This window comes from Pseudomonas sp. AKS31, assembly GCF_023634765.1.
Taxonomy (GTDB): Bacteria; Pseudomonadota; Gammaproteobacteria; order Pseudomonadales; family Pseudomonadaceae; genus Aquipseudomonas.
Genome location: NZ_JAMLFX010000002.1, coordinates 860097 through 916962, shown reverse-complemented (window position 1 = coordinate 916962; position 56866 = coordinate 860097). Strand labels below are relative to the sequence as shown.

The following is a 56866-nucleotide window of genomic DNA, read 5'->3' as shown; positions in this document are numbered from 1 at the left end:
TGGAATGCTATGACATCAGTCATTCCAGCGGTGAGGCGACGGTCGCGTCCTGTGTGGTGTTCGGCCCTGAAGGCGCGATCAAGTCGGATTACCGGCGCTATAACATCGAAGGGGTCACGGCGGGTGACGACTATGCCGCCATGCATCAGGCCCTGACGCGACGCTTCAGCAAACTCAAGGAAGGCGAGGGCAAACTGCCGGACATCTTGTTGGTCGACGGTGGCAAGGGCCAGCTGTCGATGGCACGGGATGTTCTCAACGAATTGGCCGTGCCGGACCTGATCCTCCTCGGTGTTGCCAAAGGTGCTACGCGCAAGGCCGGCTTCGAAACGTTGTATCTAAATGATGCGGCGCACGAGTTTACCTTGCGTGGCGACTCGCCGGCGCTGCACCTGATTCAACAGATTCGCGATGAAGCGCACCGTTTCGCAATTACAGGACACCGCGCACGTCGAGGTAAAACCCGTCGTACGTCAACGCTGGAAGGCGTTGCCGGCGTTGGGCCGACCCGACGTCGCGACTTGTTGAAACATTTTGGTGGATTGCAGGAGCTGTCTCGTGCAAGCATCGAAGAGATCGCCAAAGCCCCGGGGATCAGTAAAAAGCTCGCAGAGTCGATTTATGCGAACCTGCATAGCGAGTAGAATGCCCCTTCACCTCGTAGCCAGTTGTGCCGATGAATATCCCTAATCTGATTACCGTTCTACGCGTCCTGCTCATTCCAATCTTCATTTTGCTGTTCTATCTGCCTTATCAGTGGAGTTACATGGCCTCCGCCTCGGTGTTCGCCTTTGCGGCAGCGACGGACTGGCTGGACGGTTATCTGGCTCGCCGTCTGGAGCAAAGCACTCCGTTCGGGGCGTTTCTCGATCCGGTCGCTGACAAGCTCATGGTTGCAGTCGCACTGGTGCTTCTGGTCCAGGAACATGGCAATCTCTGGCTCACACTGCCTGCGGCTGTCATCATTGGTCGCGAAATTGTGGTGTCGGCCTTGCGTGAGTGGATGGCCGAACTCGGTGCCCGTGCCCATGTAGCCGTTTCCAATCTGGGCAAATGGAAGACCGCAGCGCAGATGCTCGCGCTGGTCATTCTGTTGGCTAATCCAAAGGATTTCAGCTTCTGGGTTATCCTCGGTTATGCCTTGCTGATGGTCTCTGCCGGCCTGACCTTGTGGTCGATGGTGCAGTACCTGCGCGCCGCCTGGCCGCACCTGAAGACCGATGTTGAAAAGAAATAAAACTTTTTTGAATCAAGGGGTTGACGGAGCTTCTTAATTCTATAGAATGCGCATCACCAAGCGGGAATAGCTCAGTTGGTAGAGCACGACCTTGCCAAGGTCGGGGTCGCGAGTTCGAGTCTCGTTTCCCGCTCCAATTTGTACAGTGTTTGTTGTTGTGCTACTGACAGCAGATACTTTGAGGCCGAGTAGCAAAATGGTTATGCAGTGGATTGCAAATCCACCTACGCCGGTTCGATTCCGACCTCGGCCTCCACTATGAATAAGCTCCGTAGATCCATGATTTACGGAGCTTTTTTATTTGCAAAGTACCGCAAGATTTAGTCTTGAAAAACGGTCATTGCCAACTTGCTTCACTGGGAAGTGATGTATATATTTCCCGCACTGTTGTTCAAGGTTGGATCCTGTCAGGATCGCGACTGTGCAGCAGAAGACAGCAGCACCGCGCTACCGCCCGAATGGCGAAACTGGTAGACGCATGGGACTTAAAATCCCCCGCTCGTAAGGGCGTGCCGGTTCGATTCCGGCTTCGGGCACCATCTTTAATCAAGGGTTTGCAGGCGAAAGCTGATGCAAGCCCTTGTTCGTTTCTGGGTCGCAATCCAGGTCATAAGCGCGCCGAAGTTGGCGCAATCCCTTCCCCTGGGCTTACAGGCAAAGGGATGCGGAGTTCCTTGGCTGCTATCGGCAGTTTGTAGGCGTTACGAAAAGAAGCCCGGATGTATCCGGGCTCGTCGGGGAAAAATTCAGCGCGAACCCACTCCTTTCGAAGAGCGAGAGGAAGATCTTTGACTCCGTCTGCGAAGCCAGCTGAAGAACGCGTGCACCGGGTGCAGGAAGGCGGCAAGCACGCCTATGAACATGATGATGAAGATGGCAACAAGCGGGATGCTTTCGTGCGAGAACATGGTGGGTTACTCCTGTAGTCACTATGTCGGAACCCGCAGCCTAGACGCATCGAGCCATGTTTTCGATGAACGTATGTTCATCCTTCTGTGCCTCATTTGTGCTACAGCAAGGCTCACCGGATTGGTGGGATCTGGAAATCAGCGAGCAATCTGGAAAACCGCGTGAGTTGGCTGGTTGATGGAAATTTCGCTCGTAGAGCAATTTCCCGCACCAGCACGCTACTCCATGAATATCAAAGGCCTGCATGAGTTTTCTCATGCAGGCCTTTTTGGTGGCTTGCCAACACGCGGTACTAGACGAAAGCCTGTCCGCTAAACCCGCGAGGCAAGCGCTGAAGGCCGGCCATGGCGGTCAGGCGCTCGATCCATTCTGCGCGCCAGTTTGTTGCATCGTGCGAGGTTTTGGCCTGACGGGCCATGCGGCGGCTGGCGTTGCGCTGATCCTTTCGTGCCTGCTTGTATGCATCGGTATTGCGGCAACTGCGGCACTTCACGCGATTGAGTTCGCGGCTTGCCGACAGTTGTTTGCCTTTATGGCCGCAAGCCAGATGGCCGTCGACGTTGAAATGGATAACCATAACTGTCTCCTGAGCGACATGTATAAGTTATGACAACTCGCGGACAGCAAGCGTTCGCCGTTTGGACGCAGGCAAAAAAACACCCGCATGCGGGCGGGTGAGGGCGTTACTTTGCAAATGCGGTGACTTAGGGTCACCGCTAATGAGCAAATTCCTGAAACCCTGGCCTGGTCGAGGTCATCTGAACCGAGGCAGTGGCCGATCAACAGGCTTTAGCGCCGACAGCGTATTGCGAATCAGCGGAGCATCCTTCTCGATGTCATTCAGTCGGTCCCGGATGCGCAGGGCGGTGGGGTGCCCGCCTTGGTGATCGACCCAGTCGGCGATCTCTTTGCACGCGGCGGCGAGGCGCGCTTGTCGAGCGTCAAGCAGGGTAAGGAGGGTGGTGATGGACTCTTTTTCGGACATGGAACACCTCCGTTCTATGAAACCTGAGCTGCAGCAAAAAGCCCGCGTGTTGCGAGCCTTCTGCCGTGGGGTGCTGCTCCTTCAGCTGGTTTCAGTATAGACCCGCTTCTGATCGGCATCAGCCGGACGATTCGCGGGCCGGTAGTGGGGAACTGACTGCGTTGAGGCGCGTGCATTCACGTCGAGCTTCGCCCTCCGTGTCGTAGCCATCACCGATGAAACCGCCAGTACGTGTGTCGCAGATGCGAAACCAACCAGTGGCTTCGGCGGGATCATGCTGGCTGTCTTCGGCACGTCGACCGTGAATAATGATCTTGTTGCAACGCTTCACGACGAAAATGTCTTCCATGGCGTCACCGCAGCTGATTCGTGTCAGATCAACTATAGAAGCCCCCGGCAATCGTGCAAAAAATACACAGCTCAGCTCGTCGGTTGCCAACGCCAGCCTTCGATGTGCCAGATCAGGTGATGGCTTGGATTCAACGTTTGTAGAAACGCCTGATCGTGGGAAACCACAACTATCGCCCCGGGAAATGTCTGCAAGGCTTGTTCGAAAGCTTGCACCGACGCCAGGTCCAGATGATTGGTCGGCTCATCCAGCAGCAGTAATTGCGCGGGTGTCTGGCGCCACAACGCCAGCGCAAGGGCTGCTTTCAAGCGTTCGCCGCCACTGAGTGAGGCACAGGGCCGGGTAACACGCTGCGCGTCCAGTTGCAGATGGGCGAGCAAGCTGCGCAACTCACCTTCGCTCAAAGGCGTTTGCTGTGCCTGCAACTGATCGACAATCGAAGTGTGCTCATCCAGCAGCTTCAGCTGTTGATCGAGAAAAGCAAAGGGCACATGCGTGATGCACTCGCCACTCACCGGCGCCCCTTCATCTGCCAGCAGTTTCAACAGCGTCGATTTGCCACAACCGTTAGGACCACTGACAGCGATGCGCATCGGCCCTTGAATGGCGAGGTCAAGGCGGCTGGTGGGCGCATCTGCCGGTAACCATGGCAAGCACGCGTCGATCAGCGTGCACACCTGCCGATTGCTCGGCACCACGCTCCCCGGCAGATTGATCAGCACGCCGTCGTCGGGCAGGACGTTTTCGTATGCCTCGCGAACACGCTGATCCAGATCGGCCTTGCGTGCCTGTTGGCCGACTTTTACCTGTCCCATGATGTCCCTCGCGGCGGCTTTCAGTGCCGCCCGCTCGAAGCCCGAAACGTTGGCATTTTGTGCGTTACGACGGCTGCCGGCGGCATGGCGCTGGATGGTGTCGTGCTCGCGTTGCAGCCGCGTGCGTTCGCGCTGACGTTCGATACGGGCCTGATCGAGTTGTGCCCGGGCTGCCTGTTGATGTATCCGGCGTTGTTCAGTGAAATCCGCAAAACGTCCGCTGAAAACAGTGGCTCCCGCAGGCGTAAGTTCGACAGTTCGCGGCATCTGCTCCAGCAATTGACGGTCGTGACTGACGACGATCAGGCCGCCACGCCAGCGCTCAAGTAAACACATCAGCCATTGCCGACCGGCGCTGTCGAGGTGATTGGTGGGTTCGTCGAGCACCAGCAATGGCGCCTGGCTCAGCAGTGCGCCGATCAGGGCAATTCTGGCTTGCTGACCACCGCTGAGGTGCTCCGTCAGATCCGACCCAGAGATGTCGGCCAGCCCAGCCTCATCGAGCATCTGCCGCAAGCACTCCGCCAGATCCCAGCGTTCGTCGATGAGGTCGAAGTCGTCGGCCGTGGCACCCCCGAGCTTCAGTCGCTCCAGTGCGTTGAGCACCGAGGCCGTCCCTGTTGCATCGGCTACGGTTTGCCCGGGTGTAGTGATGAACGTTTGAGCGACGTAATGCACGCAAACCGAGCGTGCCACGCTGCCGGTGCCGGGGGGCAATTGCCCGGCAATCAAACGTGCGAGTACGCTTTTGCCAACACCGTTGCGTCCGACGATCGCGGTCGGTTGATCATCGAAAGTCAGGTTCAGGTCTTCGAACAGGGTTGCGCCATTGGCGAACTGAAAGCCCAGTTGATTCAGGGAAACGAGTGCGGGTGTACGCGAGACGTGAGTCATCGGCACCTCCAGAAAATGTCGTGAAAACTGACAAGCGCCGTGAATGGCGTGTCGCGAGTACATTTTTAGAAGGCCGGGTTGTTCACTTCTGCGGTCGTCCGAAGGAGGGAGAGGTGGCTAGCCTAGATGACGCTCATGCGCGGATCAAGGTGCGTCGGTCATCTCGCTCATTTGCTCGAGAAACATTGCCAGCGCCACTTCCTCGGCACGCAGGCCTTTACGCACGCGCGGGCGAGGTAGTTCAGCGAGGGCGCCGAGCATGAATTTCTCGACTACGGCCGGGTGGATATAGCACTTGCGGCACACCGCCGGGGTGTTGCCTAACTGCTTGGCGACGCCTTTGACCATCTCCACCACATGCCGCTTGGCCTCGGTCTCGGACTCCCATTGCAACTCGCGCAACACCGCCAGCGCCAAGGCACTGCCCGCCCACGTGCGGTAATCCTTGGCGGTGAAATCGGCGCCGGTCAGGGTTTGCAGGTAGGCGTTGACGTCGGAAGAGCTGACGGTGTGCCGCTCACCGTTTTCATCCAGATACTGAAACAGGTTCTGGCCGGGAATCTCCAGGCAGCGCTTGATGATGCCCGCCAGCCGTCGATCCTTGACGGTGATCTGGTGTTCGATGCCGCTCTTGCCGCGAAACTGGAACAGGATAGCGCTGCCGTTGACTTCGACATGTCGGCTGCGCAGGGTGGTCAGGCCGTAGGAGCGATTGTCTCGGGCGTATTGTGTGTTGCCGACCCGAATCAGTGTGGCGTCGAGCAGGGTGATGACCGTGGCCATGACCTTGTCGCGACTGAAACCGGGCGCCGCCAATAGCGCCTCCAGTTGCTTGCGCAATTTCGGCAACGCCAGACCGAACTCACGCAATCGCGAATACTTGTCGGCATCGCGCACCTCGCGCCAGCGCGCGTGATAACGATATTGCTTGCGGCCACGGGCATCACGGCCGGTGGCTTGCAGATGACCGCGCGGGTCGGGGCAGATCCACACGTCGGTATAGGCGGGTGGTACGGCAAGGGCATTGATGCGTTTGATTTCATCCGGATCACTGATGCGCTGGCCTGACGGTTCGAAATAGCTGAACTTGCCGCGCAGCTTTTTGCGAGTGATACCGGGCTGGGTGTCGTCGACGTAATGCAAGTCGGATGGCAGGTCGGCAGTCAGCACGGTGTCGGGCATGGCAGTTTCCTTTGATGGCGCGGCGGTCTGTAAAACGATTGACCGCACGCCGTTGCCGTGGTGCCGAATGATTTAGGCGAGGACTGCGACCGCTTTGATCTGCGCCCATAAATGCTGGCCCGGATGCACGCCCAACTGGTCCCGGGAATAGCGGGTGATGCGCGCGAGCAGCGGGGTGCCGCCAGCATCCAGGCGAATCAGCACGTGGGCGGCGTTGTCGGCCGATTGTTCGCTGACCACCGTCACCGGCAGTCGATTGAGGATGCTGCTGAACTCGCTGTTCTGCAGACTCAGGCTGATGTCCCGCGCGTGGATTTTGCAGCGCAGGGCCTGACCCGGTTCCATCGGCGCGTGCGTCACCCTGATGCTCATCTCGGTGGCCGGCAGTTGCAGGCTCAGCAGCTGATATTGCGCATCGTAGGCGCTGACCTGGCCCTCAATGATCACCCCGGCGTCATCGCCCATCGCCATCGGCAGGTCAAGACGTGCGAGGGTTTCGCCAATCGGGCCGCTGGCCAGCGCTTTGCCTTCGCTGAGCAACACCAGGTGATCGGCCAGTCGCGCCACTTCATCCTGGGCATGGCTGACGTACAGCACCGGAATGTCCAGTTCGTCGTGCAGGCGTTGCAGGTACGGCAGGATTTCACGTTTGCGCTGGCTGTCGAGCGCGGCCAGTGGCTCGTCCATCAGCAGCAGTTTCGGGCTGGTCAGCAGCGCACGGGCGATGCCGACGCGCTGGCGTTCGCCTCCCGACAAATGCTGCGGATGACGTTCGAGCAAATGGCCGATGCCCAACAGTTCAGTGGCCTGCGCCATGTCGACGCGACGTTGGGACTTGGCGATGCGCTTGAGGCCGAATTGCAGATTGGCCAGCACCGACAGGTGTGGAAACAGGCTGGCCTCCTGAAACACGTAGCCGAGCGCGCGTTTGTGGGGCGGGACGAAAATGCCGTTTTCGCTGTCCTGCCAGACTTCATCGTTGATCTGGATAAAGCCCTGTTCGGCGCGTTCAAGTCCGGCGATACAGCGCAGGCAGGTGGTTTTACCCGAGCCGGAATGACCATAAAGCGCAGTCACGCCACGGCCCGGCAAGTTCAGGTCGATATCGAGGCTGAAGCCCGTATAGATCCGTTTCAGACGCACATCAATCATCAATCAACTCCAGCCTGCGCGGGTCTTGCGGCTGGAGTACAACGCCAGCAACACCAGAAACGAAAACACCAGCATCGCCCCGGCCAGCCAATGGGCCTGAGCGTATTCCATCGCTTCGACGTGGTCGTAGATTTGCAGTGAAACCACGCGGGTCTTGTCGGGAATATTGCCGCCGATCATCAGCACCACGCCGAACTCACCGACGGTATGTGCGAAGCCGAGGATCGCCGCAGTGATAAAACCAGGACGCGCCAGCGGCACAATCACGCTGAAAAACGTGTCCCACGGATTGGCGCGCAAGGTCGCGGCGACTTCCAGAGGGCGGGTACCGATCGCCGAAAACGCGTTTTGCAACGGTTGCACCACGAACGGCATGGAATAGATCACCGAACCGATCACCAGTCCGGTGAAGCTGAAGGTCAAAGTGCCCAGGCCCAGCCATTGGGTAAACTGGCCGAGAAAACCATGCGGTCCCATCATCAGTAACAGATAGAAACCGATCACAGTCGGTGGCAACACGAGGGGCAGGGCGACGATCGCCCCGATCGGGCCGCGCAGCCACGAATCGGTGCGCGACAGCCACAGGGCAATCGGAGTGCCGACCACCAGCAGGATCGCGGTAGTCAGGGACGCCAGTTTCAGTGTCAGCCAGATCGCCGCGAAATCGGCACTCGTCAGCGACATTTTAGAGCTGGTAACCGTAGGACTTGATCACCGCAGCGGCTTTCGGGCCTTTGAGGTATTCGACCAAGGCTTTGGCAGCGGCGTTGTCTTTGCCTTTGTTCAGAATCACTGCGTCCTGTTTGATCGGGTCGTGCATGCTGGCCGGGACGATCCATGCCGAACCGCTGCTGACTTTGCCGTCCTTGTAGATCTGCGACAGGGCAACAAAGCCAAGCTCAGCGTTGCCGGTCGAGACGAACTGGTATGCCTGGGTGATGTTCTGGCCTTCAACAATCTTGGCTTTGGTGGCGTCGGTCAGTTTGAGTTTTTCCAGTACTTGCGTGGCGGCCAGACCATAGGGCGCGGCTTTCGGGTTGGCGATGGACAGGTGCTGGTATTCGTTGTTTTTCAGCACCTCGCCTTGCGCATCGACATAACCTGCTTTCGCCGACCACAACGCCAGCGTGCCGATGGCGTAGGTGAAGCGCGAACCTTTGACGGTGTCGCCTTCTTTTTCGAGTTTTTCCGGGGTGGTGTCGTCAGCGGAGAGGAACACTTCGAACGGCGCGCCATTCTTGATCTGCGTGTAGAACTGGCCGGTGGCACCGTAGGCTGCGACCAGTTTGTGCCCGGTGTCCTTCTCGAAATCCGCCGTAATCGCCTGGATCGGCGCGGTGAAGTTGGCTGCTACAGCCACCTGCACTTCATCAGCCTGTACCGTGCCGATGGCGAAAACGGCGAGCAAAGAGGCCAGGCAAGCGGGGGCACAACGTGATACGCGAAGGGTCATGTAACAGCTCCGATATTGGCGAGTGCAAAGGGCAGCTATTGCAGGAGGTGGTCTGCGCCGATGCGAGGTTGGATTCGCTATATAAGGAAATATATAGCGAAACGCTGCCAAACAGGAAGTACTGGTTAAATGCGGCTTGAGGACGTTCAAAATCCTCACGCTGTAAAGCTTCAATGGCGAGCAAGCTTTGCCAGTGCACCTTCGGCCAATTGTCGGGTCAGTTCAGCGCTGCCGATTTCGTTGCCCAAGGTGAAGGCCTGACCGGCCCAGAGGTTGGCAAATTCTGCCTCGTTGATCGCTCGCAGTGGCATCAGTGCACCACCGGCCAAGGGAAACGCCGGAGCTTTTGGCGACATCGGACCGAGCTCACGCATGACGCGGTTGAGTATGCCCCGCGCCGGCCGCCCGGTAAAAATATTGGTGATCGCTGTTTCGCTTTCCTTGGCGGTACGCAGCGCCTTGTGGTGAGCGGCGCTGACTTTTGCCTCCGGCGTGAACAGATAGGCGGTGCCGACCTGTACCGCTGAGGCCCCCAACATAAATGCCGCCGCCACGCCGCGCGCGTCGGCAATCGCCCCGGCGGCAATCACCGGTACGTTCACCGCATCGACCACTTGAGGCACCAAGGCAAACGTGCCGACCTGACTGCTCAGGTCATCGCTGAGAAACATGCCGCGATGGCCGCCGGCCTCGTAGCCCATGGCGATAATCGCGTCGCAGCCGTTCTGCTCCAGCCAGATCGCTTCATCGACCGTCGTCGCCGAGGAGAGGATTTTCGCCCCGGTGGCCTTGACCCGATCAAGCAAGGATTTCTCTGGCAGGCCGAAATGGAAACTCACGACTTCAGGCCGAAATTCTTCCAGCACTTCACAGGCTGCCGCATCGAACGGCGCGCGGTTGGACACCGGCGTCGGTGCAGCGAAATCGGCGCCGAGTTCGCGGTAGTACGGCTCCAGCAGATGCTTCCAGTCACGTGCGCGTTGCTCATCGGCGGCCGGTGGCTGATGGCAGAAGAAGTTCACGTTGAAAGGCTTGTCGGTGTGCTGGCGAATGGTTTTCAGCTCTTCGCGCAATTGCTCGATGCTCAGCATCGCCGCCGGCATCGAACCCAGGCCACCGGCATTGCACACGGCGATGACCATGGACGAATTCGTCGCGCCGGCCATCGGGCCCTGGATGATCGGCAGCTCAATGCCGAGAAGGTCAAGAATGCGGGTATCTGGCCATTGGCTCATGAGGGCGGTTCTCCGAACGGTGTAGCGGGCAGGGGCGGCAAACCCGGTTTTTAGCAGCAAAAGCGGACTCGCGGCCAGTTCGAAATCAAGAACAACCCATGCAGTTTTTCAGCGTCGATGAAGTCTGCTGTTATTTCGGCTGCCAAAAGAGTGATGAAAAATGCTGGTATGCCGGTGGTCGCGGCAATGGCGGACTCTTTAGCCATTTTGGCGAAACCACGACCGTCGAAAAAGCATAGTCTCGCGTTATGGAAACACCCGGCCGATTTGCCGATTGGCGCAAAGTTGAATGTGGCAGGGTGTTGCGATGTGGTATTTCAAGGCACGACATTTTGAAAACAATCCTGCGAGGCAGTCATGTTCAACGCCATTGTGATCGACAAAGACGACAGCGGTTACCGCGCCAACCTGCAACAGGTCAACGAGGAGCAGTTGCCTGAAGGCGATGTCACCGTGGCTGTTGCGTACAGCACGCTGAACTTCAAGGATGGCCTGGCGATTACCGGCAGCAGTCCGGTGGTGCGCAAGTTTCCGATGGTGCCGGGGATCGATCTTTCGGGCACCGTGGAAACCAGTTCGCATCCCGACTATAAGGTGGGTGATCAGGTGCTGCTCAACGGCTGGGGTGTCGGTGAGAGCCATTGGGGCGGTCTGGCGCAGAAGGCGCGACTCAATGGCGACTGGCTGATTCCGTTGCCCAAGGCCTTTACGGCAGCGCAAGCGATGGCCATCGGTACGGCCGGGTATACGGCGATGCTGTGCATTCTGGCGCTTGAGCGCAATGGCGTGACCCCAGAGCAGGGTGAGGTGTTGGTCACGGGAGCCAACGGCGGAGTCGGCAGTTTTGCCATCGCCCTGCTGAGCAAGCTCGGTTATCGCGTCGTCGCATCGACTGGCCGGGTTTCCGAGCATGAATATCTGCACCAGTTGGGCGCTGGCGAAATCATTGATCGCGCGACATTGTCAGCGCCCGGCAAGCCACTGGCCAAAGAGCGTTGGGCAGCGGTGATCGATTCGGTTGGCAGTCACACACTGGCCAATGCCTGCGCGAGCACCCGCGCCGAAGGCACTGTCGCCGCCTGTGGTCTGGCCCAAGGCATGGACTTCCCGGCGTCGGTGGCGCCGTTCATTTTGCGTGGCGTGACCCTCGCAGGCATCAATAGCGTGACTCAGCCAAAGGTCCGCCGCCTGGAAGCGTGGGAGCGCCTGGCCAAGGATCTGGATTTCTCGTTGCTGGCGTTGATCAGCCATGAGATCGGCTTGAGTGAAGCCATCGATGCGGCACCGAAACTGCTCGCCGGGCAACTTCGCGGACGGGTTGTGGTGGACGTTAATCGCTGACCGGTTTTCGCGCTGACTAGCATCTACTCATCCTTCAAACCGGCGTCTCGCGCTCAAGCAACAGACGCTTGCGTTCGACGCCCCAGCGATAGCCGGAAAGATTGCCATCGCTGCGCACTACGCGGTGGCAAGGGATCGCCACCGCCAGACGGTTGGCTCCGCACGCCTGGGCCACCGCGCGCATGGACGTCGGTGCGCCGATGCGCTGGGCAATTTCGGCGTAACTCGCCGTCTGCCCCGCCGGGATTCCCCGCAGCGCCTGCCACACCCGTTCCTGAAACGCCGTGCCGCGAACGTCCAGCGGCAGGTCCAGACCGAGCGCCGGGGCTTCGATAAATCCCACGACCCTGGCGATCAGTTGCTCGAAGCCGGCATCGGCACCGATCAGGTTGGCTTGGCGAAACTGATCCTGCAGATCGCACACCAGTTGATGCGGATCGTCACCTAGCAGAATCGCGCACACCCCTCGCTCACTTTGCGCCACCAGAATTGCTCCCAGCGAGCATTGGCCAACGGCGAATCGGATGTCGTTGTTCTTTCCGGCAGCGCGATAGTCGCCGGGTTTCATCCCCAGCACGTGATCTGCTGATTCATAAAAACGGCTGTTGGAATTGAAGCCTGCGTCGTACAGCGCATCCGTCACCGAACCGCCGTCTGCCAAGCGCTCACGGACTTTGCGCGAGCGATGGGCCGCTGCGTAGCCCCTGGGCGTCAACCCTGTCGCGGCTTTGAACACACGATGAAAATGAAACGGACTCAGGCCAGCGGTTTGCGCCAGTTCGTTGAGCGCCGGCAATGTTTCGGCAGATTCGATATGGCGGCAGGCAATGGCGACGGTCGCGGCATGCTGCACGGCCACATCACTCTGATCCTTGCTGGCGCGCTTGCTCGGCCGATAGCCGGCGGCTTCGGCCTGTTCGGCGGTATCGAAAAACTCGACGTTCTGCGGTTTCGGCAAACGTGAAAGGCTGCTTGGGCGGCAGTAGATACCGGTGGTTTTCACTGCATAGACAAACTGCCCGTCCGCGCGGGAATCTCGCGCAACCACAGCGGCCCAGCGTGGATCGTTTGCGGTATCAAGCGGGGTCGAAAGCGTCTTCATGATGAGTAATCCGTTGACCTGTTTGATTCAGGTTAACCAGCCTCGCCTGGCTCAACACTCCGGGCCTTGCGGTCAAATTTTTCGGGTTCAGCGAGCAACCCGAAACGTCAGATTGATCCGCTGTTGACCCAAGCGCGGATGCTGACCTTGCTTGATTGGCAATACGCCGTGGTAGCGCAATCGGTCAACGCCGCCCCAGACCACCATGTCACCGTGCAGCAGCGGGATTCGCCGGGTCTTGTCGCTGCGCGCAAAACCACCGAACAGGAATATGGCCGGCAATCCGAGTGACAAGGAAACGATCGGCGGGGCGTAGTCCTTTTCGTCTTTATCCTGATGCAAAGACATTTTAGCGCCGGGGACATAGCGATTGATCAGGCAGGAATCTGCGTTGAAGCCAGAAAAACCTGCCCGCTCGGCTGCCGAATGCGCCAGAGCAGCGAACGAATTCGGCATCTGCGGCCAAGGCAGACCGTTGAGCGGGTCGACACCCGAATAACGATAGCCGCTGCGATCAGTGATCCAGCCCCACTCACCACAACTGCTGGTGCCCACCGACATGCTGAAACCACCCGGCGTGACCATGTGGCGCAAGGGGGCGGCGGCAAGAATTGCATCCAGCGCCGGAAGAATCTGCTCGATCAGCGGCAGGGCAAAGCCATGCAGCACCCAGGACTGCTCGCCAATCTGCTCGGCGCGCGGGCGTTGTTCGGGTTCATGATCGGCGAACAGATCGAAAGTATTCGGTTGCATGGTGGTCAGGTAGCGTCGTGAAAGATGATGCCTAGGGTATGCCTTTTTCCACTGTGCAGGCGACTGACGCCATGACGCAGAGTCACCCGATAATCACCGCGCACGCCTTTGACAGGGCGCTGGTTCACAGCAAAGATCACCGCATCACCTTTCGTCAGATCGAGCACGTGCGGGCGAGATTGCATGCGCGGGCGCTGCTCGGTGAGAACGAACTCTCCACCGCTGAAGTCTTGCCCGGGTTCTGACAGAAGAATCGCCACTTGCAGCGGAAAAACCGATTCGCCATACAGGTCCTGATGCAGACAGTTGTAGTCCTGCGGGCCGTATTGCAACAGCAGAGGGGTAGGGCGTATCTGGCCTGCAGCATGGCAGCGCTGAAGAAATTCGGCGTGGGTCGGCGGAAAACGTTCGGGCAGGTTCATGCGTTCATACCAGCGATTGGCCAAGGGGGCCAGGCGCGGATACAGCGCGCAGCGAAGGCGTTCTACCGGAGTTGGCAGGGGGTAGCGGAAATATTTGTATTCACCGCGACCGAAGCCGTGACGGGCCATGATGACCTGCGATCGAAACGGTTCGGTCTGCGGATACAGTGCACTCAGGTGATCGCAGGTGTCGGCCAGCAACAGCGAACGGATGATCGCGAAGCCGTCCAGATCCAGTTGCTGGACAAGGCTTGCCCACTCGAGCGACTCCAGACGCGAGGGTGACATCGACATGCTGACTCCTTGACTCACGGTCGAGGCAGCCAGTCTGGGTCAGGCCTGGCGACGGAACACTCCGTCGCTTGCGGTCAAATCCTTGTCGTTGCTTAAAGCGCTTTGCTGACGGCGATTTCGCTGATCTTTTCGTCCTGGCCATGAAGCTTGTCCAGTTCAGCCTTGGCTTCTTCTTCGGTGCCGTTTTCCAGCTGCGCGAACTCGAAGCGGCGTTCACCGTTGAGTTTGTACTTGATGACGTATTTGGTTGTTTGGGCCACGGTCATGCATTCCTTTCTGGTTGAGCGGCGTGTCTCAGCTGAGTTTGCTGCTGGAGCGACGGATGATCTTGATCGAGTGAGTCAGCGTCGGCTTGCGGGTCACGCTGATCGCGCGGCGGTTGACGGTGTCGATGGTGATGTTCCAGAAACCGGTGCTTGGTGCGGTGATACGGGCCGGGAAGGTGTCGAAGGCGCCGCCGTGGTAAGTGTGACGGCCGCCATTCTTGAAGCTGCGGAAGTTGGCGTCGTTCATCAGACGGATGTTGCACATTTGCGAGCATTGAATGACGACGATGTCGTCTTCGTTGAGGTGTTCGCGCTGGTGAATGAATTTCATGGGCGCCTCCAGAAGGGCTTTTTCTACAAAATCAAAACGATAGCTTGTCGATTGGCGCAGTTTATCAGCCCGCACGGGTTATTATCTGGCCGTCGGGCGTTGGTTTGACAATTTTGAACAGATATTCGCAAACGGATGCGGGTTAAATGCAGAAGGCCCCGGAGAAAAACGGCATTTGTGCTGTCGGACGGTCTTTAACGGAGGTTTTATATGAAGTGGGGTGTGGTGTGTCTGCCGTTGATTCTGGCTGTAGGTGGTTGTGCGAGTGTTTCCGAAATCAATGAAACGTTGCCGACCATGAGCGTGATCTCCGGCAAGAAACCCCATGAATATGCCCAATGCCTGGCCGAGAAGCTGGCAAACAGCCGTGGCGCACTGCAAATGCAGCCGCACAAGGATGGGGTTCGGGTCATCGTGCCGGGGAAATTGTCCACTGGCGCGGCAGCGGTATTTGATATCGAAGATCGCTCCGGCGGCAGCAGCATCAAGCTGCATGAGCGCATGTCTAATGTGCCGGTGCGTCCACGTGATGTGCAAAAGGCCGCCAATGCGTGCATTTCCGGCTGATAGACTACTGGTCATCAGCACCGATGCCGTCGCAGTCATGCTGTGACGGCATTTTCATTTCTGGAGTCGCGATGAAGCGAGAGCAAGTACGGGAGCGCCATGCAGAGGGCCTGATCTCTGCCACCCATGTCATCCAGAACCCGGCGAATCCGGGTGAGTGGATTGTGTTTTTCAAGAAGAGCGCCGGTCGCAGCTACTTTCTGGTCGACGATAACGACGAGGTCGAATCCTTCAACCGTCTCGACGATCTGATCGATGTCGTCCGTGGACTCGGCATCAAATTCGCCGAAATTCACATGTAAGCCCTATTTGCAGACCACGACAACGCTGCGGTTCTTGTAGTTGCCGACATCGACGCCCAGGGTTTTGTCGCTTTCCTTGGACTGAGGCGTGCCGTCCGTGCCAACGATGCGATAACCGGTGCCCGCGCAGGACGCATCGGCTTTTTCATAGCAGGTCGCCCAGGAATTGGCTTCGCCGGAGCAATCGATCGACAGCCCCTGTTCACCGTTGTTCAGGTATGTGGGTTGAGAAGTTGCGCAGCCGGCCAGTGCCAATACCGCAATCAGGGGCAGCCATTTTTTCAGATTCATGTTTGTGGTCTTCAGCGAGGGGGACTAGACGCTCTGACAGCGCCGGTGTGAAAAGGTTATAGCGTTTGGCCACTTGTTTGTAGGTGGGCACAAAAAAGCCCTGCTTGAGAGCAGGGCCGGGAGGCGTAACGCGCAAGATCAGTCCTGATCTTTGCCACGGCGTTTGGCTGATGCTGGAGTGTCAGTAAACACTGCGGCTACATCGGTCGCCATTTGCTCGCTGTCGAAAGGCCCGGCGATGTGCTCGCCGTTGGTGGTGGTCAGCGTCCACTTGCCATCTTTCTTGTCGATCACATACCCGTTGACGATTTTTACCGCGGCCATCTATCTGTCTCGTTCGCTGGTTCAAAGGCGCCATGATACCGGCAAATGCTCGCATTGGGGGGCGATGAGCGTATGGTGATTCAGTTTGTCGGCCGCTTTGAGCTACGCTGATCTGGCTGCGCCAGGATGTCGATGGAACTATCGGCGAGAATATTTCTCTATGTTGGCATCGGTTAGCCAGTGCGGGGCATTGTAAGGTGCACGCCGCCTGATTAGACTGCGCCGAAACTCGTACACACAGCCCTTTCAAGGACTTATATGATCAAGAAATGCTTGTTCCCAGCAGCCGGTTACGGTACTCGCTTCCTGCCAGCGACTAAAGCCATGCCCAAAGAAATGCTGCCGGTGGTAAACAAGCCACTGATCCAGTACGGCGTTGAAGAAGCTCTGGACGCTGGCCTGACGGAAATCTCCATCGTCACCGGTCGTGGCAAGCGTGCTCTGGAAGACCACTTCGACATCAGCTACGAGCTGGAAAACCAGATCAAAGGCACCGACAAAGAGAAATACCTTGTCGGTATCCGCAAACTGCTCGACGAGTGCTCGTTCTCCTACACCCGTCAGACCGAAATGAAAGGTTTGGGCCACGCGATCCTGACCGGTCGCCCGCTGATCGGTGACGAACCGTTCGCCGTGGTACTGGCGGACGACCTGTGCGTCAACCTCGAAGGTGACGGCGTACTGACCCAGATGGTCAAGCTGTACAAGCAGTTCCGCTGCTCGATCATCGCCATCCAGGAAGTCGATCCGCAGGAAACCAGCAAGTACGGCGTTATCGCCGGTGAGATGATCCGCGACGACATCTACCGCGTTCACAGCATGGTTGAGAAGCCAAAGCCGGAAGACGCGCCTTCGAACCTGGCGATCATCGGCCGTTACATCCTGACCCCGGACATCTTCGACCTGATCGAGCAGACCGAGCCAGGCAAGGGCGGCGAAATCCAGATCACCGACGCCCTGATGAAACAAGCCCAGAACGGCTGCGTCATGGCCTACAAGTTCAAAGGCAAGCGTTTCGACTGCGGTGGCGCTGAAGGCTACATCGAAGCAACCAACTTCTGCTTCGAGAACTTCTACAAGACTGGCAAGGCTTATTAATAGCGCTTGATTGGTTTGTAAGAAAAACCCGCTTCGGCGGGTTTTTTCATTTTGCGCCCCCATATGATTGGCAGTGCTTGCCCAATGGGTGGCTGCAGGTATGCTGATCCCCTGCCGAGGAGATAGAAATGGCCTACGATTTTGACCTTTATGTGATTGGTGCCGGTTCCGGCGGTGTGCGCGCTGCGCGTTTTGCGGCCGGTTTTGGCGCGAAAGTGGCGGTGGCGGAGAGCCGCTATCTGGGCGGGACCTGCGTCAATGTCGGCTGTGTGCCGAAAAAGTTGCTGGTGTACGGCGCGCATTTCGCCGAAGACTTTGAGCAGGCGTCCGGTTTTGGCTGGAGCCTGGACGAAGCGAATTTCGATTGGGCGACGTTGATCGCAAACAAGGATCGCGAGATCAATCGCCTCAACGGCATCTATCGCAATCTGCTGGTCAACAGCGGTGTGACCCTGCATGAAGCGCACGCGAGGATCGTTGGCCCGCATGAGGTTGAAGTGGGCGGCGAGCGTTTCACTGCCAAAAACATTCTGATCGCCACTGGCGGCTGGCCGCAGATTCCGGAGATTCCGGGGCGCGAACATGCGATCGGCTCGAATGAGGCATTCTTCCTCAAAGAGCTGCCAAAACGAGTGCTGGTGGTTGGCGGTGGTTACATCGCCGTCGAGTTTGCCGGGATTTTCCACGGCCTCGGCGCCAATACGACGTTGTTGTATCGCGGTGATCTGTTCCTGCGTGGCTTCGATGGTTCGGTGCGCAAGCATTTGCAGGAAGAACTGACCAAGCGTGGCCTGGATCTGCAGTTCAATGCCGACATCGCGCGTATCGACAAGCAGGCCGATGGCAGCTTGAAAGCCACCCTCAAGGATGGTCGTGTGCTGGAGGCGGACTGCATTTTCTACGCCACCGGTCGCCGTCCGATGCTCGACAATCTGGGGCTGGAAAACACCGACGTGCAACTCACCGACAAAGGCTTCATCAAAGTCGACGAGCAGTACCAGACCAGCGAGCCATCGATTCTCGCGCTGGGCGATGTCATCGGTCGTGTGCAGCTGACGCCTGTAGCGTTGGCCGAAGGCATGGCCGTGGCGCGACGTCTGTTCAAGCCGGACCAATACCGTCCGGTGGATTACAAGATGATCCCGACGGCGGTGTTCAGCCTGCCGAACATCGGCACGGTCGGTTTGACCGAAGAAGAAGCGCACGAGGCTGGCCACGACGTGGTGATTTTCGAAAGCCGTTTCCGACCGATGAAGCTGACGCTCACCGAGTGTCAGGAAAAGACCTTGATGAAGCTGGTGGTTGACGGCAAAACCGACAAGGTCCTCGGTTGCCATATGGTCGGCCCGGACGCTGGCGAGATCGTGCAGGGTCTGGCGATTGCGTTGAAGGCTGGCGCGACCAAGCGTGACTTCGACGACACAATCGGGGTGCACCCGACGGCCGCCGAAGAATTCGTCACCATGCGTACGCCGGTCGGCGCTTAAGCGCCTTTCGGTTTGGCCGAGTCTGGCGCTGCCGCAACGGTAGCTGCCAGACGCTGGCTTTGTTCCAGGCTCGCCTGAACCTTGTTCAATTCCTTTTCCAGTGACTGGTTGAGCAGCGTCTGCTCCTCGACGCTCTGTTTGAGTGTCTGGCTTTCCAGTGTCGCTACACGCAGGCGTTCCTGGAGGAGGGTGCGTTCGCTGTCGACGCGGGTCGCTTGTTCCAGCAACTGGTCTTGACGCTGATTGCTCTGCTTGAGCTGATCTTGCAGCAGGCTCAGTTCGCGCTGGGTGCCACGGTTTTCCGTGAGCAGGCGTTCGTTGTCGCGGTGCAGTTGCGTGATTTCGTCCTGACGAACCAGCGCACTTTGCTGCGCCTGACGCAGCTCGGCCTGAATCTGCTGCACCTGCGCTTCGTGACGGCTCTGTTCCTGTTCGCGTTGCTCCTTGGTGGCGTTGCGATAGTGCTCAAGTGCGTCACGGGCGTGCAGGTGTTTTTCTTCCAGCGAGCGGATCTGCTCGTCCTTGTCCTGCAAGCGCAATTCAAAGTCTGCCAGTGCCTGATTCAGCCCGGCGTTGCGGGTCTGCTCGGTCTGCAGCATCGAGCGCGTGTTGTTCAGCGCTTCGGATTCGCGCGCCAGTGCTGCGCCTTGAATATCGTGCTCGTGTTCGAGCTTTTCCAGCGTCTGACGCGTCTGTTTCAGCTCCGACTCCAGTGCCTCGCGCTGTTCCTCAAACTGCTCGCGGGCCTGCTCGATAGGCTCTTGCGCCTGCTCTTTAAGGCGTTGGGCGAGGCGCGAGACGAGGGCGGTCAACTCGTCATCGATAGGCTCTGCCGAGGCTTCAATGGGCTGAGCGCCGTCATCCAGTTCTTTCAGATAACGATGGATCGTGGTTTTCGAGCCGGTGTTGCCCATTTCGATGCGTACTGCATCGATGCTCGGGTGTTCGCCACGGGCGAGGATCGCTGTGCGCGCGATCTGCACCAGTGCTTTGGTAATGCCGCCACGGGCCATGTGAACTCCTACGGTTACGTACTGTGGTACATGCCACTAAAGTACGCAGTGTACCATCTCAAAAATAAAGATAAACCTTTGATAATAAAGACACGGGATATACTGGTATTACCCAGTGTCAGGCGGCAAAATGCGCCTTCGTATCCCTGCATCAGTACGCCAGCGAGAACACAGCCCATGAGCGATCTGGATCGCTATCTGCAAGCCGCCACCCGTGACAACACGCGCCGCAGCTATCGCGCGGCCATCGAGCATTTCGAAGTGAAGTGGGGCGGTTTCTTGCCCGCGACAGCCGACAGCGTCGCGCGGTATCTGGTAGCGCACGCTGAAGAGCTGTCGATCAATACGTTGAAGCTGCGTCTGTCGGCGCTGGCGCAATGGCACAACAGTCAAGGGTTTGCCGATCCGACCAAGGCGCCAGTGGTGCGCAAGGTCTTCAAGGGCATCCGCGCGTTGCACCCGGCACAGGAAAAGCAAGCCGAGCCGCTGCAGTTGCAGGATTTGCAGCGCGTCATCGACTGGCTGGAGCATGAGGCGCAAACCGCAAAAGAGCAGCAGGACCGCCCGTTACTGCTCAAGGCTTACCGTGATCGCGCCTTGATTCTGCTGGGCTTCTGGCGCGGCTTCCGCAGCGATGAGCTGTGCCGTTTGCAAATCGAGCACGTTCAAGCGCACGCCGGTAAAGGCATCACCCTGTATCTACCGCGCAGCAAAGGTGATCGCGAGAACCTCGGTCAGACCTATCAGGCGCCTGCACTGCTGAAACTGTGCCCGGTGCAGGCCTACATCGACTGGATCACCGAAGCCGCACTGGTGCGTGGCCCGGTTTTCCGCAGTATCGATCGCTGGGGCAATCTGAATGAGGAGGGGCTGCACGCCAACAGCATCATTCCTCTGCTGCGCCAGGCATTGCAGCGCGCGGGCATTGCCGCCGAAAACTACACCAGCCATTCCCTGCGTCGCGGCTTTGCCACGTGGGCGCATCAAAGTGGCTGGGATCTGAAATCGTTGATGAGTTACGTCGGCTGGAAGGATATGAAGTCCGCCATGCGCTATGTTGAAGTCAGCCCATTCCAGGGGATGGCTCGGATTACGGATAACCCGGCTTCGTCGTAGATATCGTTTTCTTCTATTAATACAGTCAGCTAATAGCGAAAACAAATCAGCAGCATCAGGTTTGCCAATGAGCCATCCGTCGAGTGAGTGGGTAGGATTCACCCATCAACTTCATAACCCCTGACGGAGAGTCATCAATGCCTATCATCAACAGCCAAGTAAAACCGTTCAAAGCTACCGCGTTCAAAAACGGCGACTTCGTTCAAGTCTCGGACGCTGACCTGAAAGGCAAGTGGTCGGTTGTATTCTTCTACCCAGCCGACTTCACCTTCGTTTGCCCAACCGAGCTGGAAGACCTGGCTGACAACTACGCTGCCTTCCAGAAACTGGGCGTAGAGATCTACAGCGTTTCCACCGACACCCACTTTGCCCACGCTGCCTGGCACAACACTTCGCCAGCCATCGGCAAAATCGAATACACCATGATCGGCGACCCGACCCACGCCATCTCCCGCAACTTCGACGTGCTGATCGAAGAAGCTGGCCTGGCTGACCGTGGCACCTTTGTGATCAACCCTGAAGGCCAGATCAAAATCGTTGAGCTGAACGATGGCGGCGTTGGCCGTGACGCTTCCGAGCTGCTGCGTAAGATCAAGGCTGCTCAGTACGTTGCTGCTCACCCAGGCGAAGTTTGCCCAGCCAAGTGGAAAGAAGGCGAGGCCACTCTGGCTCCGTCCCTGGACCTGGTCGGCAAGATCTAAGTCTGTGACACGCAATGCAGGGCGGTACGCCGCACCTTCTTAAGTACGCTGCACCGCCCAATAAAAATGCCCGGGCGAGTTTCGCTCGGGCTTTTTTTCGCCTCAAATAAAGGAAATCGCCCGTATGTTGGACGCCAATCTTAAAGCCCAGTTGAAATCGTACCTGGAACGGGTCACCCAGCCGATCGAGATCGTTGCCTCCCTCGACGACGGTGCGAAATCCCGTGAAATGCTGGAACTGCTGAAAGACGTTGCCAGTCTTTCGAGCCAAATTACTTTGATCGACAGCGGTGACGATGCGCGCAAGCCATCGTTCTCGATCAATCGCCCGGGCGCTGACATCAGTCTGCGTTTCGCCGGCATCCCGACGGGCCACGAGTTCACTTCGCTGGTGCTGGCCTTGCTGCAAGTCGGCGGTCACCCATCGAAAGCCAGTGCCGAAGTGATCGAGCAGATTCGCTCGCTCAAAGGCCAGTTCAGCTTCGAGACTTATTTCTCGCTGTCCTGCCAGAATTGCCCGGACGTGGTCCAGGCGCTGAACCTGATGGCTGTGCTTAACCCGAACATCCGCCACGTCGCCATCGACGGCGCGTTGTTCCAGGACGAAGTCAACGATCGCAAGATCATGGCCGTGCCGAGCATCTACTTGAACGGCGAAAACTTCGGTCAGGGCCGTATGGGTCTGGAAGAGATCCTGGCCAAACTCGACACCGGCGCGATCGAGCGTCAGGCCGAGAAAATCAGCGCCAAAGAAGCGTTTGATGTGTTGGTGGTTGGCGGTGGCCCGGCCGGTGCGTCGGCAGCGATTTATGCTGCACGTAAAGGCATTCGCACCGGTGTTGCCGCTGAGCGCTTCGGCGGTCAGGTGCTCGACACCATGGCCATCGAAAACTTCATTTCCGTACAGGAAACCGAAGGGCCAAAACTGGCTACGGCGCTGGAAGAACACGTCAAGCAGTACGACGTCGACATTATGAACCTGCAACGTGCCGACAAGCTGATCCCGGGCAAAAACGGCGAGCTGCATGAAGTCCACTTCGCCAGCGGCGCGACCCTCAAAGCCAAGAGCGTAATTCTCGCAACCGGTGCGCGGTGGCGTGAAATGAACGTGCCGGGCGAGCAGGAATACCGCAACAAAGGCGTGGCGTACTGCCCGCACTGCGACGGTCCGCTGTTCAAAGGCAAGCGCGTCGCGGTGATCGGCGGCGGTAACTCCGGCGTTGAAGCGGCCATCGACCTGGCCGGCATCGTGTCGCATGTGACATTGCTGGAGTTCGACGTACAGCTGCGCGCCGACGCCGTATTGCAGCGAAAACTGCACAGCCTGCCGAACGTCACTGTGATCACCAGTGCGCAAACCACTGAAGTCACTGGCAATGGTGAGAAAGTTAATGGCTTGCGCTACAAAGATCGAACTACTGACGAGCTGCGCACTGTCGAGCTGGAAGGGATTTTCGTGCAGATCGGTTTGCTGCCGAACACTGACTGGCTCAAGGGCACCATCGAGTTGTCGCCGCGTGGCGAGATCATTGTCGACAACCGGGGTGAGACGTCGATTGCGGGCATCTTCGCTGCCGGCGACGTGACCACTGTGCCGTACAAGCAGATCGTTATTGCGGTGGGCGAGGGCGCCAAGGCTTCGTTGAGTGCATTTGATCACTTGATCCGCACTTCGGCGCCGGCATAACTGTCAGACCAGAAATGAAAAAAAACCCGTGAGCGATCACGGGTTTTTTTATTGCGCGTGCAATGCTGCCCCTCACCCCAGCCCTCTCCCGAAGGAGAGGGAGCCGACCGAGGTGTCCGGCGTTATCCGTCGACCTGAAAGATCCAGTCGATTATGGATTCAGTGCCAATCGTTCAAGTCGGCGTAACTCTCCAATATCCCCCAATCAGTCCCCTCCTAGGGAGAGGGAGCCGACCGAGGTGTCTGGCGTTTTCCGTCGACCTGAAAGATCCAGTCGATTATGGATTCAGTGCCATTCGTTCAAGTCGGCGTAATTCTCCAATATCCCCCAATCAGTCCCCTCTCCCTATGGGAGAGGGCTAGGGTGAGGGGCTTTTCAGCTTTTACAGCGGCGCAGGCTGAATGATCTCGACCCAGTAACCATCCGGGTCCTTGATAAACGCCAGGCTCTTCATGCGGCCATCGGTCAGGCGCTTCTGGAAGTCGCAGCCCAGCTCTTCAAAGCGCGCGCAGGCCGCGACGATATCCGGCACCGAAATGCAGATATGGCCAAAACCACGCGGATCGGTATTGCCGTTGTGATAGGCGAAATCCGCGTCGTTTTCGGTGCCGTGGTTATGGGTCAGCTCGAGGATGCCCGGAATCGACTTCATCCACTCGGTGCGGGCCGCTGCGTCGGCCGGGATCTGCGCTTTGTCGACCAGTGCGAGGAAGTACAGGCTGAACTCGGCTTCCGGGAAGTCGCGCTTCTCGACCAGCGAGAAACCCAAAACGCGGGTGTAGAAATCCAGGGATTTAGTGATGTCTTTCACACGCAACATAGTGTGGTTGAAAACGAAGTTGCGGGTTGCGCTGTCTGGGGTGGCGGTTACGCCGGGGAAAGTGTTGAGTTCGTGCAGGCTCATGGGCCCTCCAATAACTATGGGCGAGTGAATGGACGCAATGATACGCATGCCTGCCGGCATCGCCAAATGAAAGGGCAGGCTTGCCCTGCGTGCGGGCGAGCCTCAGACTTCAGGCTCAATCTGCGAGTGCGTCCGGCAATGATCCGACTGTTCAAATCCGTGTTTGTTGTTTCTGTTTTGTCGCTTTTGGCAGTCTGCGCGTCAGCGGATGAACCGAGCATTACCTGGCCGGCAGGCTGGGAAGTCGAGGCTCTGCCAAAGACAACGCCTGAAGTTTCCCGTCAGCGAGCGGTGAAGAATGATGCCGGTGGCAATCAGGTGATGGTGGTGGAATTGACCATGACTCAGGTTGAAAAGGACCATCAAGTCAATTTGCAGGGCGTGTTGCTGGAGATGCGTAAATCGATCCAGAAGGACTTCTTCCAGGGTGGCTACCAGAGTGTCTGCAACAAAGTGCATCCGGCCACGTTGGGCACTTTGTCGGCGCTGGAAACCACTTGCACGATCACCGAAAACGGTCGACATGTGTTGTCGCAAACCCTCGTGATGGCTGTGGCGGCGGACAAGGCTTATGTTCTTTCCTACGCCGGGCAGGCCGACGTTTATAAAGCGAGCGCAGACGAGATAGTGGCGCTGAGAAACAGCTTGAAACTTTAAGTCGCTGTACTCTTCACGCGAGGGTTAGATACCCGAAGGAATTAAGCACAAAGTTTAACGGTGGTTCCGAATCGCAACATTGCGCAGCAAAATGTTTGGCCATCTGGCTCATCAACGTTACAGAAAAGTCGCAACTTTTTCGATGAAATTCATTTCATTTGTTAGATATTGTCAATAAAAAAGCCCTGCATCATGCAGGGCTTTGTTGTTGGCGCTTGATTAACCGCGCAACCAGGAATCAACGGTGGCTGCACCGTATTGTTCCTTCCAGGCTTTCAGGCCACGGTGGTTGCCGCCTTTGGTTTCAATCAGTTCACCCGTGTGCGGGTTCTGATAAACCTTGACCACGCGAGCGCGGCGGGTTTTAGGGGCTGCAGTGGTCTGCAGACCGGATTTGCCCGGGTTCGGATCGAGAATGGCGATGATCTCTTTGAGGCCTTTGCCGTATTGCTTCATCAGCCCCTGGAGCTTTTCTTCGAATTCGATTTCTTTCTTGAGCCCGGCATCATTCTTCAGCGATTCCAGCTGTTTCAGCTGTTCCTGAAGGGCCTTTTCAGCTGCACGAAATTCAGCGAGTCTGGACAATATCTTTACTCCAATAGTGTATTTGGCTGATACCAACCGCAAACAAAGCTGTAAGCCAAGAGCCTTGAAGCGACTCGGTGATAAATGGCTCACCTGCCCATCTTGCTCAGGTTGAAAAAATTGTAGTAGTTAATGCGCCAAGAGTAAATCCTGATGTTGTCTTCATGTAACAACAGCGGTCTTTTGTATCAATTTGGTGCGCTTGGTCGGTACGCTCGTTTCGGTCCACCGTTAGTTAATGATGAGTTAATGCGCTGATGAACTCCGCGGCCGGCATCGGTTTGCCGAACAGGTAGCCTTGCAGGAAGTTGACGTGATGTGCGGTCAGATAGTCGGCTTGCGCCTGAGTTTCGACACCTTCGGCAACAATACCCAGATCAAGCTTGGCCGACAGTTCGATAATGGTGTCGAGGATGTGCCGCGACAACGCATCGATGCCGATCATCGCGACGAAACTCTGATCGATCTTGAGGAAATCCACGTTGAATTGGCGCAAGTAGCCCAGGCTCGAGTGACCGGTGCCGAAGTCGTCAATCGCGATTTTAATGCCCAGTGCATGCAGTTGCTCGAACAGTTGCCGGGAGATGTCGGTTGGCTCGATCAATTCGCGCTCGGTCAACTCCAGCACCAGATTGATGCTGTCGGGAGCGAATGCGGCGAGAAACGTTCGGCAATCCTCCACTAGCTCCAGGTCCTTGCAATGGCTGGCAGTGATATTGATGCCAATATGAAAGGGTGCGGTAAACGTTGCTGACAGCGGCCCCAGCAAGGCAGCGGTCTGTTGCATCAGTGCGCGGGTCATCGGCACGATGAGCCCCGAATGCTCGGCGAACGGAATAAACAGATCAGGGCGCACCAGGCCTTCTTTGGGGTGTTTCCAGCGCATCAACACTTCAGCCCCTGACCATTTTTTGCTGTCACCGTGTACCACGGGCTGGAAGTAAGGAATGAACTCGCCGGCTTCTAATGCGCGGAGCATCTCGTGGCTCGGTGAAGTGGAGCGCTTTTGCAAGACATGGCCGATTGCCCCCGACACCACGCCAAAAAAGATCAGCAGACTGAACAGCGGCGGATATTCATCGGCCATGTAGCGCCAGGTTTCGCCCTCGGGAAAACCGGCAGAAACACTGAATGCATAACGCGACGAGTCCAGCGTGTGTTGCGCTATCGGCAACGCGGGCAGGGCGCCGGTGTGGACTTTGCCGTCGGCCGACAGCCAGTTATCGCCCACTTGCAGCACCAGCAACATGTGCCGGCCGATCAGCCGCAACATGTTGCTTAGATGGTAACCGTCGAGAGTCGTCAGAGCGCCGCCCCGACCTTCGCTGAGCCGATAGACCAACAAGGCAGTGTCGGGGGTGACCGGGTTGCCATTCATCAGCCACAACTTGCCCTGGTTGTAGTCACCCGCGTTGACAATTTCCTTGAAGTCGCCAAACAACGAACTGCAATAGAGGTTGTCGTCCCACACCAGATTGGTCGAGCGCACAAACGGACGGCGGGTCACTTGCTCGCGCAGGGCCAGTTTGACGTTTTCGCAGTTCTGACCGGCCAATGGCAGCAGCTCGCGGGCCGCTTGGGCGGTGTTGTCGAGCATCAACTCGAACTGGCGCAGCGCCTCTTCGGCGGTCTGTTGTGAGCTTTGTTCCAGCGTGCGTTCGGCCTGCATATAAAGAATGGTGCTGCCCAGCAGCACGGGAAGCAAACCGCTGATCAGCGTGACGACGCGGCGGGTGCTGCGCTTGCGGCGGGGTCTGACGGTCAACGGCATGGGCGCATCCTGTCGCGGTGGAGTGGGGCTCTTGAATGCAGGCCGGAGAACGGCGCGCCGCTGAAAAACATATCAGCCAGAGCGGAGGATAGATGGCGGAAGGCGCTTGCGCCGCTCATCCGTGATTCATCCGCATTGCCAACTCGATAAAGGCCAGGGTGGCGGGTGACGCCTGACGCCGATCGAGCACGGCGAGCCCGACCTGACGCTGCACGGCGGGCAACAACGGCTTTTTCACGTAGCGCGGTGTTGCCTCGTCGGGCAACGACCCTTCGGCAACAAGCGTGATGCCATCGCCACGGCTGACGGTATCGAGGGTGCTCAGCAGTTGCGAGCAGCGATAGCGGATATTGGGTTGCAGGCGCGCTGCCATGAACAGTCGCGACACCAGTTCTGAAGAACCCGCCTCGGTGAGCACGAACGGGCTGTCGCACAGATCCTTGAGGTTCAATGCTGACCGTGCTGCCAAGGGATGGCCCATGGGGAGCAAGGCAACCATCTGGTCCTCGATCAGGGCAAACGTGTCGAAACGCTCTTCGGGCAGCACCACAAAGCCGATGTCGATCCGCCGCTCTTCGAGCCATTGTGTCACTTGTCGATCCGGTCCTTCATCGATGTGCACTTCGATGCCTGGATGCGCCTCTTGATAGCGCCGCAGTATCGTGGGCAACAGCTTGATCGACGAGGTTGGCCCGAACGAGCCAATGCGCAGGGTGCCGGTCTTCATGCCCCGCGCATCGGCGGCTTCCTGGCGCAAGGTGTTGGCCAGACCAAGCATCGCACGCGCGCGCAGCAACAATTGCTCGCCGATGTCGCTGAGTTCCACGCTTGACTGATGCCGCCGCAGTAACTCGACCCCCAGCTCCTGTTCCAGCGACTTCATCGCGTGGGACACCGCCGACTGCGAAATCCCCAACCGATGCGCGGCGAGGGTGAATCCGCGCAGTTCGGCGACCAGCGAGAAGATTTCCAGTTGCGTGAGGGTCATGAGTATTTGCTCATTTTACGATGATAGGGAATGAGGTGAATGATAAGGCATTCGTCAAGTTCTCGGGTCTGGAGCGTCATGCATAACGTTGAGCCTCTACATACAACCACCTCGGACATTCCGGTCTATCTGACGCTGGCAGCGGTCACCATGATCTGGGGTGGGACCTTCGTTGCCGGACGTTTTCTGGCCGGTAGCCTGAGCCCTATATTCGCGGCGAGCCTGCGCTTCTTGCTGGCCAGTACGGCACTGCTCGGCTTCCTGTGGCTGGCGCGCATCCCCTTGGCGCGGCCGACGCCAAAGCAATGGCTGCAATTGGCGTTGCTGGGGTTCTTCGGGATTTTCTTCTACAACCTGTGCTTCTTTTATGGCCTGCAATACATAAACGCGTCGCGTGCTTCGTTGATTGTCGCGTTGAATCCGGCAGTGATCGGTCTTGCCTCGTGGTGGCTGTTCAAGGAGCGTCTGGGCCGGGTGAAAATCGCTGGCATCGCCATCTGTATCGTCGGCGCCGCTCTGGTAATCGTCAGTCGCAATCCGCAATTACTGGCCGCAACACCCGATGCATGGATCGGTGACCTGTTGATCCTCGGCTGCGTGCTGGGCTGGGGCGTTTACTCACTGTTTTCCCGTGAACTGAACCAGACGCTGGGGCCTGTGCAGACCGTTATGTTCTCGATCCTGATCGGCACCGTCATGTTGTGGATTCTGGCGGCTGTACGCGGGGAGCTGAGCTGGCAGGTGCTGAATGATCTGGGTCTGGCGCAATGGCTGAGCCTGATCTACCTCGGTGTGCTCGGCTCGGCGCTGGCCTACATCGGTTACTACGACGGCATCCGCAAAATCGGCGCGACGCGCAGCGGCGTGTTTATCGCGCTCAATCCGTTGACGGCGGTGATCCTTGGCGCGTTGCTGCTGGGCGAGCAATTGACGCCGGCCATCTACGTCGGGGGCGGGTTGGTCCTGAGCGGCATTTGCCTGTGCAACAAAGCCCTTGCGCCGGGCGCGAAAAAGCGGATTTTATAGGGAGGGCAGACAAGCCTATTTACGCTGTGTAGAATCGGGTTACGCATACAATAATAATCGTCTTCTGGCAGCAGAAGCCTCGCCCGCAAGAGCCTTGGGTCGACAATGAAGATATTCGGGTTTCAACTGATCTACGGTGACTTCCTCGCCCGCAGTGTGCGTGGCATCTCCTGTGCGCCACCCGCTGTCCTCGCATGACTGACAAATAACCCTGGTTAATTGACAAAAAATGATGAGGCGCCACCATGGCAGATTTATACGAAAACCCAATGGGCCTGATGGGCTTTGAATTCATCGAGCTCGCATCGCCGGTGCCGGGCACCCTGGAGCCGATCTTCGAGATCATGGGCTTCACCAAAGTCGCGACCCACCGCTCCAAGAACGTGCACCTGTACCGTCAGGGCGCGATCAACCTGATCCTCAACAACGAACCGAACAGCGTGGCCTCGTACTTCGCCGCCGAGCACGGCCCGTCCGTGTGTGGCATGGCGTTCCGCGTCAAGGATTCGCAGAAAGCCTACAAGCGCGCACTGGAACTTGGCGCCCAGCCGATCCATATCGAAACCGGTCCGATGGAGCTGAACCTGCCGGCGATCAAAGGCATTGGCGGCGCGCCGCTGTACCTGATCGACCGTTTCGGCGAAGGCAGCTCGATCTATGACATCGACTTCGTGTTTATCGAAGGTGTTGATCGCAACCCGGTCGGTGCCGGCCTGAAGATCATCGATCACCTGACCCACAACGTCTATCGCGGTCGCATGGCCTATTGGGCAAACTTCTACGAGAAACTGTTCAACTTCCGCGAAATCCGTTACTTCGACATCAAGGGCGAGTACACCGGCCTGACCTCGAAAGCGATGACCGCTCCGGACGGCATGATCCGCATCCCGTTGAACGAAGAGTCGTCCAAGGGCGCGGGCCAGATCGAAGAATTCCTGATGCAGTTCAACGGCGAGGGCATCCAGCACGTCGCTTTCCTCACCGACGACCTGATCAAGACCTGGGATCAGTTGAAGAAGATCGGCATGCGCTTCATGACCGCGCCGCCAGATACCTACTACGAAATGCTCGAAGGTCGTTTGCCGAACCACGGCGAGCCGGTTGATCAACTGCAATCGCGCGGCATCCTGCTTGACGGTGCCTCGGAGCAGGGCGACAAGCGCCTGCTGCTGCAGATCTTCTCGGAAACCCTGATGGGCCCTGTGTTCTTCGAATTCATCCAGCGTAAAGGCGATGATGGTTTCGGCGAGGGTAACTTCAAGGCCCTGTTCGAGTCGATCGAGCGCGATCAGGTGCGCCGTGGTGTGCTTGCCACTGAGTAATCCGCCACTGAAATGAAAAATCCCGGCCTGCAGAGATGCAGGGCCGGGATTTTTTTCAAGATCAAAAGATCGCAGCCTGCGGCAGCTCCTACAGGAAAAACGCATTCCAAATGTAGGAGCTGCCGCAGGCTGCGATCTTTTGCTTTTAAGGACGGCGTTGCCGCGTCAGGTGTTTGAAGCCTTCGAAGATCAGCACCACAACCGCCAGCCAGATCGGAATATACGTCAGCCACTCCCCGGACTTGATGCTCTCACCGAGCAACAACGCCACGCCGAGCAACAACACCGGCTCAACATAACTCAACAAGCCAAACAGACTGAACGGCAGCAAACGGCTGGCAATGATGTACACCACCAATGCCGACGCACTGATCAACCCCAGCAACGGAATCAGCCACATCAGCCCCGGGTACTGATCGAACACGCCGAAGCCTTGCTCGCCACCCTGCACAAACCAGTACGCCACCGGCAGCATCAGGCTCATGTCCACCCACAAGCCGCCGAGGTTGTCGGTCTTCAGGTATTTGCGCAGCACGAAGTACAGCGGGTAACCAACCACGACCACCAGTGTTGCCCAGGAAAACCCGCCGACCTGATACAGCTCGTTCAAAACGCCCAGCGTGGCGAAGAACACCGCGATCTTTTGCAGGTGCGACAGGCTCTCGCCGTAGGCAATCCGCCCGGTCAGCACCATCGCCAGTGGCAGCAGGAAGTAGCCCAGTGACACGTCGAGGCTGTAGCCGTTGAGTGGCGCCCACATGAACAGCCACAGTTGCACGCCGAGCAGGGCAGCGGAAACAAGCAGGCCTGCGATCAATTTCGGCTTTGCCGCCATCAATCGAACCAGCTCGAGCACCCGCCGCCATTCCCCGGATACCAGCATGAACACCGTCATGCACGGCACGGTCAGGAGCATCCGCCAGCCAAAGATTTCCACGCCGCTCAACGGTGTGAGCAACGAGGTGTAGTAATACATGACGGCAAACAGCACCGAGGCCGAAACCGATAGAGCGATACCTTTAGACAAACTGTCCTCGCGGGTTGATGGTCAAACGGGGCGCGAAGGATACGTGGTTTTTGTGCTGAATATTGGGCAGATGCTCAATATTTCCCACATCCTCGCATACGCAACGTCAGCACAAGCGTAGTCAGTGTGCGTAAAACATCACTGACCCGCCTTCAACGGATTACCGAAGCGCATGAGGTACATCTCGCCGAACTTGTAGGAGGCGTAATCGGTGACATGACCAATGTCACGATAGACCGGCAAACCGTCGACGGTGGTCATGCACGCATCGTCTTTGCATTGCACGATTTTCGGATCAATGACGATCAACGAAGGATATTCACGCTTCAGTTCATTGAAGAGTTTTTCCAGTACCGGCTCTTTTGTCCCTGACCAAGGCGCGGTGGCGCAGAGGCTGCTTTGCTCGGCACTGCCCATCAAACCGCGCAATTTGACCTGTTGCAGCAGGCAGGTATTGATCCCGGCAGGCATGGGCAATGTGTTTTCCAGAAAGACCGGCGTAGCACCTGACTCGATAATCTTGTCCAGCGCCTTGCGGATCGCTACGCCGAGGCGTTGTTGCGACAGTTCCGGGCTGCGAGGGTCGTCCAGTCTGGTGACGATGTCATCGTCCAGATAAGCCTCCCAGAATTGACCCACGATCACATACTTGAAATGCAGCTTCGCGATCATGTCGTAATAGCGTTGAGTGGCGTTGTGGCATTTTTGATACAGCCCGTTCGTGTATTTACTCTCGTCATAGAGGTAGATCCCGGGCAAGGCCAGGCACGCCGGGTAGCCCTGCGTGAGTACTGTAAGGTTGGCATCCCTGGCCAGTGTTTCAACAAAGCCCCAGTAGTGGTTCGAAAACGAATCGCCCATCAGCAAGATTTGTGGGGCAGCCTGCGCGGCGCCCGATAGACAGCGGGGGTCGGCGCCATCGCTGACACCCAGGCATCCCTCTCGATTGGCCGGAACAGACGCTTTCAATCCATCGAACACGCTGTTGTAGGCCTGGTTGAAGCGGTTCGGCCAGCCTTCATGCCTGACGCTGGCAGCGTGGAGCAACGACAGGCCGATAGCCGGCACGATCATCAGCACAAGCAGCGTTTTGGCAAAGCCGAGCCTGGCCTTTCGAAAGCGGTTTTCAATCAGCGCATAGCAGAGCCAGGCCGTGAGGAATGTGGATACGAAGTAAACCAGTATCATCGGCGGCGTAAGCGCGACACCCATGTAGTTCATCATCGCCAGGATCGGCCAGTGCCACAGGTACAAGGAATACGAGAGCGTGCCGATAAACACCAGCGGTTTGAAGGCCAGCAGTTTCGAGGTAATGCTCGCATCGCCAATACCCTGGAACAGCAACGCAGCCGTGGCGAGGCACACGGCAATGGCATGGTATTGCGGAAACCCCGACAGGATATCGTCCCGAGTGGCGCAGTAGATGATCGTCGCCAGCGCAAGTGCACAGAGCAGCGTAGCGCTCAGGCGATTGAATCTGAACTTCTCCGAACTGAAGATGACCGCACAGGAGCCGATCATCAACTCGAAAATTCGCGCGGTGAAGAAGTAGTAGTTTTTATCCGGAACGGCGTAAGACAGGTACAGCGCGAGTGCCATTGCCGCCAGGGTCAAGCCGAGCACTGCCGTTTTGAAAAGATGTTTTGCCAGATAGCGGTGAAGCAACCAGAGGCCCAGCGGCAGGGCCAGATACCACTGCCATTCGATGGCCAGCGACCAGGTGTGCAGCAGTGGCAGACTCGCCGCATCGGGCGTGGCGTAACCTGTTGTCACTTTTGAAAAGTATTGGTTGGAGATGATTAACGACGTGTACTTTTCGCTTTTGAGAAAGTCGACATAGTCATCGGGCAAATACAGCAGCGTGGTGACTATCAGCGTGACGAGCAGCAGCGCAATCACGGCCGGTTGCAAGCGCCAGATCCGCCGCGTGTAGAAACCCGAGAACGTGAACGTGCCGTTGTTCAGCGATTTCATGATGATTGCGGTCGTCAGATAACCCGAGATCACGAAGAAGATATCGACGCCAATAAAACCTGACGGGAAAAACGCCAGGCCGCCGTGGAAAATCAACACCAGCAACACGGCGATTGCGCGCAGGCCGTCAATATCCGCACGGTAGGCAATCGATGGTTTGCGCTCGCCGGTCGTCGCGTTCGTTTCCGACGCTGTGGCCTCGCCCGGCTTTTTATCGCCAAGCCATTTGAACAGCAGCCCGCGCAAAGGCTTGCTGGATACCTCAACGGGGCGATTGAGCATTTATCAGTCCTTGGTTATTTCTGAACGATCAATCTTTCATTCCGTTTGATCGCGCTTGATCCGATGGAAAAACAGCCGAGGGTGTCGGCTGTTGAAGGGAGACGGGCAAGATCAGGCCTGGTGCGGTTTACGCCCCGACACAAAATGACTCACATCGTTGAACCCCGGTGTCGATGAGTGCCCCGGCGTGACCAGCGAATCGATAAATGCCTCATCTTCAGCGGTGATCTTCACGGCCTGCGCCTTGGTGTACGCATCCCATTGTTGCTCTGTCCGCGGGCCGACGATCGCCGACGTCACGGCAGTGTTGTTCAATACCCAAGCGATCGCAAACTCTACAATCCCGACACCGCGCTGCTCGGTGTACTGCTGAATCTGCTGGGCAATGCGCAGTGACTCGACGCGCCACTCGGTTTCCAGAATGCGCTTGTCCTGACGCCCGGCGCGGCTGTTGGCGTCCGGTTGGACATCTGGCGCGTACTTGCCACTGAGCACGCCGCGGGCCAGCGGGCTGTAAGGCACCACGCCAAGGCCATAGCTTTGCGCCGCTGTGATCTGCTCGGTCTCGGCCTGACGGTTAACGATGTTGTACAGCGGCTGGCTGATCACCGGACGATCAACGCCGAGTTTATCGGCGATGCGGATCACCTCGGCAATCCGCCAGCCGCGATAGTTCGACAAACCCCAATAGCGAATCTTGCCCTGACGGATCAGATCGCCAATCGCCGACACACTCACTTCCAGCGGAGTGTTGTGGTCTTCGCGGTGCAGGTAATAAATGTCGAGATAGTCGGTGCCGAGCCGGGTCAGGCTGGCATCGATGCCATTGAAGATATGTTTGCGGCTCAAGCCGCTGCGGTTCGGCACGCCGTCCACCGGGCCGAAACCGACCTTGGTCGCCAGCACCCATTCATGCCGATGCCGGGCAATCGCCTCACCGACAATCTCTTCGGAACGGCCGTTGGTGTAGACATCGGCGGTATCGATGAAGTTGATGCCCTGATCCCAGGCCTTATTGATGATACGCACGGAGTCGTCTGCGCTGGTCTGCTCGCCAAACATCATCGTACCGAGGGTGAGGGTAGATACCTGCAACCCCGAGTGCCCGAGTGTGCGAAAGCTCATGCCGAAATCCTTTTGTCGGTGGGAAGGGGTAATCAAATACCAGAAGTGCTGAATACGGCCAACCGTTTTGTCCAGAAACTGCCTTTCTCAACCCCAGCGAAAGGTGACCATTCGTCGTGACTGTCAGATCTGACAGTAGGCAGATCAGTGGCCGCTCAGGCCTGATCCTCGACGGGAGCCTTGTCGAAAAAGGCTCTGTCTTTTCTTGAAATCAGGAGCGCTTTCATGAACACACAGTCTTTCGATGAGGTTTTGCCCGAGGACGCCGTGGTAACCCTCTACGCGCCGCAGCTTCCGGACAGCAATACATCTGTGGCCGGTGCCGACTGCGGTATCGCCAAGGCGTTTTATGATCTGCGACCGAATGGTGCGACAGTCATTATCAATCCGGTTCTTGGTCAGCAGCCAGGCACTACTTTCAGAATTCATGTGAACGGCATCATGCGGGTCGACAGCCAGCAATCCCAATCCACGGATGACGCAGTAACCCTGCATATTCCCAAAAACCTGCTGAGATCCGATCCGGGATTCGTCAATAAGCTCAATTACTCCGTCGAGCGCACGACCAGCCCTGAAGAAACCTACGAGCCGCCAGTGACGATTCTGTACAACGCCGTTCGCCCGGGGATGGAAGACCAGAACGGCGATGAAGGACACTCCGAACTCGAGTTGGGACTGCCTCGGGATGTGCTGGAAAACGGTATCGATGCCGATCGTGCAGCACAGGGCGTGCAGGTCTGGTTCTCCTATCCCTATTGCCGGCCGTACGACCGGATTGTGCTCAACTGTAACGGTCATGATGTTGGGTGGGAGGTACATCCGGACGAAGCTCCGTCCACACCGACCAGTATTCCGACCCGCATTGGGCGTCTATTGGAAAAAGCCGATCTGGAGGCGGCAGGCGATCATCCCCAGTTCTCTTTCACCTATACGGTGTTCGACCAGATTGGCAACGGTGCCGATTTGAATTCACCATGGTCGGCGGCGATCCGCGTTGTTGTCGATCTCAAGGGCACACGGATGGCCGCTCCCGATATTGCCGAAGACCCGGATGACCCGTACGACGCGCCGGAGACCATTGACCTGAACAAACTGGGCAATAAGGATCTGACCGTCCAGGTGCATGTCCTGGAACCTCTTTGGGCCACCAACGACACTGTCCGCGTGAAATACACCGCGACGCCGAGTAGCGGACCCGTTGTCGCACATACGGTTGACCAGTTGGTCGGCAGGCTTCCTTTTGTGCACCGGTTGATGATTCCCAATGCGAAGGTCATCGGCGACAGTGTGGTCGCTGTGCTGTATGAGCAAGTACGAGGGGGAGTCGTTATTGCAACATCGAAAGTTGCACGGGCACGGGTGATTGTGAAGCCCGTTATTTTGGAAGTTAAGAACTCGTCCGGAGCGGACGTGCAGAACGGCGGCACGGTTTCGGACAATAAAGTGATGTTGTCGGGTTCTGCGCTGGCGGGGATGGTGTTGCGGGTTTTTAATGGCGAGGCGTTTATTGAGGAGATTCAAACCGGATCGAATTATAAGTGGCAGAGCAAATTGCTACCGATTGCGGTGGGGCAGCACAGCTTTACGGTAAAGGAAAAAACCGGGAATCAATTTGAGTCGGATCCATGGCGGTTTCAACGGTTGGCGCTCAGCATCGACCGGACACAGATGAAGCTGGACGGGTTCTCGGTGAAGATTCCTCAGTGGCCGAAAACCGGTGAGGATTCGATTGGCAATACGGGTTTTCGTGTGCCGACGGGTGGGGTTCCGCCGTATGACTATGCGTCTTCGGATCCGTTGACTGTGCCGGTGACTGCGACAGGTAAGGTGACTGGACTCAAGCAGGGTGTGGCGACAATATATGTTACGGATCAGGAGGGTGAGACAGTTAGTTACCTGGTGGGGGTTACGAATGTTTTTCAATTGCGGATCAGTGCTGAAAAGCTTCGGGCGGATGATGCAATTGCTTGGATGCATACGCTAGGTGGGATGCATGTTTATAGTTCAACCTTCACTAGAGACATACGACGTGTCTATTTTCCATCCATCCCTGAGCATGTAAATACGTGTTATTTAGCCGGTAGCAACTATATTTATATGCGGCCAGATATGAGCTTTTTTGGTTCTCCGGGGCGTAATGTACTCACATCGTGGTGCCTCCTACCTCTGTAGTTCAGTATTGCTTTGATCGTCCTCCCGGTCGGAAACGATCAAAGCAAGCTACGGGGCAAAGTGATTTGTCGATTCAGCTCTGCGCAGCGCTGTTGCAGAAACCCCTGCAACACCCTGACTCGTTCCGACACCTGCACCCGATGCGGGCACAGCAAATTGAACGGCGCACTTTCACCTCGCCAGCCATCGAACAGCGTCAGCAACCTTCCGGCACGGACATCTTCAGCGATGTCGAGCCAGGCTTTGTAAGCGATGCCATGCCCGGCCAGCGCCCAGCGTCGGGCGACATCACCGTCATCGCTCAGATAGTCGCCGTGGACTTCCACTTCCAGCGTTTCATCGCCGCGACTGAAACGCCAGCTGTTGTAGGGGCGGCCATTGCGCAGATAGAGCAGGGCGCTGTGCTCGCTGAGTTCGCCGGGATGTTGCGGGGTGCCGTGGCGCGCCAGATAGTCAGGACTGGCACAGGCAACGCGCCGGTGTTGCGGCAGAATCGGTAACGCCACCAGCGTCGAATCGCTCGGCACGCCGAAGCGCAACGCCACATCGACAGTCTCGCGGAACAGATCGGCATGCCGGTCGTTGAGCAACAGCTGCAGTTGAATATTAGGGTGCTCGCGCTTGAAATCGTCGAGCCAAGGCAACAGCACGTTGCGTCCGAAGTCCGACGGCGCAGCCAGTTGCAACACGCCGCTCAACCCTGCGCTTTGCTGCCTGAGGGCCTGCTCGCCCTCGGCGAGTGCCGCCAGCGCCAGACGCACGCTTTCAAGATAACGCCGACCTTCCTCGGTCAGCCGAATGCTGCGCGTGGAGCGTGCGAATAAACGGATCCCGAGGCGGGTTTCCAGGCGCTTCAACGCAATACTGGCGGCGGCCGGGGTCAGCTCCAGGGCGCGGGCGGCGGCAGAAATGCTGCCGGCATCGGCGACACGGACGAAGATCTCCAGATCGAGAATCGAGCTCATTACTAAAAATCCTTTAAAGATCTTTGCGTTTTTGCGGGATTTTTCCGCGATTGGCAAGGGCAGATACTGCAATTCATCAACAATCGCAGGAGAGGCGTATGACCTGGACATTCGATCATCTGGCGTTCAATACCGCTGACGGCCAGACCTTGCAGGACGATTTCGCCCGGTTGCTCGGGCTGAAGCCGGGCCGTCGACCGCCGTTTCCGTTTCCCGGGCGTTGGCTGTATCAGGATGAGCACGCCGTGGTGCATGTGATTGAGCGGCCACTGCCGGATAACACTGAATTGAGCCACATTGCTTTTCGTACCGATGAACTGGCGGAAACGGTATTGCAGCGGGTGCGCGACAGCGGTTTGCCGTATCAACTGGCGCAGGTGCCGGGCGAGGGGATTGCGCAGATATTCGTGCAAATGCCCGGTGGTCTGGTGATTGAACTGGATGCCGAAGCACAGCCCTCACCCTCTCCCAGAGGGAGAGGGGACTGACCGAGGTGTTTGAGCGAGATACGTCGACGTGCAATACCGAGTCGAACTCAGGTCGTGAAAAGCACCAAAATCGGTTCCCTTCTCCCGAGTCGGACTCAAATCTTGAAAAGCACGGCAATCGGCTCCCTTTCCCCCTCGCCCCCTTGGGGGAGAGGGCTGGGGTGAGGGGGAAAAGATCTTCAGAACACCACACAAACCCAAGCCGAAACTCCCAATAAAAAACGACCCTGAAAAGGGCCGTTCTTCCGTGCATCAAAACCTCAAGCGCGCAATGCCCGCGTCATGCGCAGCGCCAGCAGACTCCCGCCCACAATCACGCCTGCCAGCAGATACAACGCCGCATCCGTTGAACCGGTGCTGTCCTTGACCCAACCCACCAGGTACGGGCTAAGAAACCCGGCCATCTGCCCCATCGAGTTGATCAACGCCAGCCCACCGGCCGCAGCACCGGCGCTCAACATGGCCGTCGGCACCGGCCAGAACATCGGCAGGCCAGTCAGCGCGCCCATGGTGGCAATGGTCAAACCCAGAATCGCTATGGCCGGGTTGGCCGCGAAATTCACCGCAATCAGCAGACCGATCGCGCCCATCAACATCGGCACCACCAAGTGCCAGCGGCGCTCTTGACGCAGGTCCGCCGAACGCCCGACCACCAGCATGAACACCGCCGCCAGCAGATACGGAATCGCACTCAGCCAGCCAATCACCAGGTTATCGCTGAAGCCAAGGTTCTTGATGATCGACGGCAGCCAGAAGTTGATCGCGTACACGCCGCTCTGGATGCAGAAGTAGATCAGGCCGAACGCCCAGATCGTCGGGTTCTTGAACACTGCCAGCAACGAGTCGGAGGTGGATTTCGGCTTGTTCGCCAGGTCTTCAGCCTGATCCGCTTCAAGCACCGCACGCTCATGCGGACTCAGCCATTTGGCATTGGCGAAGCTGTCGCTCAGCAGGAACCAGGCGAGGGCGCCGAGGATCACCGTGGGAATGCCTTGCAGCAGGAACATCCATTGCCAGCCGGCCAGACCACCCTGGCCTGCCGCAAAGTGATTGAGAATCCAGCCGGAGAACGGGCTGCCGAGCAGGCCGGACACCGGGATCGCCGACATGAACAACGCCATGATCCGGCCACGGCGGAAGGTCGGGAACCACTGCGAGAGGTACAACACGACGCCCGGGAAGAACCCGGCTTCAGCCGCACCGGTGAACAGGCGCAGGGTGTAGAACCCGGTCGGGGTGGTGACGAACAGCAGGCAGGTCGACAGCGTGCCCCAAGTGATCATCATCAGCGCAATCCAGCGCCGTGGGCCGAATTTGGTCAATGCGAGATTGCTCGGAACGCCGCACAGCACGTAGCCGATGAAGAAGATACCGGCCCCGAGGCCGTACACGGTTTCGCTGAATTTCAGGGCATCAAGCATCTGCAGTTTGGCGAATCCAACGTTGACCCGGTCGAGGTAGTTGAACAGGTAGCAGATGAAAATGAAGGGGATCAAACGCAGGGTGATGCGTTTATAAACGGCGTTTTTACCGTCATCGATGGTCTGGGTAGCTGCGGCGCTCTGCGACATAGCGGCTCTCTCTTTATTATGATTTTTTGCGATGCAAAGGGTAACGTTGATCGCCCCGAGAGTCTCGGCCACCTTTGGCTGGATTGTCTTTGTGCCTGCGCACAGGGTTTGCCGTCAGACCCTGTGCGGGTGAACAACCGCCAGTGCCATAAATCAAGGATTGCCGCCGCTATGTTCGAACTCGATCACGACCTCGCCCAGGACATCGTCGACCGGGCCATGGCCATTTTGCCCTACAACGTCAACGTCATGGACAGCCAGGGGCTGATCCTCGGCAGCGGCGAACCGGAGCGCATCAACACCCGTCACGAAGGCGCGCAACTGGTGTTGGCCAACGGTCGCGTGGTCGAGATCGACGCGCAGACCGCTGTGCATTTGAAGGGCGTGCAACCGGGGATCAACCTGCCGCTGTTGCTCGATCAGCGCTTGATCGGAGTACTCGGCATCACTGGCGAACCGGAACAATTGCGAACCTACGCCGAACTGGTGCGCATGACCGCCGAAATGCTCGTCGGCCAGCGCAATCAGCAGGCCGAGCAGCAATGGCGGCGTCAGCGTTGTGATGATTTGCTGGCGCTGCTGCTGAGCGAGGCGGGGGATTCGCCGCGTCTGGTCGATGAGGCGCAACAACTTGGCCTCAAGCCGCAATTGACGCGGGTGCCGTATCTGTTCGAGCTGGGCCTTGAGCATGGGCCGGGGCAAACCGTCGAGGCGCTGAGTGCCTGGCTGACGTCGCGTTATCCCGATAGCTGGTGCGTGAGTTCGGCGAAGTCATCGCTGTTGTGGTGCCGGCCGGCGAGTCAAAACGTCGAGCATGATCGCTTGCTGGAAAAACTCGACGGCCTCGGCTGGAAGATTCTGCGTATCGCCGTGGGCGGGCAGGCCGATGGACTCGCCGGGCTGCGTCGTTGCTATCGGCGTGTGGGCGACTTGCTCGCCTATGGCCGCGAAGTGTTACCGCATTCGCGATTGCTGACGCTGAACCGCTATCGATTGCCGGTGATGTTGTGGCGGCATCGCAATGACGATGCGCTGGACGAATTGCTCAAACCGTTGCGTAAAGTGATCGCCAAGGACGGCAACGGCCAATTGCTGGCGACGTTGCGCAGTTGGTGTGAGCACGATGGCCAGAGTCAGGCGTGTGCCGATGCGCTGGGGATTCATCGCAACAGTTTGCGGTATCGGATGGAGCGGATTGCCGAGTTGAGTGGGGTTGATCCGTTGCGGCTTGATGGGATGCTGGCGCTGTATCTGGGGGTGCAGCTGCTGCCCCAGACTGACATTTCGGCATGAGGTGTTTTTGAGGCCGCCATCGCTGGCAAGCCAGCTCCCACAAAGGTTGATGGTGTTCACAACATTTGTGTTTACCGACAATCCCTGTGGGAGCTGGCTTGCCAGCGATGGCGGCCGAACATTCACCGCCACTTTCCCTGTCTTTGTGAAAATGAACAATAAACGCCCCCGCCACTTGTGCAGCGGACAGGCGTCAAGGCGCAGGCCGACTGGCAGCATGAGGGGCATTGCAAACGGAGAATTTCCATGAAAATCGTCATCGCCCCCGACTCGTTCAAGGACAGCCTGAGTGCCCAAGGTGTCTCCGAAGCCATCGCCCTCGGCCTGGCTCAGGTCTGGCCGCGGGCAACGATGATCAAATGCCCGATGGCTGATGGCGGCGAAGGCACGGTCGAATCGATTCTGGCTGCCTGCGAAGGCGAACTGCGCCGCACCCGTGTGCGTGGCCCGCTGGGCACAGCCGTCGACGCCGCGTGGGGCTGGTTGCCGCACAACCACACCGCAATCATTGAAATGGCTGAAGCCAGCGGCTTGCAATTGGTGCCGCCGGGGCAACGCGATGCCTGCATCAGCAGCACTTTCGGCACCGGCGAATTGATTCGCGCGGCACTGGAGGCCGGCGCGCAACGGGTGATTCTGGCAATTGGCGGCAGTGCCACCAACGATGGTGGCGCCGGGGCGATGCAGGCGCTGGGCGTGAAGTTGTTCGATGCACAGCATCAAGCGTTGGTGCCCGGTGGCTTGGCACTGGCGCAATTGGCACGCTTGGACCTGAGCGAACTCGACCCGCGTCTGGCGCAGGTGCGTTTCGATATTGCTGCGGACGTGAACAATCCCCTGTGCGGCCCGCACGGTGCTTCAGCGATTTTCGGCCCGCAGAAAGGCGCGTCGCCGACGCAGGTGCAGCAACTCGATCAGGCGTTGGCGCACTTCGCCGAACTGTGTGCGCAAGCCTTGGGTAAAGACGTTCGAGACGAACCGGGCAGCGGTGCGGCGGGTGGTTTGGGGTTCGCAGCCAAGGCCTTTCTCGGCGCGCAATTCCAGGCCGGGGTGGAAGTGGTCGCCGAACTGGTCGGCCTCGCCGAAGCGGTCAAAGGTGCCGATCTGGTTATCACCGGAGAAGGGCGATTCGATGCGCAGACCTTGCGCGGCAAGACCCCATTCGGTGTTGCGCGGATTGCCAAACGGCATGATGTGCCAGTGGTTGTCATTGCCGGTACCTTGGGCGAGGGTTACCAAGAACTCTACGAACACGGCATCGATGCGGCATTCGCCGTGACTAGCGGGCCGATGACGTTGGAACAGGCCTGCGCCGAAGCACCGCGCCTGCTGCGTGAACGCGCCACGGACATCGCCCGCGTCTGGCAGCTCGCCGCCAAGCGCTGAGCCAGATCGGGATCTACCCCTGTAGGAGCTGCCGAAGGCTGCGATCTTTTGATTTTTCTTTTAAAAGCTCAAATCAAAAGATCGCAGCCTTCGGCAGCTCCTACACAAAGCGATCCTCCAGTGTTTCATTGTTGTAACACCCGGAAAAATAGTTGCTCTTGACCCGCAATCTTCCTAAAGCCTGGCCGATACAACCAACAGGCGCGCACCAAACTTCCTAAAAAACAGTGACGCCGGACTGAGCCCGCCCCTCGGGCCAGTGATGACGCATGGACGCTCGTAGTTTCTATCTTTCGAGAGCTCAACTATGTCCCTGCTTAACCTGAATATCGCGCCCCGTGCCTTTCTCGGTTTTGCCTTTATCGCCTTGCTGGTGATCGTGCTCGGTGTGTTCGCCGTCAATCGCATGTCGATCATCCGTCAGGCTTCGATCGACATGGACTCGACGCAATTGCCCAGCGTCACTCACCTCAGTGCGGTAACGGAAAACGTCCTGCGCATGCGCATCCTGTCGTTCCGTGTACTGGTCAATCGCGAGCCGGCCAGCCTGCAAGAGGCGCAAACGCGCATTGCCGTGCTGGTCGACAAGGCGCGCAAGGCTCAGGCCAGCTATGCCGCGCTGCCGGCAGGCCCTGAAGAACGTGCAATCTACCAGACCTTCTCAACCACCCTGGACAACTACCTGCAAGCGCAGAGTCAGATGATTGAGCTGTCGCGTCAGGACAAACTCGACGAGATGCGCACCCTGATCAACACGCGGATCAAGGAGGGTACCGACCAGATGGGCGAGCAGCTCAACAAGCTGATTGCAATCAACACGACCGATGCGAAAACGGCGGCCACCAAGGCGGGTGAACACTACGACAGCGCCGTGACCGGGATCATCATCGTTGCCGTGATCGCAGCGCTGGCCACCGTGCTACTGGCCTGGCTGCTGACTCGCAGCATCGTCACCCCGCTGAACCGTGCCGTACTGGCTGCGCAAACCATTGCCGACGGCAACCTGAGCAAAACCATCGAAATCGACGGCAAGGATGAAGCGACGCAGTTGCTGCAGGCACTGGCCACCATGCAGAGCAACCTGCGCAAAACCATCGAACAGATCGCCGGCTCCGCCACCCAACTGGGCGCCGCTGCCGAAGAACTCAGCGCGGTAACCGAAGAAGCCTCCCGGGGCCTGCAGCAGCAGAACAATGAAATCGAGCAAGCCGCCACCGCGGTCAACGAGATGACCGCCGCGGTCGAAGAGGTCGCGCGCAACGCCGTGTCGACCTCCGAGGCCTCGAATCAATCGACCCACGCCGCCCGCGAAGGTCGCGATCAAGTGGTGAAAACCGTCGACGCGATCCAGACCATGACCCATGACGTGCAGAACACCGCGCACATGATCGAAGGCCTGGCCGCGCAGGGCCGTGATATCGGCAAAGTGCTCGATGTGATCCGCGCCATCGCCGAACAGACCAACCTGCTGGCGCTCAACGCCGCAATCGAAGCCGCACGCGCCGGTGAGGCCGGGCGTGGTTTTGCCGTGGTCGCGGACGAGGTTCGGGCATTGGCCCATCGCACCGCGCAATCGACCCAAGAGATTGAGAAAATGGTCGCCGGTATCCAGAACGGCACCGGCGAAGCGGTGTCGTCGATGCAGCAAAGCAATCAGCGCACCCAGACCACCCTGGAAATGGCCCGCGCGGCCGGCGTGGCGCTGGAGCAGATCACCCAGTCGATCCATCAGATCAACGAACGCAACCTGGTGATCGCGAGCGCTTCGGAAGAACAGGCGCAAGTCTCGCGCGAGGTCGACCGCAACCTGGTCAACATCCGCGATCTGGCCACGCAATCGGCTGCCGGGGCCAACCAGACCAGCGCCGCGACTCACGAACTGTCGCGTCTGGCGGTGGATTTGAATGCCATGGTGGCGCGTTTCGTGATTTGAGATACGGTGAAGGCTGGAGACCGCGCAATCAGGAGACGTACATGCGCTATTCAGCCTTGACCCAACGAATCGCCGGGGAGGGAGCAGCGGCCTGGCAGATTCATGACCGAGCGCTGGAGTTGCGCGCCGAGGGAGTCGATATCCTGCTGCTGAGCGTTGGCGACCCGGATTTCGATACACCGCTGCCGATTGTCCACGGTGCGATCGACAGCTTGCTGGCAGGCGATACCCATTACTCCGAAGTGCGAGGTCGTTTGGCGCTGCGCACGCTGATTGCCGAACGCCATCGGCGGCGCAGCGGGCAGGCGGTGGATGCCGACCACGTGATCATCATGCCCGGCGCGCAATGCGCGGTGTATTCGGTGGCGCAATGTCTGCTCGATCCCGGCGATGAAGTGATCGTCGCCGAACCCATGTACGTCACCTACGAAGGCGTGTTTGGCGCGTGCGGCGCAACGGTGGTGCCGGTGCCGGTGCGTCCGGAAAACGGCTTTCGCGTCGACCCGCTCGACGTCGCCGCGCGCATCACCCCGAAAACCCGCGCCATGCTGCTCAACAGTCCGAACAACCCCAGCGGCGCGAGCCTGTCACTGCTGATCTGGCAAGAACTGGCGGCGCTGTGTATCCGCCATGACTTGTGGCTGATCAGCGACGAGGTCTACAGCGAACTGCTTTACGAAGGTCAGCACGTCAGCCCGGCGAGTTTGCCGGGCATGGCCGAACGCACGGCAACCATCAACAGCCTGTCGAAATCCCACGCCATGACCGGGTGGCGCATCGGCTGGATGATCGGGCCGAAGTCGCTGGCCGAGCATTTGGTCAATTTGTCGCTGAGCATGTTGTTCGGGTTGCCGGATTTTGTGCAGAAAGCCGCGCAGATTGCGCTGGAGACCGATTTGCCGGAAGTGACGCAGATGCGCGAGGAGTATCGCCTGCGCCGGGATCTGGTCTGCGAGCGTCTGCACGGTTGTCCGGGGCTTTATCCGATTCGTCCTGATGGCGGCATGTTCGTGATGGTCGATGTGCGCCAAACGGGGCTGGATGCCCAGGCGTTTGCCGAGCAGTTGCTGGAGGGTTACGGCGTGTCGGTGCTGGCCGGTGAGGCATTCGGGCCGAGTGCGGCGGGGCATATCCGTATTGGTTTGGTGGTCGATCGGGTGAAACTCGCGGATGCCTGTGCGCGGATTGCCTTGTGTGCGGCGCAGCTTTTACAGGTGCGTAGTGCTTGATGACTTTGTGTTGCATGCACTGGCCCCATCGCTGGCAAGCCAGCTCCCACAGTGATTTGAGGTGGACATGATATTTGTGTCCGCTCGAGAACCCTGTGGGAGCTGGCTTGCCAGCGAAGGGGCCAGAACAGGCAATGAAAATTTCAGCCCTGCCAGGCCGATGGATTCACCAGATTCGCCGGTTTCTCTCCCTTCAGCGCCGCCAACAGATTCTCCACCGCACAGCGCGCCATCGCCTCGCGCGTCTCATGCGTCGCCGAGCCCATGTGCGGTGTCGCCACCACATTGTTCAGTTGCAACAGCGGCGAATCATGATTCAGCGGCTCACGTTCGAACACATCCAGCCCCGCGGCACGAATCCGCTGATGACGCAGCGCCTCGATCATCGCCGCTTCATCGACCACCTTGCCCCGCGAGATGTTGATGAAAATGCTTTCCGGGCGCATCAGCGCGAACTGCTCGGCGCCGATCAAGCCTTCGGTCTGCGCCGTCAGCGGCAAGGTCAGGCAAATGAAGTCGGCCTGCTTGAGCAGATCTTCCAGGCTGCGGTATTGCGCATCGAATCGCGCCTCGACCGCCGGTTTGCGCGACTGGCTGTGATAGATCACCGGCATGCCGAATCCGAAATGCCCACGCTGCGCCAGCGCTTCGCCGATACGGCCCATGCCGATAATCCCCAGCGTCTTGCCATGCACATCGGTGCCGAAATGCACTGGGCCGATGTTGCGGTTCCATTGGCCGCTGCGCACCATGTTCGCCAGTTCCACTACACGCCGGGCGGCAGCGAGGATCAGCGCAAAACCGGTGTCAGCGGTGGTTTCGGTGAGCACGTCCGGGGTGTTGCTCAGGAGGATCTTGCGCTGACTCAGGTAATCGATGTCGTAGTTATCGACCCCGACCGAGACGCTGGCGATGGCTTCGAGTTGCGGCGCGAGATCGAGCAACGCTGCGTCGAGTTTCAGGCTGGCGCCGAGCAAACCGTGGGCGCGGGGCAGGGCATCGCGCAGTTGCATGAGGCCGTCGGCGTCGAGGCTGTTGATCAGCGTCACCTCACACTGCTCTTGCAGACGAGCCATCAACGCGGGTGAAAGTTTCTTGTACAACACGACCTGTTTTTTCATGGCAAAAGTCTCTTCAGGAATGCGCCGGCACGGCACGCGTGGCGACGGCTTTGGCGACGACGCGATCACTGGCGCCGGGCTTGAGAAAAATTGTCAGCACCACCGACAGCAGCAACGCGCCGCTCATCAACAGGTACGAAGCGCCGGGCGAACCGGTGGAGCTGTTCAGGTAACCGACCAGATACGAGCCGCCGAATGAACCAAGTGCGCCCATGCTGTTGATCAGCGCCATCGCGCCGCCGGCAACGTTGGCCGGGAGAATCTCCGGGACGATGGCAAAGAACGGCCCGTAAGGTGCGTACATGCACGCGCCGGCAATCACCAGCAGCGTGTACGACCACCAGAAGTGCTCTGCGCCCAGCGCGTAGGAGCCGTAAAACGCGATCGATGCGATCAGCAGTGGCGGCCAGACGAAGCGTTTGCGCTTCTGCAACTTGTCCGAACCCCACGACACCACAAGCATGCCAATCACCGCCGCCAGATACGGCAGCGCCGACAGCCAGCCGGCCTCGATCATGTCCATTTGCGCGCCGGCCTTGAGGATCGACGGCAGCCACAGTACGAAGCCGTAAACGCCGATGCTCCAGCAGAAAAACTGCAGCGCGAGAATGATCACCTTCGGCGAACGGAACGCCTCGGCGTAGTTCTTCACTGCTTTGATACCGACCTGTTCAGCAGCCAGTGCGCTTTCCAGATCCTGCTTTTCCTGCTCGTTGAGCCACTTGGCCTGCGCCGGACGATCATCGGCCAGACGCCACCAGATAAACGCCCAGAGCACCGCCGGCAGGCCCTCGATGATGAACATCCAGCGCCAGCTGAAATGCTGCACCAGATAACCCGAAACCACCGACATCCACAGCATCGTCACCGGGTTGCCAAGGATCAGAAAGGTATTGGCCCGCGAGCGTTCGGCACGGGTAAACCAATGGCACAGATACACCAGCATCGCCGGCATTACAGCGGCTTCGACCACGCCGAGCATGAAGCGGATGACGATCAGCCAATAGGCGTTGGAGACCACGCCGGTCAACGTGGCGAGGCCGCCCCAGAGAATCAGGCTGACGAAAATCAGTTTCTTCACGCTGTGTTTTTGCGCGTAGATCGCACCCGGCACCTGGAAGAAAAAGTACCCGAGGAAGAACAGCGCACCGAGCAGCGATGACAGGCCCGGGGTGATCATCAGGTCTTCGGCCATGCCCGAGGCAGCGGCAAAGCCGTAGTTGGCGCGATCCAGATACGCCAGGCTGTAGGTGATGAACACGATGGGCATGATGTACCACCAGCGGCGGGTGGCGAGGGTTGCGGTTTTCATGGGTCTTGCTCCTGAGCTTGTTGTTTTTGTCGCAGCAGGTTCAATGAATCGGTTGCCTGTCAGGGCCTCATCGCTGGCAAGCCAGCTCCCACAGGGATCTCGGGTATGTCAAAGATTGCATTGCCAACATCAACCCTTGTGGGAGCTGGCTTGCCAGCGATGGCGGCCTCAAATTCGCTGAAGAGTTCAGCCCGGGTCGGAAGGCCTTCCATATCCCCCCGACTCTGCACCGCGCGACTGCCAATCCAGTTCGCACGCTGCACTGCCTCGGCAAAACTCTGATGCTCCAGCAGGGCACTGATCATCCCCACTGCAAAGCCGTCACCGGCACCGACCGTATCGACGACATTGGTCACCGGCACGCCGGCAACAAAACCCTGATCCAGCTGCGTTCGGTAATAAGCGCCTTGCGGGCCAAGCTTGATCGCCACCGCTTCGGCACCTTGATCAAGATAAAACGCAGCAATGTCCGCCGGGTCTTCGAAACCGGTGAGCAAACGACCCTCACTCAACCCCGGCAGCACCCAATGGGCGAGGGCGGCGAGACGGTTGATCTCGCGGATCATTTCGCCCTCGCTGGCCCACAGGCTCGGACGCAGATTGGGGTCGAACGACACGCTGCGCCCGGCATTGCGCATGCGTGTCATCAGCTCAAAGGACATCTCCCGCGCCGACGCCGAGAGCGCCGGAGGAATGCCAGTCGCATGCAGATGGCGGGCGCTCAATAGACTGGCCGTGATCGACTGGGACGACAGATGACTGGCCGCCGAACCGCGTCGGAAATACTCGACCTGCGGGTCGCTGCCGTCATCGTTGCGGGATTTGAACTGGAAACCGGTCGGGTGCTGTTTATCGACATCGACGTGGCTGCAATCCAGACCTTCCTTGATCAAGGTTTCGACCACAAAACGCCCGAGCGAATCATTACCGACGCGGCTCAGCCACGCGACGTTGAAACCCAGGCGCGACAGCCCGATCGCAACATTGCTGTCGGCCCCGGCGATGCGCTTGTGAAAGTGTTCGACTGCCGCCAGATCACCGGTCTGCTCGGCGACCAGCATCGCCATGGTTTCGCCGAACGAGAGAATATCGATCTCAGACATGAGCTGGCTCCAGACGCGATTGGCCGAGGCGGGCGAGGGCGGCGACGTGCTCGGTGGTCAGCTGCACCAGGTCCTCGCCCTGTAATGGATATTCGGCGGCGCGCATAACGCCTTGGGCCATGTGCCGCAGCAGTTGTTCCCACAGATGCAGGTCACTGACGGCCGGCGGCACCGCGACCAGTTTGCCGTCGGCGCGCCGGGCCACGGCTTTGCAGTGCACGTAACCGACATGCCGGCCGAGCAGGCGTGCGGCGCTGGCGGCGGATTGGTCCTGCCACTGCCAGTTGCCGATGTCGAAGGTCATTCTGATCGGCAGGTTGTGCTGCTCGACGGCCGCGAAGAAGCGCTGAAACGGTTCGATGCGTCCGCCGTGCAGGGTCTGGTCGTTTTCCACCAGCAGTTGCACTGAAGTGTGCTTCAGGCGTTCGGCCAGGGCTTGCAGATCGTTGGTGTCGGTGAAGTAGCCGAGGGAGACTTTCAGCCATTTCGAGCCGAACGCTTCGGCTTGTTGCAGTGCGGTGATCAACTCGGGATTGGGCTGCGCCTGACCGGCCAGCCACAGTTCGGTCGGTGAGGAATAGATGCTTAGCAAGCCCAGCGCCTGTGTGGCCTGCGCCAGTTGCGCAGGGTCTTCACGCGTCAGCAGCTCTTCACGCCACTCGATGCGATTGGCCCCGGCCGCAGCCAGAACATCGATGAAAGCATCCTGCCCGCGTTGGCGCACAAGTTCGGCGCCGTAGCTGGACAGACTGATGGAAACGGCGGGTTTATTCATTGTTATTGACCTCTGAAACCGGTTTCATTTTTGTTCAAAAAAATATCAGGTGCTTCTGTGTTGTCCTTTCGGGTCTCATCGCTGGCAAGCCAGCTTCCACAGTGTTCGGGTCGTACACAAAGGCTTGGTACACCTCTGAACCTGTGGGAGCTGGCTTGCCAGCGATAGCGTCAGATCAGACACCGCCTACTTCACGGGTCGACCCACGCTCCACCAGCACCGGCGCAAAATCCACCACCCGCGCCTCGTCGTCATCCCCACGCAAGCGCTTGAGCAAACACTCAAACGCCCGCGCGCCAATCTCTGCCGTCGGCTGAGCCAGCGCGGTAATCCCGCTGCCCACCAACGGATACCAATCCAGATCATCCAGGGCTATCAGCCCGACATCCTCGAACAACCGAACACCCAATACTCGCAATACCGACGTGGCCGCCAACGCCGCCACACCATTGGCGCAAAACAGCGCTTTCGGGGCATTACCGGGGGTGTTCAGAAAGGTTTGAAGTTGAGCGTTGAGATCGTCGCCGGTTTCCAGCACCGCACCCGCCAGGACCGAGCGCTGAGCAATCTGTGCCTGAAAACTGCTGACCCGCTCGATCCGCGAACTGGTGCCGTCATACGGTTCAGTGACCAGCACCAGATCCCGATAACCGCGCTGCTCCAGATGCGTGAGCGCCATCTCCACCGCTTGTGGGTTGTTCAGTCCGACCATGTCGCTGTCCAGCCCTTCGACCTTGCGATCCACCAGCACCAGCGGCATCTCGCGGCGCAGCTCGTGCAATTCGTCACGGTGATGGCCCAGCGTGTTCACGATCAGCCCTTCGATGTTGTACGAACGCAACAGCGCCAGGTGCTGGCGTTCCTGCTCGTCATCGCGATCGGTGTTGCACACCACCAGGCTGTAGCCGTGGGCACGGCAAGCGGTCTCCACCCCGTGCATGACGGCAATCGAATAAGGGTTACGGATATCGGCCACCAGCATGCCGATCAGGCGTGTACGCCCACGTTTCAGGCCTCGGGCCATTTGATTGGGACGATAGCCGAGTTCGCTGATGGCCTGCTCGATGCGCAGCGCAATGGCATCGGAGAGCAGGGCGCGATCATCGCCGATGAAGCGCGAGACGCTGGCTTTGGATACCCCAGCGCGTTCGGCGACATCAAGCATGGTCACGCGGCTGCGCTGGGCGGCGGAGAAGTCGTTCACGGTCTGAAACCTTATTATTGGATTTATAGGTTCAGCGTCTGCGAACAGTGCTGAAACCGGTTTCAGGAAACACCAAAAACAAATATTTCGTCAAGTGAATGATCACTTGCCTTCGACTTGTTGCCGACGGGCGGAATGCCGTCAGCCGAACAAACCGGCAGCGATATTGATCGAAAAGCCCAGAATCGCGGTGTTGAACACGAATCCGATCAACGATTGTGCCAATACGATTTTGCGGATATCGCGCGTGGCAACACCGACATCTGCCGTCTGCACGGCGACGCCGATGGTGAAGGAGAAGTACAAGAAGTCCCAATAGTTAGGGGTCGTCAGCCCCTCGGCGAAACGTAACGCCGGCTCCTTGCCATCCCAGGTGTAATACAACCTGGCGTAGTGCACGCAGAAAATCACCCCGATCAGCAGCCATGAACCGATCACGGTCAGTGCGGTAAAACCGTAGTGCAGCAGTTTGCGCGTGGTTTCCAGGTCCTTGCTGCCGGCAAGCTCGAAGGTGATGGTCGCCAGGCTCGCCAGCGCGGCGATGCACACCACGAACAGCACCAGCCCGGCATTTTCGTCTTCGACTTCAGCGATGCGTTTGACGTCCGGGGCTTTGGCGCGCGCGGTCAGCCAGAACATCAGGATCAGATAAGTCCAGACACCGGCGTTCCAGCCGATGAGGATTTTGCTGGCGATGGAATCGGCGGGGACCAACAGGCCGGTGGCGAGGCCGAACAGGGCGGCGGCGGACAGGCGAGGGTGGGTGCGGGCGAGGAAGCGCATGGGGACTCACGTTGGTGAACTGTCTCTGCACCATAGCGTACGCAACCCCGCTTTTGTAGGAGCTGCCGCAGGCTGCGATCTTTTGATCTTCTAAAAGCAAAGTCAAAAGATCGCAGCCTGCGGCAGCTCCTACAGTTGGATCAGTGGGGTTTGGTGAATCGTTGTACGAGTTTCATGACGACGACGAAGAACACCGGGACGAAGATCACCGCCAGTGTCGCGGTAATCATCCCGCCGATCACCCCGGTGCCGATCGCCTGTTGGCTTGCGGAACTGGCGCCAGTGGCAATGGCCAACGGCACCACGCCGAGAATGAACGCCAGCGAAGTCATCACGATCGGTCGCAGACGCAAACGCGCTGCCTGCAACGTCGCATCGATCAGATCGTGGCCTTCGTCATACAGGCTCTTGGCGAACTCGATGATCAGGATCGCGTTCTTCGCCGACAGACCGATGATGGTGATCAGGCCAACCTTGAAGAACACATCATTGGGCATGCCGCGCAATGTCACCGCCAGCACCGCGCCGAGGACGCCCAGGGGCACCACCAGCAACACCGAAGTCGGAATCGACCAGCTCTCGTACAGCGCCGCCAGACACAGGAACACCACCAGCAACGACAGACCGAGGAGGATCGGCGCCTGATTGCCAGACAAGCGTTCCTGCAACGACAACCCGGTCCATTCCTGACCCAGGCCTTTCGGCCCCTGCGCCACCAGACGTTCGATTTCCGCCATGGCCTCACCGGTACTGTGCCCCGGAGACGGTTCGCCGGAAATCGCAATCGCCGGATAGCCGTTGTAACGGGTTAATTGCGCCGGGCCTTGAATCCAGTTGGCCTGCACAAATGCCGACAGCGGCACCATATGCCCGGTGTTGTTGCGCACATGCATTTTCAGCAGATCGGCCACCTGGCTGCGTTGATCGCCTTCGGCTTGCACGACAACGCGTTGCATGCGCCCTTGATTGGGGAAGTCGTTGATGTAGCTGGAGCCGACGGCAGTGGACAGCACATTACCAATGTCGGCGAACGAGACGCCGAGGGCATTGGCCTGCTTGCGGTCGACCACCAGTTGCACCTGCGGCGCTTCGGCCAGCGCGCTTTCGCGCACATTCATCAATACCGGGCTTTTCTCGGCAGCCGCGAGCAGTTCGCTGCGCGCCTGCATCAAGGTCGCATGGCCGAGGCCGCCGCGATCCTGCAAGCGGAACTCGAAACCGCTCGACGTGCCGAGACCATCCACGGGCGGTGGCAGCACCGAGAACGCCATGGCGTCCTTGATTTCACTTAGCGCGATGTTGGCGCGATCGGCAATCGAGCTGGCGGCATCATCACCGCTGCGCTGCGACCAGTCCTTCAGCGTCGAGAACGCCAAGGCTGCGTTCTGGCCGCTACCGGAGAAGCTGAAACCGAGAATCACCACGGTGTCACTGATCCCCGGCTCGCCGGCGTTATGCGCTTCAAGTTGCTCGGCCACCGCCACCGTACGATTCTTGGTGGCGCCGGGCGGCAGTTGAATATCCGTGATGGTGTAGCCCTGATCTTCCACCGGCAGGAACGAGGAGGGCAGACGCGCAAAGCACAGGCCCAGCCCAACCAGCAGCACAGCGTAAATCAGCAGGTAACGGCCGCTGCGTTTCAGCGCATAGCCGACCCAGCCCTGATAACGATCGGTCAGGTGCTCGAAGCGGCGGTTGAACCAGCCGAAGAACCCGGACTTCTCGTGATGCTCGCCCTTGGCAATCGGTTTGAGCAGCGTCGCGCACAATGCCGGCGTCAGGGTCAGGGCGAGGAACGCCGAGAACAGAATCGACGTCGCCATCGACAGCGAGAACTGCTGGTAGATCACTCCGACCGAGCCCTGCATGAACGCCATCGGAATAAACACGGCGACCAGCACCAACGTGATGCCGATGATCGCGCCAGTAATCTGTGTCATCGCCTTGCGCGTGGCTTCCTTGGGCGACAAGCCCTCGGTGGCCATGATCCGTTCGACGTTCTCCACTACAACAATGGCATCGTCCACCAGAATGCCGATGGCCAGCACCATGCCGAACATGGTCAGCACGTTGATCGAGAACCCCAATGCCAGCATGGTCGCGAACGTGCCCATCAGCGCCACCGGCACCACCAGCGTCGGGATCAGCGTGTAACGCACGTTCTGCAGAAACAGGAACATCACCGCGAACACCAGCAGCATCGCTTCGCCCAAGGTGTAAATCACTTTGGTGATCGAGACTTTGACGAACGGCGAGGTGTCGTACGGGATCTTGTATTCCACACCCGCCGGGAAGTAGCGCGACAGCTCATCCATCTTCGCCCGCACCAACGTCGCGGTGTTCAGTGCGTTGGCGCCCGGCGACAACTGCACGCCGACAGCGGTCGACGGTTTGCCATTGAGGCGCGTACCGAACTGGTATTCCTGACTGCCGATCTCGACCCGCGCGACGTCACCGATGCGCACCGTGGAGCCATCGCGATTGGCCTTGAGCACGATGTCGGCGAATTCCTGCGGTGTCGCCAATTGGCCTTTCACCAGAATGGTCGCGGTTATTTCCTGCGTCGAAGGTGACGGCAGATCACCGATGCTACCCGCTGAAACCTGGGCGTTCTGCGCCACGATGGCTTCATTGACGTCAGCCGGTGTCAGGTTGAACGCGATCAGCTTCTGCGGATCGATCCAGATGCGCATGGCCCGTTCGGCACCATACAACTGCGCCTTGCCGACGCCCTCCAGGCGCTTGATCTCGTTCATCACGTTACGCGCCAGATAATCGCTGAGCGCCACGTCATCGAGCTTGCCGTCGCTGGAGGTCAGGGTGATTAGCAAGAGAAAACCGGACGAGACTTTTTCGACCTGCAAGCCCTGCTGATTGACCGCTTGCGGAAGGCGCGATTCGACCACCTTGAGGCGGTTTTGCACGTCGACCTGCGCCAGCTCCGGGTTGGTGCCCGGCTGGAACGTGGCTTTGATCGTCGCGCTGCCGAGACTGCTTTGCGATTCGAAGTACAGCAAGTGATCGGCGCCGTTAAGCTCTTCCTCGATCAGGCTGACCACGCTTTCGTCGATTGTCTGCGCCGAGGCGCCCGGGTACACGGCGTAGATCTCGATCTGCGGCGGGGCGACGTCGGGGTATTGCGCCACCGGCAACTGCGGGATGGCCAGCGCACCGGCCAACAGGATGAACAGCGCGACGACCCAGGCAAACACCGGGCGGTCGATAAAGAACTGCGGCATAGAAAAGCGTCCTGCTTACTGACCAGAGGTCTGGGCAAGTGGAAGAGGGGTGTCGTCGATCTGTACGGTTTCGCCGGGACGGGCGTGTTGCAGGCCTTCGATGACGATGCGGTCGCCGGGCTTGAGGCCGCCGGTGACGATCCAGCGATTGTTCTGCACCGCGCCCAGTTGCACCGGTTGCTCAGCGACGCGCATCTGCTCATCGACGGTCAGCACCTGAGCAATGCCGGCGCTGTCACGCTGCACGGCACGCTGCGGCACGGTAATGCCGTTCTGAATGGTCGCCTGCTCCAGACGCACACGAATGAAGCTACCCGGCAGCAAATCCAGATCCGGGTTGGGGAATTCGCTGCGCAGGATGATCTGGCCGGTACCCGGGTCGACGGTGATGTCGCTGAAGAGCAATTTGCCCGGCAGTGGATACAGGCTGCCGTCATCCTGAATCAGCGTGGCTTTGACCTGATCCTGACCGACTTCCTGCAACTGCCCGGAGCGGAACGCGCGGCGCAATTCGTTGAGCTCACGGGTCGACTGGGTGAGGTCAGCGTGAATCGGATTGAGCTGCTGAATCAGTGCCAGCGGTGTGGTTTCGTTCTGCCCGACCAATGCGCCTTCGGTGACCAGCGCACGGCCGACGCGACCGGAAATCGGCGCGGTAACGGTGGCATAACCCAGATTCAGTTTCGCCCGTTCGACGGCAGCCTTGTTGGCCGCAACGTCAGCGGCGGTTTGCCGGGCATTGGCGCGGGCGTTGTCGTAGTCCTGAGCGCTGATGGCTTTGTCGTCGATCAACTGGGCGTAGCGCTGCTCTTGCAGTTTCGCTTGAAAGGCATTGGCTTCTGCCTTGCGCAGCGCGGCTTCAGCGCTGTCGAGGTCAGCCTTGAACGGTGCAGGATCGATGCGGAACAGCACGTCGCCCTTTTTCACGTCGCTGCCTTCGCGGAAGGTGCGCTGCAAGACCACACCGGCCACCCGTGCCCGCACTTCGGCGATTCGTGGCGCGGCGATGCGGCCGCTGAGTTCGCTGCTGAGCGTCAGGGGATGCGCTTCGATCGTCTCGATGCGCACCGTGGCCGGTGGCGCCTGTTCCTCAGCCTTCGAGGATGAATCACAGGCGCTCAGCGTCAGCGCCATCGCGATCAGGCCGAGCCCGGCCAGCAGTTTCTTCGACATGTACAACCCCCAATATTGATGCCCGCATCCTACGGGCAGACGCCGAGATTAGCGGTGAAGCTTTGTAGGCGCTGTGTGAAATTGTGTAAGGGTTTTGCTCAGGGATGGGCGAGGGCGTATATCCTTCAGGTCTTGAAATTTATTGCGACAG

At 58.7% G+C, this 56866-nt stretch carries 54 protein-coding genes and 3 tRNA genes (1 of these 57 running past the window's edge); 23 read left to right on the top strand and 34 right to left on the bottom strand.

The features are described 5' to 3' along the window. The 5 genes from uvrC to M9827_RS10075 all read left to right on the top strand — a co-directional run. Window positions 1-644: the 3' end of an excinuclease ABC subunit UvrC gene (uvrC, locus tag M9827_RS10095; protein ID WP_250605316.1), read on the top strand. It extends 1180 nt beyond the left edge of the window; the window shows 644 of its 1824 coding nt (coding positions 1181-1824); its start codon lies off the left edge, out of view; it ends in the stop codon at window positions 642-644. Window positions 645-676: 32 nt separating this feature from the next. Further along, window positions 677-1237, top strand: coding sequence for a CDP-diacylglycerol--glycerol-3-phosphate 3-phosphatidyltransferase (gene pgsA / locus M9827_RS10090; protein ID WP_007950102.1), 561 nt, complete (start codon window positions 677-679; stop codon window positions 1235-1237). Window positions 1238-1297: 60 nt separating this feature from the next. Then, a tRNA-Gly gene (locus M9827_RS10085) sits at window positions 1298-1373 on the top strand. 46 nt (window positions 1374-1419) lie between these two features. Further along, window positions 1420-1493, top strand: a tRNA-Cys gene (locus M9827_RS10080). 196 nt (window positions 1494-1689) lie between these two features. Further along, window positions 1690-1776, top strand: a tRNA-Leu gene (locus M9827_RS10075). A gap of 662 nt (window positions 1777-2438) precedes the next feature. On the opposite strand, the gene M9827_RS10070 is transcribed toward M9827_RS10075, so the two are convergent. From M9827_RS10070 to M9827_RS10030, 9 genes are all read right to left on the bottom strand, one after another. After that, complete coding sequence (locus M9827_RS10070) at window positions 2439-2723, bottom strand: hypothetical protein (RefSeq protein WP_250605315.1); 285 nt, start codon at window positions 2721-2723, stop codon at window positions 2439-2441. A 177-nt stretch (window positions 2724-2900) separates the two neighbouring features. Beyond that, the gene (locus M9827_RS10065; protein WP_008082703.1) at window positions 2901-3131 is read right to left on the bottom strand and encodes a hypothetical protein; all 231 of its coding nucleotides are present in this window, start codon (window positions 3129-3131) and stop codon (window positions 2901-2903) included. 118 nt (window positions 3132-3249) lie between these two features. Next, entirely contained in the window at window positions 3250-3480 is a 231-nt protein-coding gene (locus M9827_RS10060; RefSeq protein WP_250605314.1) for a hypothetical protein, read from the bottom strand. A gap of 71 nt (window positions 3481-3551) precedes the next feature. Further along, entirely contained in the window at window positions 3552-5189 is a 1638-nt protein-coding gene (locus tag M9827_RS10055; protein WP_250605313.1) for an ABC-F family ATP-binding cassette domain-containing protein, read from the bottom strand. 144 nt (window positions 5190-5333) lie between these two features. Continuing rightward, window positions 5334-6371, bottom strand: coding sequence for a DNA topoisomerase IB (locus M9827_RS10050; protein WP_250605312.1), 1038 nt, complete (start codon window positions 6369-6371; stop codon window positions 5334-5336). A gap of 72 nt (window positions 6372-6443) precedes the next feature. Further along, entirely contained in the window at window positions 6444-7523 is a 1080-nt protein-coding gene (gene modC / locus M9827_RS10045) for a molybdenum ABC transporter ATP-binding protein (RefSeq protein ID WP_250605311.1), read from the bottom strand. A gap of 3 nt (window positions 7524-7526) precedes the next feature. Continuing rightward, entirely contained in the window at window positions 7527-8207 is a 681-nt protein-coding gene (modB, locus tag M9827_RS10040) for a molybdate ABC transporter permease subunit (RefSeq protein WP_250605310.1), read from the bottom strand. Window position 8208: 1 nt separating this feature from the next. Then, window positions 8209-8976, bottom strand: coding sequence for a molybdate ABC transporter substrate-binding protein (gene modA / locus M9827_RS10035; RefSeq protein WP_250605309.1), 768 nt, complete (start codon window positions 8974-8976; stop codon window positions 8209-8211). 170 nt (window positions 8977-9146) lie between these two features. After that, window positions 9147-10211: an NAD(P)H-dependent flavin oxidoreductase gene (locus M9827_RS10030; RefSeq protein ID WP_250605308.1), complete on the bottom strand. Its 1065-nt coding sequence runs from the start codon at window positions 10209-10211 to the stop codon at window positions 9147-9149. Between the two features lie 98 nt (window positions 10212-10309). On the opposite strand from M9827_RS10030, the gene M9827_RS10025 reads away from it, so the two are divergent. Both M9827_RS10025 and acuI read left to right on the top strand, forming a co-directional pair. Then, complete coding sequence (locus M9827_RS10025; RefSeq protein ID WP_250605307.1) at window positions 10310-10450, top strand: hypothetical protein; 141 nt, start codon at window positions 10310-10312, stop codon at window positions 10448-10450. Between the two features lie 118 nt (window positions 10451-10568). Further along, window positions 10569-11552: an acrylyl-CoA reductase (NADPH) gene (gene acuI, locus M9827_RS10020; protein WP_250605306.1), complete on the top strand. Its 984-nt coding sequence runs from the start codon at window positions 10569-10571 to the stop codon at window positions 11550-11552. A 34-nt stretch (window positions 11553-11586) separates the two neighbouring features. On the opposite strand, the gene ada is transcribed toward acuI, so the two are convergent. The 5 genes from ada to M9827_RS09995 all read right to left on the bottom strand — a co-directional run bounded on the left by ada (window position 11587) and on the right by M9827_RS09995 (window position 14720). Then, window positions 11587-12654 (bottom strand): bifunctional DNA-binding transcriptional regulator/O6-methylguanine-DNA methyltransferase Ada, encoded by a 1068-nt coding sequence (ada, locus tag M9827_RS10015; protein WP_250605305.1) that lies wholly within the window; start codon window positions 12652-12654, stop codon window positions 11587-11589. A gap of 87 nt (window positions 12655-12741) precedes the next feature. Next, entirely contained in the window at window positions 12742-13407 is a 666-nt protein-coding gene (gene alkB / locus M9827_RS10010; RefSeq protein ID WP_250605304.1) for a DNA oxidative demethylase AlkB, read from the bottom strand. Window positions 13408-13412: 5 nt separating this feature from the next. Further along, a complete protein-coding gene (locus M9827_RS10005) occupies window positions 13413-14123 on the bottom strand; it encodes a 2OG-Fe(II) oxygenase (RefSeq protein WP_250605303.1) in 711 nt (236 codons plus the stop codon). A gap of 92 nt (window positions 14124-14215) precedes the next feature. Then, window positions 14216-14383 (bottom strand): hypothetical protein, encoded by a 168-nt coding sequence (locus tag M9827_RS10000; protein WP_250605481.1) that lies wholly within the window; start codon window positions 14381-14383, stop codon window positions 14216-14218. A 34-nt stretch (window positions 14384-14417) separates the two neighbouring features. Continuing rightward, entirely contained in the window at window positions 14418-14720 is a 303-nt protein-coding gene (locus tag M9827_RS09995; protein WP_057400164.1) for a DUF1883 domain-containing protein, read from the bottom strand. A gap of 210 nt (window positions 14721-14930) precedes the next feature. On the opposite strand from M9827_RS09995, the gene M9827_RS09990 reads away from it, so the two are divergent. Then, window positions 14931-15287, top strand: a complete 357-nt coding sequence (locus tag M9827_RS09990; protein WP_250605302.1) for a hypothetical protein — start codon at window positions 14931-14933, stop codon at window positions 15285-15287. Window positions 15288-15358: 71 nt separating this feature from the next. Then, on the top strand, window positions 15359-15589 hold the full coding sequence (locus M9827_RS09985; protein ID WP_250605301.1) for a hypothetical protein: 231 nt from the start codon (window positions 15359-15361) through the stop codon (window positions 15587-15589). Between the two features lie 3 nt (window positions 15590-15592). Here the strand turns inward: M9827_RS09985 and M9827_RS09980 are convergent, their stop codons facing one another. Together M9827_RS09980 and M9827_RS09975 are read right to left on the bottom strand one after the other, a co-directional pair. After that, window positions 15593-15874 (bottom strand): hypothetical protein, encoded by a 282-nt coding sequence (locus M9827_RS09980; RefSeq protein ID WP_250605474.1) that lies wholly within the window; start codon window positions 15872-15874, stop codon window positions 15593-15595. Between the two features lie 144 nt (window positions 15875-16018). Next, the gene (locus M9827_RS09975; protein ID WP_090283267.1) at window positions 16019-16204 is read right to left on the bottom strand and encodes a hypothetical protein; all 186 of its coding nucleotides are present in this window, start codon (window positions 16202-16204) and stop codon (window positions 16019-16021) included. 258 nt (window positions 16205-16462) lie between these two features. Between M9827_RS09975 and galU the strand changes: the two genes are divergently transcribed. Together galU and gorA are read left to right on the top strand one after the other, a co-directional pair. Next, entirely contained in the window at window positions 16463-17302 is an 840-nt protein-coding gene (galU, locus tag M9827_RS09970) for a UTP--glucose-1-phosphate uridylyltransferase GalU (protein WP_007912230.1), read from the top strand. 128 nt (window positions 17303-17430) lie between these two features. Then, window positions 17431-18789, top strand: coding sequence for a glutathione-disulfide reductase (gene gorA, locus M9827_RS09965; protein WP_250605300.1), 1359 nt, complete (start codon window positions 17431-17433; stop codon window positions 18787-18789). Here gorA and M9827_RS09960 read toward each other — a convergent pair. Beyond that, window positions 18786-19802, bottom strand: coding sequence for a DNA-binding protein (locus M9827_RS09960; protein ID WP_250605299.1), 1017 nt, complete (start codon window positions 19800-19802; stop codon window positions 18786-18788). The genes gorA and M9827_RS09960 overlap by 4 nt on opposite strands. Window positions 19803-19979: 177 nt before the next feature. Here M9827_RS09960 and M9827_RS09955 point away from each other — a divergent pair, with 177 nt between their 5' ends. The 3 genes from M9827_RS09955 (at window position 19980) to ahpF (ending at window position 23306) form a co-directional block, all read left to right on the top strand. After that, window positions 19980-20918 carry a site-specific integrase gene (locus M9827_RS09955; protein WP_093431088.1) on the top strand — a complete coding sequence of 313 codons (939 nt, stop codon included), beginning with the start codon at window positions 19980-19982 and terminating at the stop codon, window positions 20916-20918. Window positions 20919-21055: 137 nt separating this feature from the next. Then, window positions 21056-21619 carry an alkyl hydroperoxide reductase subunit C gene (gene ahpC, locus M9827_RS09950; protein ID WP_034154256.1) on the top strand — a complete coding sequence of 188 codons (564 nt, stop codon included), beginning with the start codon at window positions 21056-21058 and terminating at the stop codon, window positions 21617-21619. 124 nt (window positions 21620-21743) lie between these two features. Continuing rightward, window positions 21744-23306 carry an alkyl hydroperoxide reductase subunit F gene (gene ahpF, locus M9827_RS09945; RefSeq protein WP_250605298.1) on the top strand — a complete coding sequence of 521 codons (1563 nt, stop codon included), beginning with the start codon at window positions 21744-21746 and terminating at the stop codon, window positions 23304-23306. Between the two features lie 383 nt (window positions 23307-23689). Here the strand turns inward: ahpF and gloA are convergent, their stop codons facing one another. Then, the gene (gloA, locus tag M9827_RS09940) at window positions 23690-24211 is read right to left on the bottom strand and encodes a lactoylglutathione lyase (RefSeq protein ID WP_007963339.1); all 522 of its coding nucleotides are present in this window, start codon (window positions 24209-24211) and stop codon (window positions 23690-23692) included. A 138-nt stretch (window positions 24212-24349) separates the two neighbouring features. On the opposite strand from gloA, the gene M9827_RS09935 reads away from it, so the two are divergent. Further along, window positions 24350-24868 (top strand): DUF4946 domain-containing protein, encoded by a 519-nt coding sequence (locus M9827_RS09935; RefSeq protein ID WP_250605297.1) that lies wholly within the window; start codon window positions 24350-24352, stop codon window positions 24866-24868. A gap of 219 nt (window positions 24869-25087) precedes the next feature. Here the strand turns inward: M9827_RS09935 and M9827_RS09930 are convergent, their stop codons facing one another. The 3 genes from M9827_RS09930 to M9827_RS09920 all read right to left on the bottom strand — a co-directional run bounded on the left by M9827_RS09930 (window position 25088) and on the right by M9827_RS09920 (window position 28212). Next, complete coding sequence (locus M9827_RS09930; RefSeq protein WP_250605473.1) at window positions 25088-25453, bottom strand: histone-like nucleoid-structuring protein, MvaT/MvaU family; 366 nt, start codon at window positions 25451-25453, stop codon at window positions 25088-25090. 235 nt (window positions 25454-25688) lie between these two features. Next, a complete protein-coding gene (locus M9827_RS09925; RefSeq protein WP_250605296.1) occupies window positions 25689-27224 on the bottom strand; it encodes an EAL domain-containing protein in 1536 nt (511 codons plus the stop codon). 115 nt (window positions 27225-27339) lie between these two features. Then, entirely contained in the window at window positions 27340-28212 is an 873-nt protein-coding gene (locus M9827_RS09920; RefSeq protein WP_250605295.1) for a LysR family transcriptional regulator, read from the bottom strand. Between the two features lie 78 nt (window positions 28213-28290). Here M9827_RS09920 and M9827_RS09915 point away from each other — a divergent pair, with 78 nt between their 5' ends. Both M9827_RS09915 and hppD read left to right on the top strand, forming a co-directional pair. Next, a complete protein-coding gene (locus tag M9827_RS09915; protein WP_250605294.1) occupies window positions 28291-29238 on the top strand; it encodes a DMT family transporter in 948 nt (315 codons plus the stop codon). 245 nt (window positions 29239-29483) lie between these two features. Beyond that, on the top strand, window positions 29484-30560 hold the full coding sequence (gene hppD, locus M9827_RS09910) for a 4-hydroxyphenylpyruvate dioxygenase (protein ID WP_250605293.1): 1077 nt from the start codon (window positions 29484-29486) through the stop codon (window positions 30558-30560). Window positions 30561-30705: 145 nt separating this feature from the next. Here the strand turns inward: hppD and rarD are convergent, their stop codons facing one another. From rarD to M9827_RS09895, 3 genes are all read right to left on the bottom strand, one after another. Further along, window positions 30706-31587: an EamA family transporter RarD gene (rarD, locus tag M9827_RS09905; protein WP_250605292.1), complete on the bottom strand. Its 882-nt coding sequence runs from the start codon at window positions 31585-31587 to the stop codon at window positions 30706-30708. Between the two features lie 138 nt (window positions 31588-31725). Further along, window positions 31726-33843, bottom strand: coding sequence for an acyltransferase family protein (locus M9827_RS09900; RefSeq protein WP_250605291.1), 2118 nt, complete (start codon window positions 33841-33843; stop codon window positions 31726-31728). Window positions 33844-33954: 111 nt separating this feature from the next. Continuing rightward, entirely contained in the window at window positions 33955-34968 is a 1014-nt protein-coding gene (locus M9827_RS09895) for an aldo/keto reductase (protein ID WP_250605290.1), read from the bottom strand. 225 nt (window positions 34969-35193) lie between these two features. Here M9827_RS09895 and M9827_RS09890 point away from each other — a divergent pair, with 225 nt between their 5' ends. Continuing rightward, on the top strand, window positions 35194-37140 hold the full coding sequence (locus tag M9827_RS09890; protein WP_250605289.1) for an Ig-like domain-containing protein: 1947 nt from the start codon (window positions 35194-35196) through the stop codon (window positions 37138-37140). Window positions 37141-37178: 38 nt separating this feature from the next. On the opposite strand, the gene M9827_RS09885 is transcribed toward M9827_RS09890, so the two are convergent. Beyond that, a complete protein-coding gene (locus tag M9827_RS09885) occupies window positions 37179-38105 on the bottom strand; it encodes a LysR family transcriptional regulator (RefSeq protein WP_250605288.1) in 927 nt (308 codons plus the stop codon). Between the two features lie 98 nt (window positions 38106-38203). Here M9827_RS09885 and M9827_RS09880 point away from each other — a divergent pair, with 98 nt between their 5' ends. Then, window positions 38204-38593, top strand: a complete 390-nt coding sequence (locus tag M9827_RS09880; protein WP_250605287.1) for a VOC family protein — start codon at window positions 38204-38206, stop codon at window positions 38591-38593. A 260-nt stretch (window positions 38594-38853) separates the two neighbouring features. On the opposite strand, the gene M9827_RS09875 is transcribed toward M9827_RS09880, so the two are convergent. After that, window positions 38854-40164 carry an MFS transporter gene (locus M9827_RS09875; protein ID WP_250605286.1) on the bottom strand — a complete coding sequence of 437 codons (1311 nt, stop codon included), beginning with the start codon at window positions 40162-40164 and terminating at the stop codon, window positions 38854-38856. Between the two features lie 171 nt (window positions 40165-40335). Here M9827_RS09875 and M9827_RS09870 point away from each other — a divergent pair, with 171 nt between their 5' ends. From M9827_RS09870 to M9827_RS09855, 4 genes are all read left to right on the top strand, one after another. Continuing rightward, window positions 40336-41457, top strand: a complete 1122-nt coding sequence (locus M9827_RS09870; protein WP_250605285.1) for a sugar diacid recognition domain-containing protein — start codon at window positions 40336-40338, stop codon at window positions 41455-41457. 246 nt (window positions 41458-41703) lie between these two features. Continuing rightward, a complete protein-coding gene (locus tag M9827_RS09865) occupies window positions 41704-42843 on the top strand; it encodes a glycerate kinase (protein WP_250605284.1) in 1140 nt (379 codons plus the stop codon). Between the two features lie 307 nt (window positions 42844-43150). Continuing rightward, window positions 43151-44776, top strand: coding sequence for a methyl-accepting chemotaxis protein (locus M9827_RS09860; RefSeq protein WP_250605283.1), 1626 nt, complete (start codon window positions 43151-43153; stop codon window positions 44774-44776). A gap of 41 nt (window positions 44777-44817) precedes the next feature. After that, window positions 44818-46005 carry a pyridoxal phosphate-dependent aminotransferase gene (locus M9827_RS09855; RefSeq protein WP_250605282.1) on the top strand — a complete coding sequence of 396 codons (1188 nt, stop codon included), beginning with the start codon at window positions 44818-44820 and terminating at the stop codon, window positions 46003-46005. Window positions 46006-46148: 143 nt separating this feature from the next. On the opposite strand, the gene M9827_RS09850 is transcribed toward M9827_RS09855, so the two are convergent. From M9827_RS09850 to M9827_RS09815, 8 genes are all read right to left on the bottom strand, one after another. Then, on the bottom strand, window positions 46149-47126 hold the full coding sequence (locus tag M9827_RS09850; RefSeq protein ID WP_250605281.1) for a 2-hydroxyacid dehydrogenase: 978 nt from the start codon (window positions 47124-47126) through the stop codon (window positions 46149-46151). 13 nt (window positions 47127-47139) lie between these two features. Then, window positions 47140-48438, bottom strand: coding sequence for an MFS transporter (locus M9827_RS09845; RefSeq protein WP_095050893.1), 1299 nt, complete (start codon window positions 48436-48438; stop codon window positions 47140-47142). Window positions 48439-48497: 59 nt separating this feature from the next. Next, complete coding sequence (locus M9827_RS09840) at window positions 48498-49541, bottom strand: sugar kinase (protein ID WP_250605280.1); 1044 nt, start codon at window positions 49539-49541, stop codon at window positions 48498-48500. Further along, a complete protein-coding gene (locus M9827_RS09835) occupies window positions 49534-50316 on the bottom strand; it encodes a sugar phosphate isomerase/epimerase family protein (protein WP_250605279.1) in 783 nt (260 codons plus the stop codon). Before M9827_RS09835 ends, M9827_RS09840 begins: the two co-directional genes overlap by 8 nt. 175 nt (window positions 50317-50491) lie before the next feature. Next, window positions 50492-51520 (bottom strand): LacI family DNA-binding transcriptional regulator, encoded by a 1029-nt coding sequence (locus tag M9827_RS09830; RefSeq protein ID WP_350310005.1) that lies wholly within the window; start codon window positions 51518-51520, stop codon window positions 50492-50494. Window positions 51521-51661: 141 nt separating this feature from the next. Further along, the gene (locus M9827_RS09825) at window positions 51662-52303 is read right to left on the bottom strand and encodes a DUF1345 domain-containing protein (protein WP_250605278.1); all 642 of its coding nucleotides are present in this window, start codon (window positions 52301-52303) and stop codon (window positions 51662-51664) included. A gap of 140 nt (window positions 52304-52443) precedes the next feature. Further along, the gene (locus M9827_RS09820; RefSeq protein ID WP_250605277.1) at window positions 52444-55542 is read right to left on the bottom strand and encodes a multidrug efflux RND transporter permease subunit; all 3099 of its coding nucleotides are present in this window, start codon (window positions 55540-55542) and stop codon (window positions 52444-52446) included. 15 nt (window positions 55543-55557) lie between these two features. Continuing rightward, window positions 55558-56715, bottom strand: a complete 1158-nt coding sequence (locus M9827_RS09815; RefSeq protein WP_250605276.1) for an efflux RND transporter periplasmic adaptor subunit — start codon at window positions 56713-56715, stop codon at window positions 55558-55560. Window positions 56716-56866: the final 151 nt, after the last annotated feature.

What these genes read in the sequence shown, in the direction of transcription:
- pgsA (WP_007950102.1), top strand. Translation starts at nt 677, where the DNA reads ATGAATATCCCTAATCTGATTACCGTTCTACGCGTCCTGCTCATTCCA.
- M9827_RS10070 (WP_250605315.1), bottom strand. Translation starts at nt 2,723, where the DNA reads ATGGTTATCCATTTCAACGTCGACGGCCATCTGGCTTGCGGCCATAAA.
- M9827_RS10065 (WP_008082703.1), bottom strand. Translation starts at nt 3,131, where the DNA reads ATGTCCGAAAAAGAGTCCATCACCACCCTCCTTACCCTGCTTGACGCT.
- M9827_RS10060 (WP_250605314.1), bottom strand. Translation starts at nt 3,480, where the DNA reads ATGGAAGACATTTTCGTCGTGAAGCGTTGCAACAAGATCATTATTCAC.
- M9827_RS10055 (WP_250605313.1), bottom strand. Translation starts at nt 5,189, where the DNA reads ATGACTCACGTCTCGCGTACACCCGCACTCGTTTCCCTGAATCAACTG.
- M9827_RS10050 (WP_250605312.1), bottom strand. Translation starts at nt 6,371, where the DNA reads ATGCCCGACACCGTGCTGACTGCCGACCTGCCATCCGACTTGCATTAC.
- modC (WP_250605311.1), bottom strand. Translation starts at nt 7,523, where the DNA reads ATGATTGATGTGCGTCTGAAACGGATCTATACGGGCTTCAGCCTCGAT.
- modB (WP_250605310.1), bottom strand. Translation starts at nt 8,207, where the DNA reads ATGTCGCTGACGAGTGCCGATTTCGCGGCGATCTGGCTGACACTGAAA.
- modA (WP_250605309.1), bottom strand. Translation starts at nt 8,976, where the DNA reads ATGACCCTTCGCGTATCACGTTGTGCCCCCGCTTGCCTGGCCTCTTTG.
- M9827_RS10030 (WP_250605308.1), bottom strand. Translation starts at nt 10,211, where the DNA reads ATGAGCCAATGGCCAGATACCCGCATTCTTGACCTTCTCGGCATTGAG.
- M9827_RS10025 (WP_250605307.1), top strand. Translation starts at nt 10,310, where the DNA reads ATGCAGTTTTTCAGCGTCGATGAAGTCTGCTGTTATTTCGGCTGCCAA.
- acuI (WP_250605306.1), top strand. Translation starts at nt 10,569, where the DNA reads ATGTTCAACGCCATTGTGATCGACAAAGACGACAGCGGTTACCGCGCC.
- ada (WP_250605305.1), bottom strand. Translation starts at nt 12,654, where the DNA reads ATGAAGACGCTTTCGACCCCGCTTGATACCGCAAACGATCCACGCTGG.
- alkB (WP_250605304.1), bottom strand. Translation starts at nt 13,407, where the DNA reads ATGCAACCGAATACTTTCGATCTGTTCGCCGATCATGAACCCGAACAA.
- M9827_RS10005 (WP_250605303.1), bottom strand. Translation starts at nt 14,123, where the DNA reads ATGTCGATGTCACCCTCGCGTCTGGAGTCGCTCGAGTGGGCAAGCCTT.
- M9827_RS09995 (WP_057400164.1), bottom strand. Translation starts at nt 14,720, where the DNA reads ATGAAATTCATTCACCAGCGCGAACACCTCAACGAAGACGACATCGTC.
- M9827_RS09990 (WP_250605302.1), top strand. Translation starts at nt 14,931, where the DNA reads ATGAAGTGGGGTGTGGTGTGTCTGCCGTTGATTCTGGCTGTAGGTGGT.
- M9827_RS09985 (WP_250605301.1), top strand. Translation starts at nt 15,359, where the DNA reads ATGAAGCGAGAGCAAGTACGGGAGCGCCATGCAGAGGGCCTGATCTCT.
- M9827_RS09975 (WP_090283267.1), bottom strand. Translation starts at nt 16,204, where the DNA reads ATGGCCGCGGTAAAAATCGTCAACGGGTATGTGATCGACAAGAAAGAT.
- galU (WP_007912230.1), top strand. Translation starts at nt 16,463, where the DNA reads ATGATCAAGAAATGCTTGTTCCCAGCAGCCGGTTACGGTACTCGCTTC.
- gorA (WP_250605300.1), top strand. Translation starts at nt 17,431, where the DNA reads ATGGCCTACGATTTTGACCTTTATGTGATTGGTGCCGGTTCCGGCGGT.
- M9827_RS09960 (WP_250605299.1), bottom strand. Translation starts at nt 19,802, where the DNA reads ATGGCCCGTGGCGGCATTACCAAAGCACTGGTGCAGATCGCGCGCACA.
- M9827_RS09955 (WP_093431088.1), top strand. Translation starts at nt 19,980, where the DNA reads ATGAGCGATCTGGATCGCTATCTGCAAGCCGCCACCCGTGACAACACG.
- ahpC (WP_034154256.1), top strand. Translation starts at nt 21,056, where the DNA reads ATGCCTATCATCAACAGCCAAGTAAAACCGTTCAAAGCTACCGCGTTC.
- ahpF (WP_250605298.1), top strand. Translation starts at nt 21,744, where the DNA reads ATGTTGGACGCCAATCTTAAAGCCCAGTTGAAATCGTACCTGGAACGG.
- gloA (WP_007963339.1), bottom strand. Translation starts at nt 24,211, where the DNA reads ATGAGCCTGCACGAACTCAACACTTTCCCCGGCGTAACCGCCACCCCA.
- M9827_RS09935 (WP_250605297.1), top strand. Translation starts at nt 24,350, where the DNA reads ATGATCCGACTGTTCAAATCCGTGTTTGTTGTTTCTGTTTTGTCGCTT.
- M9827_RS09925 (WP_250605296.1), bottom strand. Translation starts at nt 27,224, where the DNA reads ATGCCGTTGACCGTCAGACCCCGCCGCAAGCGCAGCACCCGCCGCGTC.
- M9827_RS09920 (WP_250605295.1), bottom strand. Translation starts at nt 28,212, where the DNA reads ATGACCCTCACGCAACTGGAAATCTTCTCGCTGGTCGCCGAACTGCGC.
- M9827_RS09915 (WP_250605294.1), top strand. Translation starts at nt 28,291, where the DNA reads ATGCATAACGTTGAGCCTCTACATACAACCACCTCGGACATTCCGGTC.
- hppD (WP_250605293.1), top strand. Translation starts at nt 29,484, where the DNA reads ATGGCAGATTTATACGAAAACCCAATGGGCCTGATGGGCTTTGAATTC.
- M9827_RS09900 (WP_250605291.1), bottom strand. Translation starts at nt 33,843, where the DNA reads ATGCTCAATCGCCCCGTTGAGGTATCCAGCAAGCCTTTGCGCGGGCTG.
- M9827_RS09895 (WP_250605290.1), bottom strand. Translation starts at nt 34,968, where the DNA reads ATGAGCTTTCGCACACTCGGGCACTCGGGGTTGCAGGTATCTACCCTC.
- M9827_RS09890 (WP_250605289.1), top strand. Translation starts at nt 35,194, where the DNA reads ATGAACACACAGTCTTTCGATGAGGTTTTGCCCGAGGACGCCGTGGTA.
- M9827_RS09885 (WP_250605288.1), bottom strand. Translation starts at nt 38,105, where the DNA reads ATGAGCTCGATTCTCGATCTGGAGATCTTCGTCCGTGTCGCCGATGCC.
- M9827_RS09880 (WP_250605287.1), top strand. Translation starts at nt 38,204, where the DNA reads ATGACCTGGACATTCGATCATCTGGCGTTCAATACCGCTGACGGCCAG.
- M9827_RS09875 (WP_250605286.1), bottom strand. Translation starts at nt 40,164, where the DNA reads ATGTCGCAGAGCGCCGCAGCTACCCAGACCATCGATGACGGTAAAAAC.
- M9827_RS09870 (WP_250605285.1), top strand. Translation starts at nt 40,336, where the DNA reads ATGTTCGAACTCGATCACGACCTCGCCCAGGACATCGTCGACCGGGCC.
- M9827_RS09865 (WP_250605284.1), top strand. Translation starts at nt 41,704, where the DNA reads ATGAAAATCGTCATCGCCCCCGACTCGTTCAAGGACAGCCTGAGTGCC.
- M9827_RS09860 (WP_250605283.1), top strand. Translation starts at nt 43,151, where the DNA reads ATGTCCCTGCTTAACCTGAATATCGCGCCCCGTGCCTTTCTCGGTTTT.
- M9827_RS09855 (WP_250605282.1), top strand. Translation starts at nt 44,818, where the DNA reads ATGCGCTATTCAGCCTTGACCCAACGAATCGCCGGGGAGGGAGCAGCG.
- M9827_RS09850 (WP_250605281.1), bottom strand. Translation starts at nt 47,126, where the DNA reads ATGAAAAAACAGGTCGTGTTGTACAAGAAACTTTCACCCGCGTTGATG.
- M9827_RS09845 (WP_095050893.1), bottom strand. Translation starts at nt 48,438, where the DNA reads ATGAAAACCGCAACCCTCGCCACCCGCCGCTGGTGGTACATCATGCCC.
- M9827_RS09840 (WP_250605280.1), bottom strand. Translation starts at nt 49,541, where the DNA reads ATGTCTGAGATCGATATTCTCTCGTTCGGCGAAACCATGGCGATGCTG.
- M9827_RS09835 (WP_250605279.1), bottom strand. Translation starts at nt 50,316, where the DNA reads ATGAATAAACCCGCCGTTTCCATCAGTCTGTCCAGCTACGGCGCCGAA.
- M9827_RS09825 (WP_250605278.1), bottom strand. Translation starts at nt 52,303, where the DNA reads ATGCGCTTCCTCGCCCGCACCCACCCTCGCCTGTCCGCCGCCGCCCTG.
- M9827_RS09820 (WP_250605277.1), bottom strand. Translation starts at nt 55,542, where the DNA reads ATGCCGCAGTTCTTTATCGACCGCCCGGTGTTTGCCTGGGTCGTCGCG.
- M9827_RS09815 (WP_250605276.1), bottom strand. Translation starts at nt 56,715, where the DNA reads ATGTCGAAGAAACTGCTGGCCGGGCTCGGCCTGATCGCGATGGCGCTG.